Annotated in this window: 41 protein-coding genes; 17 read left to right on the plus strand and 24 right to left on the minus strand. The window is 71.2% G+C overall.

What is annotated here, in order from left to right; genetic code table 11:
* Window positions 1–709: acyl-CoA dehydrogenase family protein (locus VH112_07480; protein HEX4540073.1), on the minus strand; the 709-nt coding region annotated here is incomplete at its 3' end.
* A 29-nt stretch (window positions 710–738) separates the two neighbouring features.
* On the opposite strand from VH112_07480, the gene VH112_07485 reads away from it, so the two are divergent.
* Window positions 739–1023, plus strand: a complete 285-nt coding sequence (locus VH112_07485) for a hypothetical protein (GenBank protein ID HEX4540074.1) — start codon at window positions 739–741, stop codon at window positions 1021–1023.
* Between the two features lie 4 nt (window positions 1024–1027).
* On the opposite strand, the gene VH112_07490 is transcribed toward VH112_07485, so the two are convergent.
* Window positions 1028–2113, minus strand: coding sequence for a hypothetical protein (locus tag VH112_07490; protein HEX4540075.1), 1086 nt, complete (start codon window positions 2111–2113; stop codon window positions 1028–1030).
* A 48-nt stretch (window positions 2114–2161) separates the two neighbouring features.
* Window positions 2162–4513, minus strand: a complete 2352-nt coding sequence (gene lon, locus VH112_07495; GenBank protein HEX4540076.1) for an endopeptidase La — start codon at window positions 4511–4513, stop codon at window positions 2162–2164.
* 146 nt (window positions 4514–4659) lie between these two features.
* Here lon and VH112_07500 point away from each other — a divergent pair, with 146 nt between their 5' ends.
* Window positions 4660–6519, plus strand: coding sequence for a penicillin-binding transpeptidase domain-containing protein (locus VH112_07500; protein HEX4540077.1), 1860 nt, complete (start codon window positions 4660–4662; stop codon window positions 6517–6519).
* Between the two features lie 30 nt (window positions 6520–6549).
* On the plus strand, window positions 6550–7296 hold the full coding sequence (locus VH112_07505) for an SDR family NAD(P)-dependent oxidoreductase (protein ID HEX4540078.1): 747 nt from the start codon (window positions 6550–6552) through the stop codon (window positions 7294–7296).
* A gap of 33 nt (window positions 7297–7329) precedes the next feature.
* Here the strand turns inward: VH112_07505 and VH112_07510 are convergent, their stop codons facing one another.
* The 10 genes from VH112_07510 to VH112_07555 all read right to left on the minus strand — a co-directional run bounded on the left by VH112_07510 (window position 7330) and on the right by VH112_07555 (window position 15434).
* Window positions 7330–8301, minus strand: coding sequence for a thiolase family protein (locus VH112_07510; GenBank protein HEX4540079.1), 972 nt, complete (start codon window positions 8299–8301; stop codon window positions 7330–7332).
* Window positions 8302–8469: 168 nt separating this feature from the next.
* Window positions 8470–8862, minus strand: coding sequence for an OB-fold domain-containing protein (locus VH112_07515; GenBank protein HEX4540080.1), 393 nt, complete (start codon window positions 8860–8862; stop codon window positions 8470–8472).
* Window positions 8863–8893: 31 nt separating this feature from the next.
* Window positions 8894–9907 (minus strand): decarboxylating 6-phosphogluconate dehydrogenase, encoded by a 1014-nt coding sequence (gene gnd, locus VH112_07520; GenBank protein ID HEX4540081.1) that lies wholly within the window; start codon window positions 9905–9907, stop codon window positions 8894–8896.
* Between the two features lie 67 nt (window positions 9908–9974).
* Window positions 9975–10808: an ROK family protein gene (locus tag VH112_07525; GenBank protein ID HEX4540082.1), complete on the minus strand. Its 834-nt coding sequence runs from the start codon at window positions 10806–10808 to the stop codon at window positions 9975–9977.
* Window positions 10809–10921: 113 nt separating this feature from the next.
* A complete protein-coding gene (locus VH112_07530) occupies window positions 10922–11662 on the minus strand; it encodes a hypothetical protein (protein ID HEX4540083.1) in 741 nt (246 codons plus the stop codon).
* Window positions 11663–11725: 63 nt separating this feature from the next.
* Window positions 11726–12787, minus strand: a complete 1062-nt coding sequence (gene hpnA, locus VH112_07535; protein ID HEX4540084.1) for a hopanoid-associated sugar epimerase — start codon at window positions 12785–12787, stop codon at window positions 11726–11728.
* 11 nt (window positions 12788–12798) lie between these two features.
* Window positions 12799–14187, minus strand: coding sequence for an aspartate aminotransferase family protein (locus tag VH112_07540; protein HEX4540085.1), 1389 nt, complete (start codon window positions 14185–14187; stop codon window positions 12799–12801).
* Entirely contained in the window at window positions 14184–14630 is a 447-nt protein-coding gene (dtd, locus tag VH112_07545; GenBank protein ID HEX4540086.1) for a D-aminoacyl-tRNA deacylase, read from the minus strand. Before dtd ends, VH112_07540 begins: the two co-directional genes overlap by 4 nt.
* 20 nt (window positions 14631–14650) lie before the next feature.
* Window positions 14651–15025, minus strand: a complete 375-nt coding sequence (locus VH112_07550; GenBank protein HEX4540087.1) for an aldehyde dehydrogenase family protein — start codon at window positions 15023–15025, stop codon at window positions 14651–14653.
* Window positions 15026–15092: 67 nt separating this feature from the next.
* Complete coding sequence (locus tag VH112_07555) at window positions 15093–15434, minus strand: hypothetical protein (protein HEX4540088.1); 342 nt, start codon at window positions 15432–15434, stop codon at window positions 15093–15095.
* Window positions 15435–15732: 298 nt separating this feature from the next.
* On the opposite strand from VH112_07555, the gene VH112_07560 reads away from it, so the two are divergent.
* Window positions 15733–16224, plus strand: coding sequence for an STAS domain-containing protein (locus VH112_07560; protein ID HEX4540089.1), 492 nt, complete (start codon window positions 15733–15735; stop codon window positions 16222–16224).
* 28 nt (window positions 16225–16252) lie between these two features.
* On the opposite strand, the gene VH112_07565 is transcribed toward VH112_07560, so the two are convergent.
* Window positions 16253–17335: a cation diffusion facilitator family transporter gene (locus tag VH112_07565; GenBank protein HEX4540090.1), complete on the minus strand. Its 1083-nt coding sequence runs from the start codon at window positions 17333–17335 to the stop codon at window positions 16253–16255.
* Between the two features lie 268 nt (window positions 17336–17603).
* Here VH112_07565 and VH112_07570 point away from each other — a divergent pair, with 268 nt between their 5' ends.
* Window positions 17604–21854 carry a cation-translocating P-type ATPase gene (locus VH112_07570; protein ID HEX4540091.1) on the plus strand — a complete coding sequence of 1417 codons (4251 nt, stop codon included), beginning with the start codon at window positions 17604–17606 and terminating at the stop codon, window positions 21852–21854.
* A gap of 277 nt (window positions 21855–22131) precedes the next feature.
* Here VH112_07570 and VH112_07575 read toward each other — a convergent pair whose 3' ends face one another.
* Together VH112_07575 and VH112_07580 are read right to left on the minus strand one after the other, a co-directional pair.
* Complete coding sequence (locus VH112_07575; protein ID HEX4540092.1) at window positions 22132–22767, minus strand: hypothetical protein; 636 nt, start codon at window positions 22765–22767, stop codon at window positions 22132–22134.
* 100 nt (window positions 22768–22867) lie between these two features.
* Complete coding sequence (locus VH112_07580; protein ID HEX4540093.1) at window positions 22868–23941, minus strand: acyl-CoA dehydrogenase family protein; 1074 nt, start codon at window positions 23939–23941, stop codon at window positions 22868–22870.
* 82 nt (window positions 23942–24023) lie between these two features.
* Between VH112_07580 and VH112_07585 the strand changes: the two genes are divergently transcribed.
* The 3 genes from VH112_07585 to VH112_07595 are packed head-to-tail and all read left to right on the plus strand — an operon-like array spanning window position 24024 to window position 27282.
* Window positions 24024–25208: an acyl-CoA dehydrogenase family protein gene (locus tag VH112_07585; GenBank protein HEX4540094.1), complete on the plus strand. Its 1185-nt coding sequence runs from the start codon at window positions 24024–24026 to the stop codon at window positions 25206–25208.
* Window positions 25209–25240: 32 nt separating this feature from the next.
* The gene (locus VH112_07590) at window positions 25241–26089 is read left to right on the plus strand and encodes an enoyl-CoA hydratase (protein ID HEX4540095.1); all 849 of its coding nucleotides are present in this window, start codon (window positions 25241–25243) and stop codon (window positions 26087–26089) included.
* Window positions 26089–27282, plus strand: coding sequence for a CaiB/BaiF CoA-transferase family protein (locus tag VH112_07595; GenBank protein ID HEX4540096.1), 1194 nt, complete (start codon window positions 26089–26091; stop codon window positions 27280–27282). Before VH112_07590 ends, VH112_07595 begins: the two co-directional genes overlap by 1 nt.
* A gap of 15 nt (window positions 27283–27297) precedes the next feature.
* On the opposite strand, the gene VH112_07600 is transcribed toward VH112_07595, so the two are convergent.
* From VH112_07600 to VH112_07610, 3 genes are all read right to left on the minus strand, one after another.
* A complete protein-coding gene (locus VH112_07600) occupies window positions 27298–27681 on the minus strand; it encodes a cupin domain-containing protein (protein HEX4540097.1) in 384 nt (127 codons plus the stop codon).
* A 254-nt stretch (window positions 27682–27935) separates the two neighbouring features.
* A complete protein-coding gene (locus VH112_07605; GenBank protein ID HEX4540098.1) occupies window positions 27936–29633 on the minus strand; it encodes a CoA-transferase in 1698 nt (565 codons plus the stop codon).
* A gap of 5 nt (window positions 29634–29638) precedes the next feature.
* Window positions 29639–30733 (minus strand): acyl-CoA dehydrogenase family protein, encoded by a 1095-nt coding sequence (locus tag VH112_07610; GenBank protein HEX4540099.1) that lies wholly within the window; start codon window positions 30731–30733, stop codon window positions 29639–29641.
* Window positions 30734–30778: 45 nt separating this feature from the next.
* Between VH112_07610 and VH112_07615 the strand changes: the two genes are divergently transcribed.
* A complete protein-coding gene (locus VH112_07615; protein ID HEX4540100.1) occupies window positions 30779–31978 on the plus strand; it encodes an acyl-CoA dehydrogenase family protein in 1200 nt (399 codons plus the stop codon).
* A 19-nt stretch (window positions 31979–31997) separates the two neighbouring features.
* Here the strand turns inward: VH112_07615 and VH112_07620 are convergent, their stop codons facing one another.
* Both VH112_07620 and VH112_07625 read right to left on the minus strand, forming a co-directional pair.
* Window positions 31998–32561, minus strand: a complete 564-nt coding sequence (locus VH112_07620) for an SRPBCC family protein (protein ID HEX4540101.1) — start codon at window positions 32559–32561, stop codon at window positions 31998–32000.
* Window positions 32562–32581: 20 nt separating this feature from the next.
* On the minus strand, window positions 32582–33799 hold the full coding sequence (locus tag VH112_07625) for a thiolase family protein (protein HEX4540102.1): 1218 nt from the start codon (window positions 33797–33799) through the stop codon (window positions 32582–32584).
* 29 nt (window positions 33800–33828) lie between these two features.
* Here VH112_07625 and VH112_07630 point away from each other — a divergent pair, with 29 nt between their 5' ends.
* From VH112_07630 to VH112_07640, 3 genes are read left to right on the plus strand one after another with little or no spacing between them, the layout of a single operon-like run.
* Complete coding sequence (locus VH112_07630; GenBank protein ID HEX4540103.1) at window positions 33829–36015, plus strand: acetate--CoA ligase family protein; 2187 nt, start codon at window positions 33829–33831, stop codon at window positions 36013–36015.
* A gap of 34 nt (window positions 36016–36049) precedes the next feature.
* Window positions 36050–36898: an enoyl-CoA hydratase-related protein gene (locus VH112_07635; protein ID HEX4540104.1), complete on the plus strand. Its 849-nt coding sequence runs from the start codon at window positions 36050–36052 to the stop codon at window positions 36896–36898.
* A gap of 8 nt (window positions 36899–36906) precedes the next feature.
* Entirely contained in the window at window positions 36907–38058 is a 1152-nt protein-coding gene (locus tag VH112_07640; GenBank protein ID HEX4540105.1) for a hypothetical protein, read from the plus strand.
* On the opposite strand, the gene VH112_07645 is transcribed toward VH112_07640, so the two are convergent.
* Window positions 38059–39237, minus strand: a complete 1179-nt coding sequence (locus tag VH112_07645) for an amidohydrolase family protein (GenBank protein HEX4540106.1) — start codon at window positions 39235–39237, stop codon at window positions 38059–38061.
* A gap of 116 nt (window positions 39238–39353) precedes the next feature.
* On the opposite strand from VH112_07645, the gene VH112_07650 reads away from it, so the two are divergent.
* Window positions 39354–41678 (plus strand): CoA transferase, encoded by a 2325-nt coding sequence (locus VH112_07650; GenBank protein ID HEX4540107.1) that lies wholly within the window; start codon window positions 39354–39356, stop codon window positions 41676–41678.
* Window positions 41679–41686: 8 nt separating this feature from the next.
* On the opposite strand, the gene VH112_07655 is transcribed toward VH112_07650, so the two are convergent.
* On the minus strand, window positions 41687–42187 hold the full coding sequence (locus VH112_07655) for a MaoC family dehydratase N-terminal domain-containing protein (protein HEX4540108.1): 501 nt from the start codon (window positions 42185–42187) through the stop codon (window positions 41687–41689).
* Between the two features lie 131 nt (window positions 42188–42318).
* Here VH112_07655 and VH112_07660 point away from each other — a divergent pair, with 131 nt between their 5' ends.
* The 3 genes from VH112_07660 (at window position 42319) to VH112_07670 (ending at window position 45484) form a co-directional block, all read left to right on the plus strand.
* Entirely contained in the window at window positions 42319–43251 is a 933-nt protein-coding gene (locus VH112_07660) for an SDR family oxidoreductase (protein HEX4540109.1), read from the plus strand.
* Window positions 43252–43372: 121 nt separating this feature from the next.
* Complete coding sequence (locus VH112_07665) at window positions 43373–44290, plus strand: SDR family oxidoreductase (GenBank protein ID HEX4540110.1); 918 nt, start codon at window positions 43373–43375, stop codon at window positions 44288–44290.
* A gap of 3 nt (window positions 44291–44293) precedes the next feature.
* Window positions 44294–45484: an acyl-CoA dehydrogenase family protein gene (locus tag VH112_07670; protein ID HEX4540111.1), complete on the plus strand. Its 1191-nt coding sequence runs from the start codon at window positions 44294–44296 to the stop codon at window positions 45482–45484.
* 32 nt (window positions 45485–45516) lie between these two features.
* Here the strand turns inward: VH112_07670 and VH112_07675 are convergent, their stop codons facing one another.
* Entirely contained in the window at window positions 45517–46221 is a 705-nt protein-coding gene (locus VH112_07675) for a TetR/AcrR family transcriptional regulator (protein ID HEX4540112.1), read from the minus strand.
* A gap of 28 nt (window positions 46222–46249) precedes the next feature.
* Here VH112_07675 and VH112_07680 point away from each other — a divergent pair, with 28 nt between their 5' ends.
* Complete coding sequence (locus VH112_07680; protein ID HEX4540113.1) at window positions 46250–47758, plus strand: class I adenylate-forming enzyme family protein; 1509 nt, start codon at window positions 46250–46252, stop codon at window positions 47756–47758.
* Window positions 47759–47945: the final 187 nt, after the last annotated feature.

Here is a 47945-nt window from a genome sequence, read left to right on the forward strand (position 1 = left end):
CCATCTGCTGCTGGAAGCCCTGCCCGATCTCTCCGATGGTGTTGGCGACCGGGACGCGCACGTTCTCGAACGACAGCTCAGCCGTGTCGGACGACCAGTTCCCGAGCTTCTCGAGCTTGCGACTGACGGTGAACCCCGGGAGGTCGGTCGGTACCACGATCTGTGACATTCCGTGATACCCACCGTCGCCCGAGGTCCTCGCCAGCAGGCACAGCCAGTCGGCCTGGGCGCCGTTGGTGATGTACAGCTTGGTCCCGTTGACCACCCACTCGTCGCCGTCGCGCTCGGCCCGGGTACGCAGCGAGGCGACGTCGGAGCCGGCGTCCGCCTCGGTGACGGCGATCGACGTCACCATCTCTCCCCGGATGGCCGGGGCGAGGTAGCGACGCTTCAGGTCGTCGGTCCCGAAGCGGTGCAGAGACGGTGTCGCCATGTTGGTCTGCACGCTGATCGCCATCGGCACCCCGCCGCAGCCGATGCGCCCCAGCTCCTCGCCGGCGACGACCGTGTAGGAGTGGTCGGCCCCCTGCCCGCCGTAGCTCGGGTCGTACTCCAGCCCGAGCAACCCGAGCGCGCCCAGCTTGGGGAACAGCTCGTGGGCCGGGAAACCCCCCTCCTGCTCCCACCGGTCGACGTGAGGCTCGATCTCCCGTTCCACGAAGTCCCGCACGGTCTTGCGAAAGAGCTGGTGCTCAGCCGAGAAGTTCATGACGTCCGCTAGCGTGCCATGCTCGGTCCATGGCCGACATTTCGATCACCCCGACGGGGCCGGGACAGTTCTCCGTGCGGCTCGAGGACGGCCGGGGCTCGACCAGCCATCGGGTGACGGTGCCGCAGGCCATGCTGGACGACCCCGAGCTTCGTGCCGTGGACCAGGAGGTGATCGTGCGGCAGTCGATGGAGTTCCTGCTCGAGCGGGAGCCGCCGACGTCCATCCTCTCGGAGTTCTCCCTCGATGTGATCCCCCGCTACTTCGGCGACTACCACGCCGAGCTGCGTCGGCGCCTGACTCTGGGCGGATGAGCCCTCAGCGGGTGAACACGGCGAGGAAGTCCCGGGAGCTCGGTTCGAGCCAGTGGGTGGGGCCGTAGTTCATGCCCGCGAGGAGCGGCGTCCCCTGCACCTGATCGGGCGGGGCGAAGGGTACGGGGACATAGGTCGAGAGGCTGACCCACTGTGGGTTGATGTCGAGCTCCATGGCCCGAACGCAGCCCGCCGCCACCAGGACCTGTGCCAGTCCGGCCGGGTCGAGCGCCGGTCCCGCGGCGTAGATGAGATTGCCGTCCGCGTCGACGCCGACCGCAGAGCGCCAGACGTTGCTGCCGCCGCCCAGTGTGGCGCCCCAGCTCGAGCCCAGGTTGGCTGGCGCGCCGCCGTCGACCAGCAGATGCAGGTTCTGCCTGACCGAGACCACGTCGGGCGTGAGGGTCACGTCCCGCCCCCATTGGCCCACCGTCGCCGAGCCGTCGGCATGGATCACCAGGGAGGCGTAGCCGTCCTGGAGGGGCAGAGCCGCTCTCCCGTCCGCGTACCACCCACCCGATCCGGTCCCGAGGCGGAAGCCGGAGTTGAAGGCGGCCACCAGCTGCGGACGGAGGGACGGGTCGATGGCCCCCTGGGCGGGCCAGGAGCCTGAGGGTTCATCCGTCCCGGCGTACTGCACTGTCTTCGTCAGCTTGGTATTGATCAGCGCCAAGCCCGTCGGTGACGACCCGCCACCCGGGCGGAGCGTGGTGGTGTAGACGACAGGGACGGTCCCGTTCGGCCGACCGTCCGGAGCCCAGACGGCAACGCGGCCAGCCGGGACCCAGTGCCCCTCGCCTGGAAGAGGGGGACTGACCAGGGGGCGGGCGTCGACGGGCGGTGGAGGCGGCGGAGGCGGCGGCGCCGTCGTCGTCGTTACCCGGCTCGAAGACGAACGTGACGGAGCACCCGGCTGGGCGCTGGCTGTTCGCGACGACCGGTCCGGTCCGGACGTGCCCGAGGTGGCCAGGAGGGCCGTCACCGCCGCCACGGCGACGACCACGGCGGCCACCGGGACGAACCAGAGGCGCCGCAGCCGTCGACGGGGCGGAGGGGACGCGGGCTCCTTCTGGGAGCCGATCAGCACCATATAGGGGGAGTATTGTCACACTCCCCGCCCACCTGCAGGGGGCAGGGGTTACGCCGCTGACCTCACCTCGGCGGCAGCGGGCTCGAGGGCCACGGCGAGGACCTCGGCGACGTCGTCCACCAGGTGGAAGGACAGCTGATCCCGCACCGCCTCGGGGACGTCATCGAGGTCTCCCCCATTGCGAGCAGGGAGGACGACCTCGGTGAGACCGGCTCGGTGGGCGGCCAGCACCTTCTGCTTCACGCCTCCGATCGGCAGCACCTTGCCCTGCAGCGTGACCTCTCCGGTCATGCCCACGGTCGACCGGACCGAACGCCCGGTCAGCAAGCTGGTCAGCGCGGTCGTCATGGTCACACCTGCCGACGGACCGTCCTTGGGAACGGCACCTGCCGGCACGTGGACGTGGAAGCGCCGCTTGGTGGCCGCCTCGGGGGACAGCCCCAGGGCATCCGCGTGCGAGCGCACGTAGGACAGGGCGATCTCGACCGACTCCTTCATGACGTCGCCGAGCTGGCCGGTCAGCACCAGCCCCTCGCCCTCCATCGAGGACGCCTCGATGAAGAGGACGTCTCCACCCGCCCCGGTGACGGCGAGCCCCGTGGCCACCCCGGGCACCGAGGTGCGCTCGGCAGCCTCGGCGAAGAAGCGCGCCCGGCCGAGGTACCTGGCGACGTCGCCACCCTCGACGACCACGGGGGTCGACTGGGAATCGGAGGCGATGGCCGTGGCGACCTTTCGCAGGAGCTTGCCCAGCTCCCGCTCCAGGCTGCGGACCCCCGCCTCGCGGGTGTAGTCGGACACGATGGCGCGCAGGGCGTCCTCGGTCACGGTGACGTCGTCGGGCACCAGCCCATTTCGCTGAAGCTGGCGAGCCAGCAGATGGTCCCGGCCGATGGCGACCTTCTCGTCCTCGGTGTAGCCGTCCAGGCGGACGAGCTCCATGCGGTCGAGCAAGGGCCCAGGGATCGTCTCGGAGACGTTGGCGGTGGCCAGGAAGACCACGTCGGACAGGTCCAGGTCGACCTCGAGGTAGTGGTCCCGGAAGGTGTGGTTCTGGGCCGGATCCAGCACCTCGAGCAGCGCCGACGAGGGGTCACCCCGCCAGTCGGCGCCGATCTTGTCCACCTCGTCCAGCAAGAGCACCGGGTTCATGGTCCCGGCCTCGCGGATGGCACGCACGATCCGCCCGGCGGCCGCGCCGACGTAGGTACGGCGGTGGCCGCGGATCTCGGCCTCGTCGTGAACGCCGCCCAGGGCGACACGAACGAACTTCCGGCCCATGGCCCTGGCCACGGACTCGCCCAGGGACGTCTTTCCGACGCCCGGCGGCCCCACCAGGGCGACGATGGCGCCGGCACCGCGGCGGTCGTCCTCACTCAGGCCGCGGTCGGCCCGCAGCTTGCGAACGGCCAGGTACTCGATGATGCGGTCCTTCACGTCGGACAGACCGGTGTGGTCGGCGTCGAGAACCTCTCTTGCCTCCTCGACGTCGAGGCGGTCCTCGGAGCGGACCCCCCAGGGCACGTCCAGGACAGTATCCAGCCAGGTCCGGATCCAGCCCCCTTCGGGGTTCTGCTCGCTGGTGCGCTCGAGGCGCTCGATCTCCTTCTCGATGGCCGTCCGCACGTCGGCGGGCAGATCAGCGGCCTCGACCTTGGCCCGGTACTCGGCCACCGGCCCCTCGGCGTCGCCGAGCTCGCCCAGCTCCTTGCGGATGGCGGCCAGCTGCTGACGGAGCAGGAACTCACGCTGGGTCCGCTCCATGCCCTCGGCCACGTCGGTGCGGATCTGGTCCGCGACCTCGTGCTCGGCCAGGGCGTCACGCGCCCAGCCGAGGACCTTGCGCACGCGCTCCTCGACATCCAGGGTCTCCAGGACCTCGACGGCGCGGGCGACGGGAAAGTCGGTCCAGCCGCCGATGATGGCGTCGGCCAGGGCTCCGGGCTCGGTGGCGCTGGCGAGCGCCTCCGGCAGCCGCCGCGAACGACGGCGCTCGGCCAGGGCGCTCACCACACCCCGCAGCTCCCGCGCCAGCTCGGCCAGACCGCCGGTGGCGACGGTCGGGTCCTCGATCCGCTCGGCCTGGACCCAGAGCCCGGGGCCGGTACCGGCCACGCCGGTGCCGACGACGGCACGGGAGAGGCCTCTCAGCAACACGGCCTGCTGCCCGTTGGGCAGCTGGCCCACCTCGTCCACCCGGGACACGGTCCCGACCTTGGCGTAGCGCCCGTCGATACGGGGCACGAGCAGCAGAAGCCCGTCGGCGGTGGACGCCGCCTGGATCGCATTCTTCGCCTCGTCGGTGTCCGGAGCGAGCGTCACCACCATCTGAGGCAGCACGACGCCCACCTCGATGGGCAGCAGCGGCAAGCTCACGGTGTTGGGTTCGGTGGTCGGCATGGTGGACTCCTAAATGAACTCCTCGTTCGGAGTCTTACAACATTACAGGTCTGCACATTTCTTCCCGCCGGTATGTGGGCAAACCGGGCACAGACAGCAGGGCCGCGCTCCGGGCGGTCACGTCGTCGGGGGTAGGGTCTGCGGCCGTGCCGCGCCGGTCTGCAGCCGTCCTCGTGGGCGCCGTGGCCACGGCGGCGGCCCTGCTCGCCAGCTGCTCCTCCGGATCGTCGGGCGCGCCGACAGCCAGCGCCTTTCTGTCGGCCTGGTCGAAGGGCGACCTCCAGGGGGCCGCGGGCCACACGGGTGCTCCGGACCGGGCCGTCGCCGACCTCCAGCAGGTGACGAACGACCTCCAGGTCGGCCACGCCGACCTGCGGCTGGGCGACGTGGGCGGATCGAGCGCCACCTTCTCGGCCGCCCTCACCCTGGCCGGCCTCGGCGTCTGGAAGTACCAGGGCCGGCTCGGCCTGCGGCAGACGGCCGGCGGTCAGTGGGTGGTCGCCTGGGCGCCCTCGGACATCTACCCGGGCCTCGGGCCCGGGCAGCGACTCGGGCGGACGAGGACACTCCCGGCCAGGGCCCCAATTCTCGACCGCACCGGCGCCCCGCTGGTGCTGCCGACACCCGTCGTCACCGTCGGCGTGGTGCCGGGCAAGCTCACCAACCCGGCCGCCGCCATCGCCGCCCTCCAGGCCACGACCGGGACGGATCCAGCCCGCGTGCAGCAGCTCCTCGCCGGGGCCAAGCCCGACCAGTTCATCCCTGTCATCACCCTGCGCCAGGCCGACTACGCCAGGGCCAAGCCGGTCCTCTACCCGATCCCCGGCCTGTCCTTCCAGCAGAAGACCGAGAACCTGCCCCCGACATCCACCTTCGGCCGGGCCGTGCTGGGCCAGATCGGGCAGGCCACGGCCGACGCCCTCAAGCAGGCGGGGCCCGGCTTCGAGGCAGCCGACGACGTCGGCCTCTCCGGCCTCGAGCTCACCTACCAGCGCCAGCTGGCCGGCACCCCCTCGGGGTCGGTCGTCGTGCTCGACGCCCAGGGCCAGGCGGTCCGGACCGCGTTCTCGGTCACAGGACAGCCGGGCCACGCCGTCCAGACCACGTTGGACCAGCGCCTCCAGACGGCGGCCGAGACCGCCCTCGCTACCACGCCGCACCCGGCGGCCCTGGTCGCCGTCCAGCCTTCGACCGGCCAGCTGCTGGCGGTCGCCAACACCCCTCCCGACTCCTCGTTCGACCGGGCCCTCAGCGGGCAGTACCCGCCGGGCTCGTCGTTCAAGATCGTCACGACCACCGCCCTCATCCCCACGGGGGTCACCCCCGACACCCCCGCGGCCTGCCCGCCCAGCGTCACCGTCGGGGGCAGGTCCTTCACCAACTTCGAGGGAGAGACCTCGGGAACGGTCCCCTTCTCGGTCGACTTCGCCCGATCGTGCAACACGGCGTTCATCGGGTTGGCATCCCGCCTCAACGCCGATCAGCTCCAGACGGCGGGCCGCTCGCTCGGCATCGGCACGGGCTGGAAGCTCCCGCTCCCCGCCTTCACCGGGCAGATCCCGACGACCAGCGACCCGACCGAGCTGGCTGCGGACGCCATCGGCCAGGGCCGCGTCCTCGCCAGCCCGGTGGCGATGGCGCTGGCGGCCGGCGCCATCGACGCCGGCCAGTGGCGGACGCCGGTCCTCGTCACCGACCCCGCCAACGCCTCGACCCCCCCGGCCCAACCTCCACCGTCTCTGCCGCCCGGCGCGGCGAGGACCCTCGCTCAGCTGATGCGGGGGGTCGTCACCGGCGGAACCGGCACGGCGGCCAACGTGCCCGGCCCGCCCGTCTTCGGCAAGACGGGCACAGCCGAGTTCGGCTCGGGTCAACCTCCGCAGACTCACGCCTGGTTCATCGGCTACCGCGGCGACGTCTCCTTCGCCGTGATCGTGGAGGGCGGCGGCGTCGGGGGCGCGGTCGCCGCCCCCATCGCCGCCGGCTTCCTGCAGGCCACGGGCTGAGCGAACCCGACCCGGCTTGTACGCTGCACCGTGGACCTGAACGGGCGTGTCGCGCTCGTCACCGGCGGCTCGAGCGGGATCGGGGCGGCCGTCGTGCAGCGGCTGCAGCACGCCGGCAGCCGGGTGGCGGTGCTCGACCTCCAGGCCGATGCCGACGACGGCGATCTGGCGTTGGCGTGTGACGTGGCCGAGGAAGACCAGGTCGTCAAGGCCGTGAGCCACGCCCATCGGTCACTCGGCGGCCTGGACGTCGCCGTGCTGGCCGCGGGCGTGGGCGGCATGTCGGCCGTCGCCGACATGTCCAGCTCGGAGTGGGACCGGGTCCAACGCGTCAACCTCCGGGGCACGTTCCTCTGCCTGCGGGAAGCGGCCCGCGCCATGCGCCAGGCGGACGCGGGAGGGGCCATCGTGGCCCTCACGTCGGTGTCGGGCTTCCTGGCCGACCGGCTCATGGCGCACTACTGCGTGTCGAAGGCGGGCGTGGCCGCCCTCGTGCGGGTGGCGGCGAGAGAGCTCGGGCCCGCCCGCATCCGGGTCAACGCAGTGGCGCCAGGCACGACGGACACGCCGATGTTCGACGCCGCCCGCCGCCTACCGGGCTACGAGGAGCAGGTGACCGGACGAACCCCGTTGGGCGGGTTGGGATCGCCCGGACAGGTGGCCGAGGCGGCGGTCGCCCTGGCCGGGCTGGATTGGGTCACCGGCCAGATCGTGGCCGCCGATGGAGGCCTCTCGCTCTGGAGCCCGATCGATCCCGCCGAACGCCTGCCCGGGTAAGCCGGCCACTGAGCTCATCGCGACGCTGCCCGGCTACCGCTTCAGCACCACGACCGACGCGTTGGCACCTCTCCCGACAGTGTGCGCCAGCGCCGTCGTCGCCCCCGTCACCTGCCGGGCCCCGGCGTCGCCGCGCAGCTGGAGCGTGAGCTCGACCACCTGACCCAGCGCCGAGGCGCCCAGTGGCTCGCCCTTCGACAGCAGGCCCCCGCTCGGGTTCACCGGCAGCCGGCCGCTCATCTCCGTGGCCCCGTCCTCGACCGTCTTGCCTGCGTCACCCCTGGGGCAGAGCCCGAGCTCCTCGTAGGAGAGGAGCTCCCGAGCGGCGTCGGTGTCCTGGCATTCGACGACGTCGAGATCCGACGGGCCCAGCCCCGCGGCCTCGTAGGCCGCCCGGGCAGCCAAGGTCGTGGGCGGTGGAATGCTGTCGTCGACCCGCCCGGACATCGGAGTGGCCTCGCTCACCACGTTGCCCGGGAGATGCGATCGAAGGACCGCGGCGGCGACCTTCACGGACGCGCCGGAGGCGCCGGACGAGCGCCGCAGCACGACGGCGGCCGCACCCTCGTTGGGAGAGCACAGCATCCACAGTCGCAGCGGCTCGCACACGACCCGCGACGCCAGCACGTCCTCGGCGGTGACCGCCCGTCGGAACATGGCGGCCGGATTGTCCACCCCGTGGCGACGGTTCTTCACCACGACCTGGGCCAGGTGGTCCAGGGTCACACCGGACTCGTGCATCAGGCGCTGGGCCCGCAGGGCGAAGTAGGCGGGCGTCGCAGCCAGGCCGGCCTCCTCACGCCATGGCTCGAAGAACGACGACCTGATGATGCCCTTGGGCATCTTCTCGATGCCATACACCAGCGCCGTGTCGTGCTGGCCGGCGCGAATGGCATCGGCCGCGAGGATCAGCGCGGCAGCGCCGCTGGCGCAGCCGGCCTCCACGTCGAAGATCGGCACGCCCGTCAGGCCCAGGGCGTCGAGGACCTTGTGACCGGCAGCCACTCCTCCGTAGGCAGTGCCACAAAAGGCGGCCTGGAAGCCCCCCCCGGCCGACGCCCGCCTCAGCCAGGCTCGCCCGCACGGCCTCCACCCCCATCTCGGTCACCGACTTGCCGTCGAACCGCCCAAACGGATGGATCCCGATACCGGCGATCTCGACGTCGGTCCCGGTCATCGCTCGTCCGGGCCGAAGGCGTAGGTGACCACGGGCCGACCGTCCTCACCCATGTGAAGGGGGACGATCTCGAGTCGCATGACCTGGCCGCGACGCAAGCGGGCCGGGTCGGCCTCGGTGATCCGGGTGATGACCCGGATCCGCTCGGGCAGCTCCACCACGCCGAAGCCGAAGGGCACCTCGCCGCGGTAGCCGGGGGGCGGGGCCGTCACTGCTGTCCACGACCACAGCGTGCCCGTCGGCGACAGCGGAGCCTCGATGACGTCCTCGGCCGAGCAGTACGGGCAGCAGGCAGTCGACGGAAAGTGGTGCTCACCGCAGCTGCCGCACCGACCTCCGAGCAGGCGGACAGAGCCATCCTTCACCTCCGTGAACAGCCCGTCCCGCACCGGGACACCTGGGCGGGACTCGCCCCTGACCTCAACCGGATCGCTCGTCGTGGCCTCCGAACTCCTTGCGCATGGCGGACAGTATCCGGTCGGCGAAGTCGCCCTCGCCCCGGGAGCTGAAGCGCTCGTACAACGCCGTCGTCAGGACGTGGGCCGGGATGCCCTCGTCGATGGCGGCCATCGAGGTCCAGCGCCCCTCTCCGGAGTCGGACACCCGCCCGGTGAAGCTCGACAGATCGGGATCCTGGAGGAGGGCGGAGGCGGTGAGATCCAGCAGCCACGACGCCACCACGCTCCCCCGCCGCCACACCTCGGCCACCTCCGTGGTGTCGATGTCGTAGCGGTAGTACTCGGGATCCCGCAGCGGAGTGGTCTCGGCGTCCGAGACCTCCTTCTCCTTGCCGATGTTGGCCCGACGAAGGACGGCGAGTCCCTCGGCGTAGGCGGCCATGATCCCGTACTCGATCCCGTTGTGGACCATCTTGACGAAGTGGCCGGCGCCGTTCGGCCCGCAGTGGAGGTAGCCGTTCTCGGATGTGGAAGGCGGCCCCTGGCGACCAGGCGTCCGTTCGATCGAGCCTGCTCCTGGGGCAATGGTGGCAAAGACCGGATCGAGGTGGCGGACCACGTCGGCCTCGCCTCCGATCATGAGGCAGAAGCCGCGCTCGAGTCCGAACACGCCGCCGCTCGTGCCGACGTCCACGTAGTGGATGCCTTTGCCCCCGAGGGCCTTGGCCCTGTCGATGTCGTCGCGATAGTAGGAGTTGCCGCCGTCGATGATGATGTCACCGGGCTCCATCTTCTCGGCCAGATCCGACACCATCTTGCCCGTGCCGGCGGCGGGCACCATGAGCCACGCCGCCCGGGGCGGCGCCAGCTTGGCAACGAAATCGTCCAGGGCGGACGTTCCCGTTGCGCCCGCTTCGGCGAGATCCTTCACCTTCGGCGGGTTGCGGTCGTAGACCACGCACTCGTGGCCGTCCCGCATGAGCCTGCGCACGAGGTTCGCCCCCATGCGGCCGAGGCCGATCATTCCGAGCTGCATACGCCGATCCCTCCCTCTCCGTTGGTCCGCCGAGTGTTCGAGCCCGGCCCGCTCTCGATCTCAGAGGCTACTGCCGCTCCCAGAGCTTGATCCCCCCGAGGATGCCCGCCTCGTTGTCGACGATGGTGGCCTTGGGGCCCAGGTCGGCGGTGACTCGCTTGGAGTTGCCGCCTCCGAGGTAGACCTGGTCGTAGAAGAAGAGAGCATCGAGGGTCTCGACGGCAAGCTTGACCCGCTTGTTCCACTTCTTGTCGCCGATGCGCTTCCGGGCGGCGTTGCCGATGTAGTCGTTGTAGGACTCGTTGTTGTGAAGCGGATGGTGCGCGAGCTCCATGTGCGGCGTCAGGCGGCCGTGGAAGAACAGGCCCGTGCCGACGCCGGTGCCCAGGGTGACCACCAGCTCGAGGCCCTTTCCCTTCACCACGGCCGCGCCCTGCAGGTCCGCGTCGTTGACCACCTTCGTTGGCTTGTCGAGCGCGGCCTCCAGCGCGGCGGCGAGATCGAACCCGCTCCACGCCGTGACGAGCTCGGGCACGGTCTTGGAGCCCGGGCCCGACTCGGTGACGAAGTGTGGGGCCGACAGCACACGGCCGTCCCGGACCATGCCCGGAAAGCCCACGGAGACCCTGTTGTAGACGGGGAGCGGCTGGACGAGCTGCCGCAGGGTCTCGACGAGCCCGGTGGGCGGGCAGGGGTAGGACGTGGACACCCGGACGCGGTCCACCTCCATGGCCCCGGCCGGATCGAGGACCGAGGCCTTCAGGCCGGTGCCGCCCACGTCGATCGCCAGTGTCGCCGCCTTCTTGGCGCTGCCCGCCCGGGCCGGCGCCTTCTTCTTCGCAGTCGTAGCTCGGGCTGGCTGTTTCCGGGTGGTGCCGGGTGCGCTGCGGTCGGCCGCCATGCAGGAAGCCTCCTGACGGGACGAGGGTGCCCGGCCATTGTGTCTCGCGGCCACGGGTCCATGTCGGGCGATGTCTCGCTCCGCCCGCGGCGAAGCCGCGGAAGCAGCGTCGATCAGCCGGTCTTGGCCAGGAGCGTGGCCGTGATGGCGTCGGCGAAGCGTTGCGTGCCCGCCGGGACGGCGAGGTGCACACCATCGGGCATGCGCAGCGGAACCTGCTTGCCGTCAGGGCCCACGATTGACGCCAGGTACCGGCCCTGGGCGTCGACGAACGGCTTGACCTCGTCGACGAAGAGCGGTCGGCGCGCGGGCGAGGCGGGCGCCCGGAGGGACAAGTAGATCATGTCCAGTGTCGTGACCTTCTGCTCCATCGCCGGCATGGCCATCGGCGGTCCCAACACCCAGTACACCTGGGCGTGGTCCGAGCTGAGGATGTCGGTGGCCTGCTGCGCCGCCGCCGCCCAGGCGGCATAGAACTGTGGCGTCATGGCGGCGATGCCGGGCCGGGTGCCGAACAGGCCGTAGTTGCCGACGAACTCGACGACCACGATGTCGGGCTGGTACTGAGCGACGAGCTGGCGCATCTTCGTCAACCAGTCGAACCTCGTATCGAGCAGCCCCGTGCCGAAGAACGCCGCCACCTGGACCTGGAAGCCCTGGCGCTGCAGCTCGCCCGTGGCAGCGGGCCCAGCCGACTGCATGATCGAATCGCCGATGAGCAGCACCTTGCGGTGCGATGTCAGCACGATCACCACGGCGCCCAGGCCGAGCACGATCACCACGATGGCGGCAAGCGCAGCGAGGGTTACCCGCCTCCGTCTCGACCGGTGGGCTGCGCCCACATGGTGATCCACGGCCGCCCCTTATCCGCGTCGTTCGGCAACCAGTCGGTCGATGGCTGCGGTCCTCGCCGTTCGCTACGGCCGGCGGTCCGGGCCAGGTGTCTGCGACATCCGCTGCAGACGCTCGGGCCGGACGTAGCCCTCGCTCATGTACCAGTCTGCGGACCGGCGGATGGCACCGGGGGACGGCATGCTGGTGTAGCCCAGCTCCCGGCGGGCCCGCGAGTCGTCGAAGACCATCCTCGTGGTGGACATGCGCGCCGCTTCCATCGGGACCGCTGGCGACCGATGGAGCAGCCGACCCTGGATCAGCTCGCTGGCGCGCCCGGCGCCGAGGGCGGCGGCGGCGGGGATCCTCCCCAGGGGCCGCGCCAGACCCGTGTGGTCGGCCAGCACGCCCAGGATGTCGACCAGCTCCATGTTCTCGCCGCCGAGGATGTAGCTCCGCCCCGACCGGCCCCGCTCGGCGGCCAGGAGGTGGCCCTCGGCAACATCGTCCACGTCGACCACATTGAGCGCCGTGTTCACGTAAGCGGGAATTCGGCCGTTCAGGAAGTCCACGATCAGCTTGCCAGTCGGCGTCGGCACCCGATCCCCGTCGCCGAGGGGGAAGGTCGGATGGGTGATGACGACGGGCAGGCCCGCGGCCGCGTGGCGCAAGGCCTCGTGCTCGGCCACGTACTTCGAGCGCTTGTAGCCGCCGAAGAGGTGCTCGATGTCGGCTACGTCATCCTCGTCGGCTGGCGCTCCGTCCGCACGCAGGCCGATCGTGCCCACCGTGCTGGTGTAGACGACCTTGGACCCCGACGCGGCCGCGGCAGCCAGCACGTTGCGCGTGCCGCCGACGTTGACCTCGTAGAAGAGCTCGGGCCGACGCGCCCAGAAGCGGTACAGCGCCGCGGTGTGGAACACGACGCGGATGCCGGTCAGGGCTCGACGCACGGCGTCGCCGTCGCGCACATCCGCCTCGACCATCTCCGCGTCGAGCTTCTCGATGTTCGTCCGGTCGACGGCGGGCTCCACCATCGCCCGCACGGGACAGCCCCGGCCCGCGAGCGCCCTGACGATGGCCGAACCGATGAAACCAGTGGCGCCCGTGACGCAGACCGGGTCAGAGTCGCCGAGCGGGCTCGTCATGGGCTGGGCGCTCAGACCGTCTCACGCTTGAGCGCGCTCTTGGCGACCGTCCGTCCAAAGTCCCACGCCAGGCCCGGATAGCGATGCGCGTCCGCCACGACGTCCTGGAAGGCGTCGACGAACAGGTCGACCTCCTCCTGCCCCGCAACCAGGGGGGGGAGGATCTTGAGGATGTTCATGTTGTCGCCGGCGACCTGGGTCAGGATGCGGTGGCGGTGGAGCATGGGCACCACGATCATCTGCGTGAACAGGCCGGGTCGGAGCCGCTCCATCATCCGCCAGCCCGATCGCAGCTTGAGCGACCGGGGTTCGCCGAACTCGATGCCGATCATCAGGCCCTTGCCGCGCACGGCACGCACCAGCTCGAACTTCTCGACCAGCGGCTCGAGCGCCGACATGAACGCCTCACCGGTCGCGTCGGCCCGCTCGACGAGGTGCTCGTCGTCAAGGACGCGAAGCGTGGCCAGACCTGCGACCATCGCCAGATCGTTCTCCCCGAACGTCGAGCTGTGCACCACGGCCCGCTCCATGTGGTCGAAGACGCGGTCGAAGATGTCGGCCCGGGTAAGGAGCGCCCCCACGGGCACGTAGCCGCCTGAGAGCGCCTTGGCCACAGTGATCATGTCCGGCTGCGCCTCCCAGTGCTCGAGGGCCAGGAACCTGCCCGTGCGACCGAGTCCGGTCTGCACCTCGTCGATCACGAGGAGGGCGCCGTGGCGCGAGCAGGCTTCCCGGGCCCGGGCGAGGTAGCCCTCGGGTGCAAGGTGCACCCCCTTGCCCTGTATCGGCTCGACGATGAAGGCGGCCACGTCGCCGCTGGCGAGCTCGGCCTCCAAGGCGTCGGCGTCGCCGAAGGGGACCTCGACACAGCCGGGCAACAAGGGCCCGAAGCCGTCACGAAATTCTCTCCCCCCGTTGACGGACAGGGCGCCGTTGGTCAGCCCGTGGAAGGCGTGGTCGCAGTAGACGATCCGCGTCCGGCCCGTCGCCCGGCGGGCGAACTTGATGGCGCCCTCCACCGCCTCGGCGCCGCTGTTGGTGAAGAAGCAGCGGTCGATCCCGGCCGGGACCCGTTCGAGCAGGGCTTCGGCCAGGAGACCGGACAGGAGCGAGCAGTCCATCTGGACCAGGTTGGCGAAGTCGGCGTCGACGGCGTCGTGAAGCGCCTGCTTGACCACCGGATGGGACCGTCCCAGGCCGAAGACCCCGAAGCCGGCGAGGAAGTCGAGATAGCGGGAGCCATCCCGATCGAAGAGATAGCAGCCCTCGCCCCGCTCGTAGAAGCGATCGAACCCGATCGTGCGGAGCACCTTCACCATCTGCGGGTTGAGATGGGCCGAGTGCAGGCGGAAGTCCTCCCCCCGCCGCTCAGTCACCGTGGTCCGCAGGTCGAACGTCATCCGCAACCCTCCACCTCAAGCAAGATCGTCACCGGACCGTGGTTGACGAGCTCGACATCCATCATGGCGCCGAACGTGCCCGTCTCCACCTTCGCCCCCAGACCCTCGAGCGCCTCACCGAAGGCGGTCACCAGCGGTTCGGCCCGGTCTGCGGGTGCGGCGGCCGCCCAGGACGGTCTTCGTCCTCGGGACACGTCGGCGTACAGCGTGAACTGGCTGACCACCAGCACCGAGCCGCCGATGTCGGCCAGCGACCGGTCCATCCGGCCGTCGGTTCCGAGGATACGCAGATGCCAGACCTTCTCGGCCAGCCGGCGGGCGGTGGCTTCGTCGTCGCTGTGGGTCACGCCGACCAGGACGCACAATCCCGGACCGATCTCCCCCGTCACCCTGCTGCCCACGATCACCCGGGCCCGGTCGACCCGCTGCACCAGCCCTCGCATCCCGCAACCTGTCCCAGCGCTCACCCCAGAGGCAGCGCTGGCGGAAGGCTAGGGAGCGCGCGTCCGTTGGGCAACCTCATGTCGGTACGTCGACGGCGACGTAAGGCCAGGTCTTCCCGCCGGTCGATCAGCATCTGCCAGGCCCGCCGCAGGATCTCGCCCCGCTCCCGGGGCGGATGAGTCGCCCAGGCGGCCTGGGCCTCGGCGGCGGCGTCGAGCGCCGCGAGGGCATCGTCCTCGGTGGCGTCGGCGACCCGACAGATGACCTCACAGGTGGCGGGGTCCTCGACGGCGGACGACGCCCCGCCTGACGCGTCACGCCACTCACCCCCGATCTGGAGGCGGGGAACCACCGCCTCATCGATCACCCGTCGCTCGTGGGCACTGGTGGTCATACCTGGTGACCTACCCGTTCTGCCCCGACCCCAGCGCGTCCGGCTGCCGGTCGCGCCGCGGCGCCGGTCAGGAGGACCAGCTGCCCCGCTTGTTCACCACGTACGGGCCCACGGTCACCCGCACCCGAGCCGACGGGTCGTCATGCACCAGCTGGGCGGCCAGCTTCTGCACCGCGGGATGGGCTCGATCGACGTATGCCGAGGCTTCCTCCCTGGTCAGGGCCGACCCAGCGAGCCGATCCGTCTCGACCTCGACCTCGGCCTGCACCATGAGCGTCACCGTGGGGGGCTTGGGGACCACGGCCCCGGCGCCGGTCAGGACCCGCACGTCCTGGTTGTCCCCCGTGGCGGGCGGCTCAGGCGCCGGCCGTTCGCCGATGACCTTCACTGCCTGGTGTTGCTCCGCCATCAGCTCTCCTCCAGCCGAATTCCGCTGGTGCGCTCGGTGACGAGCCCTGCCCCCCGCCGAACCCACCTTAGACGCCAGACCCACGTGTCCTCCTCCCGCCCCCGCCCAGGCTAGGCCCGAAACCGTCGATATGCACAGCGGCGGGCGAGAAATCCACAGGCGACCCGGGCCAGCGGACCGTACGAGCGCGTACCACCTGGGAGGGAAGCCCGATCACCATCCCGCGTACCCTTTCCCGCCATCCGTCCGCGGCCTATCGTTTGGGGTCCTGCCCTCGCCTGGGAGGTCCCAGCGGACAGTGCAAGATCACGAGGTCACACAGCACGAGGTCACGTCGTCCACGGCGCGTGTCCTGCCCCGCTTTCAGGTCGGCACCTGGGTGGAAGAGTCCAAGGCGATCGTCTTCGTGTGGGGCGAGGTCGACTGCGCCACCGCGCCGCGGCTGGCGGCGACCCTGGCCGACATGACCGAGCAGGGCCGGCTGAACCTGGTCGTCGACCTCAGCGGCGTCTACTTCATGGACTCGACCGGGCTGGCGGTGCTGGCCGTTGCCCACAAGCGGCTCCTGCAGGCCGGCGGCGGCCTCGTGCTGGCCGGGCCGACCCCTGCCGTGCGGCGGTCGGTCGAGATCACCGGGCTCGACAAGATGATGCCGGTGACCGACGCCCTCCCGAAGGTCGCGTCGGCCCTCCTCGAGTCGACACGGGCCCGGGATCAGGTTCCCGACGTCGACGAGGACGACAACCAGCACGACGACACTCAGCAGGAAGAGCCCGACCCGACCCCGTAGCGAGGCTCGGCCCGCTGCCGGCGGGCGGTCAGGCCGTCGGCCGCTTCCAGGACACCCGGTGGTGCGCGACCTCTGCATGGTGGTCCACGCCGTGGCCGTCCGCGGGGTCGACGTGCACCAGGGCCGAGGTGAGCCGGGGGACGTCGTGCAGCAGCGCGTGCCGGGCCTGCTCGGCGATGTCGTGGCCCTCGCTCACGGTGAGCTCGCCGCTCACCGCCACTTCCGCCTCGGCCCAAAGGGCGTGGCCGATCCAGCGTAGGCGCAGGTCGCCGACACCTCGAACACCGGGCACCGCAGCGAGGACCGACGCGCAGCGGTCGACCAGCTCGGGCTCCACGGCGTCCATGAGCCGACGAAACACATCCCGCGCCGCCTCCCGCCCCACCAGGACGATGGCAACGGTGATCGCCAGCCCGGCGATCGGATCGGCCAGACGGAAGCCGGCCGCCACGCCCGCCGCGCCCAAGAGCACTGCCAGCGAGGTGAGGCCGTCGGTACGCGCGTGGAGCCCGTCCGCGACCAACGAGGCCGAGCCGATACGGCGTCCGACCGTGATGCGGAAACGAGCCACCCATTCGTTCCCCAGGAACCCCAGCACGGCGGCGGCAGCCACGGCGCCGAGCAGCTGCACGTGCTGGGGATGCAACAACCGGTTCACCGACTCGTAGCCGGCAGCGACGGAGGAGGCGGCGATCGCGGCCACCACGGCCAGCCCGGCGAGGTCCTCGGCGCGCCCGTAGCCGTAGACGTAGCGGCGACTCGGCGGCCTGCGGCCCACGAGGAATGCCAGCCCGAGGGGGACGGCCGTCAGAGAATCGGCCAGGTTGTGCAGGGCGTCTCCCAGCAGGGCCACCGATCCGCTCACGAGGAAGACGGCCAGCTGGGCCGCAGCTGTCAGCGCCAGGCCGAACAGAGAAAGCCGCACCGCCCGCATTCCTTCCCGGCTTCCCTGGAGGACCTGGTCGACCTCCCCGAGGGCTCCGTGCGAGCCGTGCGCAGGGTGGGCGTGGTGCGCGTGGTGCGCCATCAGCTCGCCCAGGCGACCGATCCATCCCCGCCGACCGTGGTCGTGGTGCGGGTGCCCGTCGCCGCTGTGGCCACGCGTCCCCATGGCGATCTCAGGCTACCTGCCCCCTCGCGCACTCCCCGTGACCGCGATCGACGGCGGTCACGCCCGGCGCCGGCGAGCTATTCAACCTATCCTGCCGGGATGGCTCCGCCCGGCTGGGCGTCTTGACCGGGCGCGACGTTTGTTCACTCCGGCCAACTTCCCGCAAAGTACCCGGCCTCGCCCGCTCCGGTAACGCCCTGGTGACGGGCTGATCGGGCTGCCCGCCCTGCGCCGCCCCCTACTGAGCCTGCCCCGCGCCGTGCGGCCCGTGACAGACCTCGTCGGCCAGGCCGTCGACCTCGGTGCCCATCAGGTGGCCGCGGTGCGCCGGCAGCTCCATGGATCCGGCCGGGCGCACCGTCGCAGCTGGGTCGGCAACGGCCGGGCTCACATCGAGGTGCGGGCCGTCGACCGTTCCACTGGGCAGGCGCTGGCCCGTCGGATCGAGCACGATCTCGAGGCCATAGGGGGTGTCGACTGGGCCACGGTCAACGCCGTGCTGGGTCGGGTCGTCGTCGCTTTCGACGAAGACGAGACCCCTTTCGACAGGCTGCTGGCCACGGTCGAGGCCGCCGAGATGGCCTGCGACGTGGCCCAGGAGCAGTTCCCGCGCGACCGCCCTCCGCTCCCTGGCGACTCGGAGCCCCTGCTCCGCAACCTCACCGCCCTCGGCGCCGACACGGTCGGGCTCGGCGTGAGCGTGTTCGGCCAGATCCTCCGGACAACTCCGATCCCAGGCGAGCTGGCCTCGGTCATCGCCCTGGCGGACAGCCAGCCGCGCGTCCGCCACCTCCTCGAGAGCCGCATCGGCTATCCCGCGACCGACCTGGGGTTCGCCCTGGCCAGCGCCCTCGCCCAGGCTCTCGGCCAGGGACCGCTGGGTCTCCTGGTGGACATGGGTCACCGGGCGAACCTCGTGGGAGAGATCCGGGCCCGCCAGCGAGCGTGGGACAGTCGAGAGCCGGAGCTCGTCGCCCAGAAGGGACGCCCACCCGTCCCGCCGATCGAGACACGAGGACGCCCCACCGCCCTGCCCAGAGGTCCGGTCGAGCGGCACGCCGATCGCGCGTCCCTGGCCGCCTTCGGCGTGTTCGGACTCTCGTTCGCGGCCACGAAGGACCCGCGGAGAGCGGCCAACACGTTGATGGCGGCGGCACCGAAGGCCGCCCGTCTCGGAAGGGAGGCGTTCGCCGCTCGGCTGGGGCGCGATCTGGCCAACCGTGACGTCATCGTCCTCAACCCTTCCGCCCTCCGCCATCTCGATCGCATCGACACGGTCATCGTCGACCGCTCGGCCGTCTGGGGCGAGCGGACCCTCGACCCACTCGCTGACGCCTTCGTCGCCCGCGTGCGCGACGCCGGCTACAGCCTCGTCGTCTCCGGCGTCGACCGACAGGGTCGGCTCCGCCTCGGTGCCGAACGCTCCATTCCCGGGGGCGCCGAGCTGGCCGGCTCCATCCGCTCACTGCAGCGTGAGGGTCGGGTCGTCGCCTGTGTCTCGGCCACCGCCGACGCCGCGCTGCGGGCCGCTGACTGCGGGATCGGCCTGACGAGGCCGTCCTCTCCCCCGCCGTGGGGCGCCGACCTGCTCTGCGGCCGGGGCCTAGAGGCGCCGTGTCGCATCGTCGAAGCCGCCGCTGCGGCGCGGCTCGCCAGCCGTCGTAGCACGCTCCTGGCCGCCGGCGGGTCGGCGATCGGTGCCGTCGGCGTCCTGCTCGGACCCGGTCGGGGCGCTGCACAGCGAGGCCTGCTCCCGGTCAACGCCGCTGCCCTCCTCGCCGAGGCGGCCGGGACCTGGTCGGCGGCCGAGGTGGCACGGCGGGCCCGCCCGGTGCCGAGCGGCCTGCCGGACTGGCACGCCATGGGGATCGAAGAGACCCTCACCGCCCTGGGGAGCTCCCGCACCGGTCTGACCAGGGCGGAGGCGGCGAAGCGGGCGGCAACCGCCGCCGACAACGCCGCCATGCAGGGGTCGTCGAACCTGGCATCGGCCCTCGTGGCGGAGCTGGCCAACCCTCTCACTCCCCTGCTCGCCCTTGGCGCCGGGCTGTCTGCGGCCGTCGGGTCCGTCATGGACGCCGCGCTGGTGGGAAGCGTCGTCGCCATCAACGCCGGCATCAGTGCCGCCCAACGGCTGCGGACCGAGCACTCGCTGGAGGAGCTCACCCGGACGACGGCGGTGAAGGCGACGGTGGCCCGAGGGGGAGATCTCGTCGAGGTGCCGGCCGACGTGCTCGTCGTCGGCGATGTGGTGCGGGTCACCGCGGGCGAGGTCGTCCCGGCCGACTGTCGGCTGCTCGAGGCGGCGTGGTGTGAGGTCGACGAGTCCAGCCTCACCGGCGAGTCGCAGCCCGTGGCCAAGGACCCGGAGCCGGTTCCCGACGGCGCCGTGGCCGAGCGCCGCTCCATGTTGTACGCCGGCACCACGGTCGTCGCCGGCAGCGCCCTGGCCGTTGTGGTGGCCACCGGGACGGCGACCGAGGCGGGTCGCAGCGTGGCGAGCGTCGGCGATCCTCCGCCCAGCGGCGTCGAGGCTCGCCTCCACGCGCTCACCATGGCCACCCTGCCCGTGACGCTCCTCAGCGGCGCTGCCGTCGGCACCATGGGCTTCCTCCGGCGCCGCCCCCTTCGTGAGTCGGTGGGATCGGGCGTGAGCCTCATGGTGGCGGCCGTACCCGAGGGATTACCGCTGCTCGCCAGCGTGGCCCAGCAGTCAGCCGCCCACCGTCTCTCCCAGCACGAGGCGCTCGTTCGCAATCCGCGCACCATCGAGGCTCTCGGCCGGGTCGACCTTCTCTGCTTTGACAAGACCGGCACCCTGACCGAGGGCAGGATCGGCTTGCAGCGAGTCTCCGACGGCATCGTCGACGAGGCCGTGGACGCCCTCGGACCCGGCCGCAGGGCGGTGCTGGCGGCGGCGCTGCGAGCCAGCCCACGCCCAGGAGACGGCGAGGTGCTCACTCACGCCACCGATCGGGCAGTGGTCGACGGTGCCGCCGCGGTCGGCGTCGCCGCTGGCGACGGCCTGGGCGGCTGGGAACCGGAAGGTGAGCTGGCGTTCGAGCCCGGCCGGGGCTTTCACGCCGTCCTGGGTCGAGCCCCGGACGGTTTCCGGATCGCGATCAAGGGTGCCCCGGAGTCGGTGCTGGCGCGCTGCAGCGCCTACCGAGGCCCGGGTGGCGGTCGTCAGCCGCTCGACCGGCGCACTCGGAAGCGGCTCGATGCCGAGGTCGAGCGGCTCGCCCAGCAAGGCCTGCGGGTGCTCGCGGTCGGGGAGCGACGCTCGACTGGTGCCGACGAGCTCGAGGAGGACCAGCTGCGCGACTTCGAGCTGCTGGGCTTCGTCGCCCTGGCGGACCTCGTCCGCTCGACGGCCGCCGCCGCCGTTCGCACCCTCCGTCGCGCCGGTGTCGATGTGGCCATGATCACGGGGGACCATCCGAGCACCGCCGAAGCCATCGCCTCCGAGCTGGGCATCCTCAACGGCGGACGCGTCCTCACCGGACCCGACCTCGAACGGCACGGCGAGGCCGAGCTGGATGGCGCAATCTCCGACGCGACCGTGTTCGCCCGTGTGACCCCGGCCGACAAGGTGCGCATCGTCGAGGCCTTCCAGCGGACGGGGCGCGTGGTGGCGATGACGGGCGACGGTGCCAACGACGCCCCGGCCATCCGGCTCGCCAACGCGGGGATCGCCCTCGGCCGACGGGGCACCCCCGCCGCCCGGGCCGCGGCCGACCTCGTCGTGACCGACGACCGCATCGAGACGATCATCGACGCCATCGTCGAGGGCCGGGCCATGTGGGCCAGGGTGCGGGACGCCCTGGCAATACTCGTCGGCGGCAACCTCGGCGAGGTGGCCTTCACCCTGGCCGGGACTGCGATCGCCGGGCGATCCCCCCTCAACGCCCGCCAGCTGCTGCTCGTCAACCTGCTCACCGACATGGTGCCGGCGATGGCCATCGCCCTCCAGCCTCCGGAGAAGACCTCGCCCGAGGCCCTCCTGCACGAGGGACCCGAGGCGTCCCTCGGCGCAGCCCTCACCCGCCAGATCGCGCTGCGGGCGGCCACGACGGCGGGCGGGGCCACCGCCGCCTGGCTGGTGGCCAGCGGCACCGGCCGCCCGACCAGGGCCCGGACCGTCGGCCTGGTCGCCGTCGTCGGCACCCAGATGGGTCAGACCATCGTGGCCGGCAGGCGCAGCCCGGCCGTCATCGCCTCGGCCCTGGCCTCGGCCGGGCTGCTCGTGCCCATCATCCAGGTCCCGCCCCTCAGTCGGTTCTTCGGGTGCACTCCTCTCGGGCCCGTCGGCTGGACCACCGCCGTCGTCTCGGCGTCGGCTGCAACGGGGGCGTCCATCGCCGTGCCGTGGGCGGCGTCGCGGGTGTTGGGAAGCCGGTCCCGCCCGGCGTCGAATCCTCGGGCCGATCAAGAGTCGGAGGGTGATCACGGCCCAGGCGACGAACAAGAGGTCACCAGTCGTCGCCGCAGCGCGTCGCCCTCGTCGGCGTCAGGGTGAGCTGCGCCTCACCCTGAAGAGGGAGCGCCAGACCCGTTCCGGTAGTTCCGCGATCGTTTCCCACTCGCTTGTTTGATCGCTGGTGGCCTTGGGTACTGGTCGTTGCCGGGAACCAGTGCCCGCCAAGCTGGTTCCGTAGAGCGCCAGGATCCGCCGCCTGGTTCGCTCCGCCAGCGGCGCCCTTTCGGGCGCCGTTGGTGTTTTTACGGGCCCGGTTCATCCGGAACCGGCATCGGCTGTGGTGAACCCAGGGGCTCTCGGCGCCGACGTGTCCTGGTTACGACCCGATCGTCACCAGGTCGGCCATGACGAACACCTCTCCGGCTGGCGTCCCGAACACGACGACGGGGCCTGTGAGGCCGAAGGTCATCCGGTCCAGCACGACGCTCCCCACCAGGATCTGGCGTCGCAGCGCCTGCACCCAGTACGACCCCGACGAGCCTCGGCAACACAGGACCACCGTGGTCCCGTCGGCGAACCGCACCCGCAGCGTCTCGGCCCTGTGCCCGGCGCCGGTCGAGCAGACCTCGTGGACCGGCACGGCCGAGCTCCGCAGCCTCGCCGCCGCCGCCGAGGCCAGCGCTCGCAGGTGGTCCAGCTCCTCGCTGTGGGCCTCGGCGAAGGCAGCTTCGAGCTCTCGGCGCTCCTCGGACGAGAACAGCCGGTCGAAGTCGCTCTGCGGTTCGCCCCCATCACCCAGCTGCGCAGCCCCGTCCGAGTCGGGGTCCCGGCGGGTGCGGCGGCCCTGACGCGTGCGGCCGCCTCCGCTGCCGCCGCGGACCTTGGGCTCGACGGTCCCGCCCTCCGGCAGGCCGCGACCCAACCTCCACTCGGTGAGCACTCCGGGCAGCGCGAGCCCGGCCAACAGGCCGACCACTACCACCAGCATCACCAGCCTGACCAAGGTGCTCACTGGCGATCGCACTCCCCAGATCAGTGTCACAACAGCCCGATCTCCGGTGCTTACCCTCAGAGCGCGAACGACAACCGGGTTGCGCCCGGCCCAAGCGCCGTTAGACGACGCTCCCCCCGGACTCGACCCGGGTCCGCAGCAACCGGGCGAGCCGTTCGCGGTGCAAGGCGGCGTCGCCGAAGCTGACCTGGTCGAGCTGGGCGCGTTTCAGGAAGAGGTGCAGGTCGTGCTCCCACGTGAAGCCGATCCCACCGTGCACCTGGAGGCAGGACGCCATCACCCTCGTCGCGGCGTCGGAACACCAGACCTTTGCCGCCGAGGCAGCGACGGCGGCGTCGGGATCATCGGCGGAGATGCACCACGCGGCGTGGTAGACGCTCGAGCGCATGCCCTCGACGTCGACCAGCATGTCGGCGCAGCGATGCTTGACGGCCTGGAAGCTGCCGATGGGTCGGCCGAACTGGACCCGGTCCTTGGCGTGCTCGACGGCCATCTCCAAGGCCCTACCTGCACCCCCAAGCATCTCCGCTGCGTGGGCGGTTGCCCCGCGGTCGATCATCGCCTCCACCGCATCGGGTCCTCCGAGCCGGACCGGCGACAAGCCCTCCAGCTCGACCCAACCCAGCTCCCTGGTGAGGTCCATGGCCGGCTGGCGTGGGGGGCGCCGGTCGGCGGGAACCTCGGCGCCAACAAGGGCAGGAACGCCGTCGTCGTCCTCCCCGCAGGCCACGATCACGTCCGCCGATGGCGCGAAGAGCGCCGGGGCGAGCGGGTCCCAGACGACGGCGGCGATCGCCTCGCCGCTCACCAGCGCCTCCACCCAGGGCTCGGCCCACGCGACACCAGAGGCCGCGGCCCGGGCGAGGGCACCGACGGCGAGCAGGCTCGAAAGGAACGGCGCCGGCGCCACGTGCCGGCCGACCTCCTCCAGGAGGACGGCGGCCTCGACGGGTCCTAGCCCGAGGCCCCCCTGGACCTCGGGCACCTCGACGCCCATCCAGCCCTGGACGGCCATCGCCTTCCACAGCCCGTCGTCGAACCCACCGCCCCGGTCGACCACCGACCTGACCCGAAGCGGCGACGACAGGTCGTCGAGCAGCCCCCGAGCGGCCTCACGCAGCGCGAGCTGATCCTCCGACAGCTCGAAGTCCATGGCCAGAGTGTCGAGGGTCACGGACCGGGCCGTCAACGTGACGGCCGGCGGCGGGCCGTCAACGGGCCCGCCGCCACACCCCCTCGCCTACCATCGGCCCTCAGTGGACCTGTCCCCCACCCCCTCCGAGGAGGAGTTCCGCGGCGAGATGCGGGAGTGGCTGCACGGCCATCTCCCGTGGGAGTACGGCACGGGCCTGCCGCCCCGTTTCCAGGACCTGGCCGAGGAGGTGGCCTTCCTGCGGCGGTGGCAGGCGAGCCTCGCCGCGGGCCGGTGGATCGGCGTCTCCTGGCCGGCGGAGTTCGGCGGGCGGGGAACGGGGCCGGCCGAGCACTACATCGTGCAGGAGGAGCTGGCGCGGGCCCGAGCGCCCGAGCTCGTGGGCCGCATCGGGATCAACCTGGTGGGCCCCACCCTTCTCGCCCACGGCAGCCCTGAGCAACGGCGACGCTGGCTGGCCCGGATCCTCACGGCCGAGGAGCTGTGGTGCCAGCTCTTCAGCGAGCCCGGGGCGGGCAGCGACCTGGCGTCGCTGTCGACCCGCGCCGAGCGCGCCGAGGGCGGCTGGTTGCTGACCGGCGAGAAGGTGTGGACCTCCTACGCCCAGTTCGCCGACTGGGGCGTGTGCCTGGCTCGCACTGACGCGTCGGCACCCAAGCACCGGGGCATCTCCTACCTGGTGGTCGACATGCGGGCGCCGGGGGTCGAGGTGACACCCCTCGTGCAGCTGACGGGGGAAGCCGAGTTCAACCAGGTGTTCCTGAACGACGTCTTCGTCCCCGAGGCCCAGCTGATCGGCGAGGAGAACCGGGGTTGGCAGGTGGCGAGCTCCACCTTGTCCCACGAGCGTGGGACCAGCCCCCGCCAGCTCGTGATCCACACCCAGCTGCTGGCCGAGCTCCTCCGCCTGGCAGCCGAGTCGGGGGCGTACGACGACCCGCGGATACGCCCGCGCCTGGCGCAGGCGTTCGTCGAGCTGCGCCTCTTCAGGCTCCACAACTGGCGCACGCTGTCGCGACTGGAGAAGGGACTCGACCCTGGGCCCGAGGGCAGCCTGCTCAAGCTGTACTGGAGCGAGATGAGCCAGCGCCTGCACGACCTCGCCATGGCCGTCCTCGGCCCGGCCTCCTCATTGGCCCGCGGTGCCCGGGACAATCCGGGAGATGGGAGCTGGCAGCGCTCGTGGCTCTATTACCACGCGGCATCCATCTTCGCCGGCACCAACGAGATCCAGCGCAACATCATCGCCGAGCGCGTCCTCGGCCTGCCGAGGGAGCCGGTGGCCTGAGTCGTGCGCAGCCCTTGAGAAGGAGGTACGACATGGACCTGGCTACGGTCCTCTACGAGGTCGACGGACCGGTGGCGACCATCACCATGAACCGGCCCGAGGTGGCCAACGCCCAGGACACCGCGCTCATCGACGACCTGGACGCCGCCTTCGACGCCGCCGACGCCGACGACGCGGTGCGCGTCGTGATCCTCGCCGGCGCCGGGCGCCACTTCTCGTCCGGCCACGACCTCAAGGCGCTGGTAGGGCAGAGCGAGCCCGACGAGTGGGTGCGGATGCGGGAGACCCCCGAAGGAAAGCGCCGCCACGAGCAGGTCATGTACTTCGACCGGTGCGTGAAGATCTACCACTTCCGCAAGCCGACGATCGCCGCGGTGCATGGCAGCTGCATCGCCGCCGGCATGATGCTGGCCTCGATGTGCGACATCATCGTCGCGGCCGAGGACTCCGTGTTCCAGAACCCCGTCCTGCGCATGACGGGCGCGGGCGTCGAGCTCCTCGTCGAGCCGTGGGAGCTCGGCATCCGCAAGGCGAAGGAGTTCCTCCTCACCGGAGACCCGATCGACGCATCCGAGGCCTGGCGACTGGGGATGGTCAACCGGGTCGTGGCGAACGACAGGCTCATGGAGGCAACCAGGGAGATGGCCGACAAGATCGCGCTCGTCCCCCCCGTGACCGCTCAGGTGGTGAAGGACTCGATCAACCACACCTTCGAGCTCATGGGCAAGGAGCAGGCCTGGAAGTACCACTTCATCGCCCATCACTGGATGCACAACACGGCGACGGCGCAGGGCGCCCTCGCCCAGCGCCAGACCAAGGCCTCGATGAAGGACGTGTTCGCCGACCGCGACCGGGGCGACGTGCCCACGTCGGGCCAGTAGTGCCGGGGCCCCTCGAGGGCCTGCGGGTGATCGACGTCGGTACACGCCTCGCAGCTCCCTTCTGCGCCGGGCTCCTCGGCGAGATGGGGGCGGACGTGGTCAAGGTCGAGCAGCCCTCGGGCGGTGACTTCATGCGCACCATCGGACCTTTCGAGGATGGCTACTCGCTGTTCTGGGCGGTCGAGGGCCGTGGCCGGCGGAGCGCGACACTCGACCTGCGCCAGCCGCGAGGCCAGGAGCTGTTCCGACGGCTGGCAGCGCACGCCGACGTGGTCTGCGAGAACTTCCGGCCCGGGACGATGGAGGGATGGCACATCGGGCCGGCGGACCTCGATCCCCGGCTGGTGATGGTGCGCATCAGCGTCTTCGGCCAGGACGGGCCCAAGGCGCAGCGGCCCGGTCTCGACCGCATGGGCATCGGCTACGGCGGCCTGATGCACCTGACCGGCTATCCGGACACGCCACCCGTGCGGCCAGGCGTGACGGTCTCGGACTATCTGACCGGGGCCTTCTGCGCCCATGCTGCGGTCGCCGCCCTCTACGGCCGGGACGCCCACCGGCGAGGCTCGGGGGCCGGCGCGGTGATCGACGCCTCCCTCTACGGCTCGATCCTGCGCATCCTCGAGTGGACCATCGCCGCCTACGACCGGCTGGGCATGGTGCGCCAGCGCGAGGGCAACCGCCTGGCCAACTCGGCGCCGCTCGACAACTACCCGACGGCCGACGGCGGCTACATCTGCATCGTCGCCGGTTCGGACGCCAACTTCGCCCGCCTGTGCCGAGCTATGGGCCGGCCCGAGCTCCTCGATGATCCGAGGTTCACCACGCTGGCCGAGCGAGCGGCGAACGCGGACCTTATCAACGGCATCGTCGCCGAGTGGACCTCGGCCCGGCCGGCAGCCGACGTGGAGGCGGCCTGCGTCAAGGCCGACGTTCCGGTCGCCAGCGCCTACAGCGTGGCCGACATCGTCGCCGACGAGCAGGTGGGGGCGCGCGGTGACCTCGTCACCATCGACGATCCCGTGCTGGGCGCAGTCCGCCAACAGGCGCCGTTCCCCCGGGTCGTCGGCACCCCGACGGTGGTGCCGTCGGGCGCGCCCCGCCTCGGCGAGCACAACCGGGAGATCTGGTGCGACCTCGTCGGCCTCTCCGGGGCCGAGCTCGCCGATCTCGAGGCGGGCGGGGTCGTCTGACGCCCGGCAGGCCGCTCAGTGGGTCGTGTAGTCGATAGCTCCCGCGCCCTTGACCCCGACGGCGAAGCAAAAGCAGTGGATCGAGGCGTTGTCGCTCACCGGCTTCAGGCTGTGCACGGCGTCAGGAGGTATGTGCACGAGGTCGCCCTGGGCGATCTCCGCCTCGTCGCCCTCGATGGTCATGATGCCCCGCCCCGAAGTGACGTAATAGAACTCGTGCGTCGGGTGGGTGTGGGGGTACACGGCCCCGCCGCCAGCCACCTCGAACTCGTTCACCAGCTCGAGGTACCCGCCGTCCGTGATCTCCTTCATCTCCTGGGGGCGGACCAACCACCAGACCGGAACGGTGCCGTTGTGCTCGACTTCCGGCGCCACCTCGACGATCGATCTGACATCCATGTATCGGCCTCCTCTGGGATCGGGACAGTCTCCATCACCGGTTTCCTGACCGCACGACCGGGCGCCACGTTCCTGGGTCCCGCGGCGGCGGCCGCTGGCGCCCGAGCCCGCCTTAGGGGCGGGCGCGGGGTTCATCCTTCTGTTCCACCTTTGGTCGAAAGCAGCTGCCGGCCGTGTGTCTTTTCGACCAAAGGTGAAACACGACAACAACGCCGAGGCTCCCACCGACGGAACGCCGCGCCCGGCCGTCCCCGTCAGGCGCGCGCGCGCAAGAACCAGCCGTGAGGGTCCCACGACCGCAGGGCGAGGAGCTCCTCGGCGGTCGGCGGCGGGAGCTCGGCCACCGAATCCGCGACCTCCAGGCCCCAGCCGCACGCCGCCCGGGCCACCTCGATCCGCTCTCGCAGGGGCGCCGGCCCCGACGTCACCGCAGTCAGCTCGAGCTCGTCGCCGCCCGCCTTCTCCAGGAGCCCGAGATCCGTGGCCACGGCGCTGACCCGATCGCCTGGTGAGGTGACGTAGCCCAGCTTCTCCGGCGTCCTCGCCGGGGTGAGCGTCGCCACGATCACGGCGTCGGAGCAGCCGCTGGCCACGTCGTTGCCCCCACCCGAGCCCACGAGGAACGGCCCGCCGGGGATGATCGTGGAGTTGATGCTTCCCCACCGGTCGAACTGGGCCGCGCCCAGGCAGGCCACGGTCGACGTCCCCGCTCCCCCCACCAGCATCCCCAGCACCGCCGAGGTGTCCGTCGCCATTGTGGCGGTCGGGAAGTTGCGGTGGTTGAAGACGTAGGGGTCGGCCGGCCGGGGCTCGTAGCCCCACAGTCCCAGCTCGGCCACGAGCTGGACACCCGAACCGGCCTCCCGGGCCTGGGCCACCCCCAGCCAGGCGGCCAGGTTCGCCACTCCGGCGCCGGCCAGCACGGCGTGGGCCGCGGTCGCCCGAACGGACTGGGCGATGCGGCGTGCGCCGTGGACGGCGGCCACCTCCCAGCTGTTTGGCGGCCCGGAGACGTCGGGACGCATGGCGTCGCGCTCAGCCTTCCACGACGAGGGGTCGGCCTTGCGGCGCAGCGCGGTGATCCGCTCGTCACCGAGCCGGGCCAGGTACTCCTCCTGGGTGGCGGGCTCGCGCACCCAGTGTCGGATCCACTCGTCGAACTGGTCGCCCCGCGACGCCGCCCGCGCCTGCACCCAGAACTCGTAGTCCTCGCCGTAGGCGTCGACGGGCAGGTCGGCGGCGTAGAGGCCCCCGGGGTGGGCGCCCATCGGGGTCTCGGCCACGGCCAGCACGCGGTGGGCGGGCAGCAGCACGAGATGGGCCCAGGGCCGGATGTCCTCGACTACCCGCTCGACCGTCACGACCGCGCCCCGCCTGGCGGCCAGCGCCCCCCAGACGCCCTCGAGGAGCGGGGGGTTGAGCGCGACGTTGCCATCGGCGTCGGCGACCACCCCGTGGAGCAGGGCCACGTCGGGTACCAGCGGGGCGAGCACGCCGAGCTCGCCGAAAGGGGAGCTCACTCTGGCGTAGGCCTCGTTGCCCGCCATCGACGATCCGCCGAGCGACCGGGTCACCACCGCCGGAAGCCCGCGCGCCGCGCACTCCAGGCGCTGGGCGAAGGTAAGGAACGACCAGTGCTCGACCTCCACCTCGCCGCTCGCGTAGGCGCGGGCGAAGACCGGGTTGGGGGTGAAGTTCGGGAAGGTGTCGCCCGAGTAGCCGGTGATCACCTTGCGTACGAGTCCCCCCCGGAACAACACCGCCCCCAGGCTCGACAGGCTCAGCATGCACAGCGTGAAGCCGGGGTCCCGGCCCCAGAAGTGGCGAGCCAGCGCGCGCGTGGCAGCGGTCCAGCGGGTGTGGCCCACCATGACGTGGACGACATCGCCGGGCACCACGTTGTCGGCGACGGCCCGCTCGAGGTCCACGAGCTTCGACGCGCCCGTTGCCACGACGATCAGCCGGAGGCGAGCACCAGGTCGGCCAGCCGCCGGCGATGCCACGCCTGATGACCGAGCAGGAGATCATTCTGCTTGACCCGGCGAAAGAAGAGATGGGCGTCGACGTCCCAGGTGAAGCCCATCCCGCCGTGGATCTGGATGTCCTGTTCGGTGATGGACACCGAGGCCTCCCCGACGTAGCCCTTGCTCATGGCCACGGCCATCTCCCGCTGAGGATCGTCGACGTCGGAAGCCCACGCTGTGTAGAGGATCCCTACCCGGGCCAGCTCCAGCTGGTGCAGCATGTCCACGGCCTTGTGCCTGATGACCTGGAACCTGGCGATCGGCCGGTCGAACTGGACGCGGTTCTGCGCGTACTCCACCGCCTCGCGGAAGGCCTGGTCACACGCACCCACCGTCTCCGCCGCCAGGGCGACCGTGGCGTCGTCGAGGACCCGGCGCAGCAGGCCGGTCTGGTCCCCGTCCGGGCCCAGGCGCCGGGCGGGCGTCTGCTGGAGCGAGAGCCGGGCGACCTTGCGGGTCACGTCGAGGGTCGGGACGAGCTCGGCCGGCGGCGCCTCCACGAGGAACCCGGCGAGGCCGCCGTCGGCGTGGGCGACGACGATCGCCCAGTCGGCCGTGTGGCCATCGACCACGACCGGCTTGAGCCCGTCGAGCACCCACCCGCTGGCCGACTGGGTGGCCGTCGTCGTCAGCCCGTCGAGGGGGTCGCCCTGGCCCAGCTCCTCGACCGCCAGCGTCCCCCGCGTCGCACCGGCAGCCAGCCCCGGCAGCAGGTCCGTCGCTCCGAGCGCCATCGCCGCCGACGTCGCCATGACCGCGGAGGAGAGATACGGGCCCGGGAACAAGGCCTTGCCCATCTCCTCCTGGACCACGACCAGGTCCACCAGGCCGAGCCCCAGGCCGCCGTGGGCCTCAGGGACGAGCAACCCGAGCCAGCCCAGGTCGGCCAGCTTCGCCCACAGCTCCTCGGTGAAGCCGTGCTCGTCGTCGATCATGCGCCGCACGTAGGGCATCGGCGCCTCGGCGCCAAGGGTCGTCGCCACGGCGTCGCGCAGCGCCTCCTGCTCGGCCGAGAGGGCGAAGTCCATGGCCCGCAAGACTAACGCTCGTGTCAGGTTCTAACATCGGCGTCCGTGGATTTCGCCTTTACGCCTGAGGACGACGCCTTCCGCAACGAGCTGCGGGCGTGGCTCGAGGAGAACCTGGCAGAGTTCCGCGAAGGGGAACAGGAGGGCAACCGGGGCGGAACGGCGCTCATGTCCACCATGGAGCGGCGGCGGGCGTGGCAGCGCCGGCTCAACGAGGGCCGGTGGGCGGCCATCAACTGGCCGACGGAGTGGGGCGGGCGCGAGGCCACGATCATGCAGAACGTCATCTACTCCGAGGAGATGGCGCGGGCCCGGACGCCTGGGATCTACAACGCCAACGGCATCTGGCAGATCGGCCCGATGATCATCCGCTGGGGCACGCCCGAGCAGCAACAGCGGTGGCTGCCGGGCATCCTCTCGGCCGAGGACCACTGGTGCCAGGGCTTCTCGGAGCCCGAGGCCGGCAGCGACCTGGCCAACCTGCGCTGCTCGGCGACCCAGGACGGAGACGAGTACGTCCTCGAGGGGCGCAAGATCTGGATCTCGACTGCCCACATCGCCCAGTGGGGCCTCTTCCTCGTGCGCACCGATCCCACGGCCATCCAGCGCAAGGCGAAGCACGAGGGCATCACGGCCCTCATCGTCGACATGGGCGCGCCGGGCATCGAGTGCCTACCCCTCCGCGACATCACCGGTGACGCAATGTTCAACGAGGTCACCTTCAGCGGTGCGCACGTGCCGGTGGCCTACCGCCTGGGCGAGGAGGGCCAGGGCTGGCAGGTGGCCATGGGCACCCTCGGGCACGAGCGGGTCGGCACCTCGGGACTGTCCATCACCCTTGCGACCGAGCTCGAGAGGTTGATCGCCACCGCCCGCAAGCACAACCCGGCGGCCCTCGAGGACCCGGCGATCAAGGACCGCTTGGCTCGGATCTGGACCCAGATCACCCTCACGCGCCTGCTCAACTACCGGGCCCTCTCCAAGGTGCTGAAGGGTGAGAAGAACTGGCCCGAGGTCCCCCTCGCCAAGCTCCAGTGGAGCAGCCTGTCCCAGACCCTGGCCGAGCTCGGGTGCGACATCCTCGGCCCCGCCGGCATCCTCGCCCGCGGCGGCGCCGACGCCGTGGACAACGGGCACTGGACCCACCAGTACTGCTGGCAGCGCTACACGTCAATCGGCGCCGGCACCACCGAGGTGCAGAAGAACATCCTCGCCGACCGCGCCATCAGGCTGGCCCGCCAATGAGCACCGGTGCGGTTCGGGCTCAACCTCCGCCTCCAGCACCGGGGCCTTGCGCACCGCCTGGAGCAGCTCCGGGCGATGGTCGAGGCCGCGCCTCCTGAGGATGGGCCGCCCGCTCCCTGAGAGCGCGCACGCCGCCTTCGATCGCCGACGCAATTTGCTGGTCGTTGCCCTTGGAGATGTGGCTGTGCACCCGGCGCTCCAGCAGTGGACGCAGGACCGGGTTGAAGGCGTGATAGGTCTCGCGAAAGTGGATGCGCGTGCGACCGTCGCCCAGATCCTCGAGCCGGGTCCACCCGCTGGCCCTTGACCACAGCGGCTTGCCCACGGCGTCGTAGCGCCACGAGACGCCGGGCTCCATCTCGCTGATCCACTCCCAGGAGACACCGGTCCCGCCGGACAGCAGGTACCGGGGCACCGGGAAGGTGCAGTGGCGGACCAGGCCCAGCCCGTGCTCGTCTCCGGGGAGGAGGATCTCGATGGTGACATCACCATGGCGGCGCCGTCCGGAGCGGTTGGACCAGAACACCCGCCACACCTCCGCGGGCGTGGCGTCGACCTCGATCGAGAAGCCGTGGTCCTGCACGGGGAGGCCCCGCGACCCTCTTACGGCAGCCGCTCGATGACCGTGGCGTTCGCCTGACCGCCGCCCTCGCACATGGTCTGGAAGCCGTAACGCCCGTCGATCGACTCGAGCTGGTTGAGCAGTGTGGTCATGATGCGCACCCCGCTGGCGCCCAGCGGATGGCCGATGGCGATCGCACCGCCCCTCGGGTTGAGGCGGTCGAGGTCCTCGGGCCGCGACCCCGGCCCGGCTGCATCGGGGAGGAACTCACGGGCCCACATCAGGGCGATGGCCGCGAAGGCCTCGTTGCACTCCATGGCGTCGAAGTCTCCGATCGTCATGTTCGTTCGGGACAACAGCTTGCGGGTGGCCGGGTTGGGGGCCGACAGGACCAGGATCGGGTCCTCGGCCGCCACCACGAAGTGCACCAGGCGGGCCCGCACAGGCAGGCCCAGCCGCTCGGCCGTCTGGCGGCTGGCGATCAACATGGCTGCGGCCCCGTCGGACATCTGCGACGAGTTGCCCGCCGTGATGTCGGGCGCCAGCGACGGATCCCAGCTGGCCGCGCTCGGCAGGGCGCCGAGCTTCTCCATCGACGTGTCCGGCCGAATGCCTTCGTCGGCTTCGAGCACGGCGCCGGTGGGCCGGCCCTCCTCGTCCTTGACGGGCACGGCCACGAGCTCTCGGGCGACCCGGCCGGCCTCGGTCGCCCGCGCCGCCCGTCGGTGGCTCTCCAGGGCGAAGGCGTCCATGTCCTCGCGGCTGATCTTCCACTGGTCGGCGAGGATCTGGGCCACCTCGAACTGGGTCTTGAGCTGGTTGTCGATCACGGCCATGAACTCGCCGCTGAAGGGGCCCTTGCCACCCTTGGCGTTGGAGGCCAGCGGCGTCCTCGTCATCGACTCGACACCGCAGGCCACGACGACGTCGTAGGCGCCGGCCATCACTCCCTGGGCGGCGAAGTGCACCGCCTGCTGGGACGAACCGCACTGACGGTCGACCGACGTGGCGGGCACGTGCCAGGGCAAGCCGGCACCCACCCAGGCGTTGCGGGTGACGTTGGTGCTCTGCTCGCCGACCTGGGTCACACAACCCCCGACGACGTCGTCGACGATCCCGGGGTCCACGCCCGACCGCTGGACGAGGGTGCTGAGCACGTGGCCGAGCAGGTCAGTGGGATGCCAGCCGGCGAGGGCGCCGTTGCGCTTGCCGATCGGCGTGCGCACGGCGTCGACGATCACCGCCTCCCGGGTCTCCATCAGCGTGCCTCCTCCCGCAGGAAACTGACATGATAGTCAGCAATCGCATGTCCCGGACCGCCCGACACCCGACAGCCATCCGCCTCGACGTGACCGGGCGCCCGGTCCAGTTGCGCTCGATCGACCTCGACACCTTCTTCCGCCCCCGGAGCGTCGCCGTGGTCGGGGCATCCGACACACCGGGCCGCCCGAACACCGTCATGACCCGGAAGATCCGGGGCTGGGCCGAGCGCGCCGGCGCCTCCATCTATGCCGTCAACCCCAACCGGAAGGAGGTCGACGGGCTGCCCAGCGTCCCCAGCATCCTCGACGTCCCCGTCGACGTCGACCTGGCGGCCATCCTGGTGGGCGAGGCGGTCGACGCCCTCGAGGAGGCGGTCGAGAAGAAGGCGCGGTTCGCGGTCATCTTCGCCGCCGGCTTCGCCGAGGTGGGCGGCGAGGGCACGCGACTGCAGGCGCGACTCGAGAAGCTGGTGCGGTCGGGCGAGCTCCATCTGCTGGGCCCCAACACCAATCTCAACGCCTTCGAGACCTTCCGCGACGACCTGCCGCCGCCCAAGATCGCCCTCATCACCCAGAGCGGCCACCAGGGTCGTCCCATCTTCCAGGGCCAGGAGCTCGGCATCGCCCTCTCGCACTGGGCCCCGACCGGCAACGAGGTCGACCTCGAGGTCGCCGACTTCATCCGCTACTTCGCCGATCAGGACGAGGTCGGTGTCATCGCCGCCTACGTCGAGGGCTTCAAGGACGGGCGCACCCTCATGCTGGCGGCGGACCACGCGGCCAGCAGGGGGGTCCCCATCGTCGTGGTGAAGGTGGGCCGGACCGACGAGGGCAGGGACATGGCGATGGCCCATACCGGACACCTGGCGGGATCCGACGCCGTGATCTCGGCGGCGCTGCGCCAGCTCGGTGTGGTGCGCGTCGACGGCCTTGACGAGCTGCTGGACACCTCGGCAATGCTGGCCCGGAGCAAGCCGCCGTCACGACCCGGGGCCTCGGGCGCGGCGTCGGTCGGCGTCTGTGTGTACTCCATCTCCGGTGGCACGGGGGCCCACATGGCCGACCTCGTGGCAGCAGCGGGGCTGCGACTTCCCTCCCTCGCCCCGGCCACCCAGCAGCTGCTGCGCCAATGGATCCCGCCGTACCTGCGGGTCTCCAACCCGGTGGACAACGGCGGCCATCCCGCTGGTGACTGGCGGGGGCGCAAGATCCTCGACGCCATCGTGTCCGACCCCCGCATCGACGTCGTCATCTGTCCTATCACGGGCGCCCTGCCGTCGATGGGCGAGCGCCTGGCCCAGGACCTGGTGGACGTGGCCGCCACCACGGACAAGCCCGTGTGCGTCGTGTGGGGCTCCCCCGTCGAGGACGATGTCGCCTACAAGGAGATCCTTCTCGGGTCGCGGGTACCGGTGTTCCGGACCTTCGCCAACTGTGTGCGGGCGGTGCGGTCCTACGTCGACTACCACGAATTTCGCCGACGCCACGTGTCGCCGTTCTCACGGCCCGCGATGAAGCCCTCGGCGGCGGCGGGCCGGGCCCGACCGCACCTTCAGCCGGGGGAGGCGCTGTCCGAGCACCGGTCCAAGGCCGTCCTGGCCGCCTACGGGATTCCCGTCACACGCGAGGTGCTGGCGACCAGCGCAGCCCAGGCCGCTCGGGCCGCCGCCGATCTCGGGCCCGGGGTGGTCATGAAGATCAGCTCACCCGACCTCGCCCACAAGGCCGACCTCGGCCTCGTCGAGGTCGATGTGGCCGGCGCCCGCGAGGTGCGCGCCGCCTACGGTCGCCTGCTCGAGCGGGCCGAGGCGGCGGCGCCCACCGCCGTTCTCGAAGGTGTGCTGGTGTCGGAGCTGGTGACCGGCGGGACCGAGACCGTGCTCGGCGTCGCCGACGACCCGCTCTTCGGCCCGACCGTGATGCTCGGCCTCGGCGGCGTCTTCGTGGAGGTCCTGGGCGACGTCACCTTCCGGGTGCCACCGTTCGACCGGGCCGACGCCCGCCGGATGATGAGCGAGCTCAGGGGGGCGTCCCTCCTGACCGGCGCCCGAGGCCGCCCGCCGGCCGATGTCGGTGCCCTGGTCGACGTCATCATGCGAGTCCAGCGCCTCGCTGTCGATCTCGCCGGCGAGGTCGCCGAGTTGGACATCAACCCCCTGATCGTGAGACCAAAGGGTGCGGTAGCCGTGGACGCGCTGGTCGTGTGCCGATGACCCACGACGGCGCCTGAACGACGCAAGGAGTGGTATGAGCGAGGACGAGCGGCCGCTCGAAGAGCTGGTTCGCTACCAGGTCGACAACGGCGTGGCCCGCATCACCATCGACCGACCGGAGATGGGCAACGCCCTCACGACAGCGATGCGAGACCGGATAGCCGAGCTCTTCGAAGCGGTGTCGGGGACCCTGGCGGTGCGGTCCGTGCTGCTGTCGGGCACGGGCCGGGCCTTCTGCACCGGCGCCGACCTGCGCGGGCCGCAGGCTCAGGCCCCCCCGATCCCCGGCAACGAGCGGCCGTCCGGAGCGCCCGAGCGCACCGCCGGCGACGGCGCCCGCATGATCCGGCGGGGATGGCAGCGGCTCATCGCCGCCGTCCTCGATGCCGAGAAGCCCGTCGTGTGCGCGTTGAACGGCACGGCGGCGGGCGGCGGCGCCCACCTGGCCCTGGCCTGCGACCTCATCGTCATGGCCGAGGAGGCCCGCCTCATCGAGGTGTTCGTGCGGCGGGGCATCCTTCCCGACGCCGGTGGCTGCTTCATCCTGCCTCGCATCGTGGGGGTCCAGCGGGCGAAGGAGATCATGTTCTTCGGTGACGACGTGAGCGCGGCTGCGGCGGAGCGGATCGGTCTGGTCAACGCCGTCGTGCCCACCTCGGAGCTGGACAAGACGGCGAGCCAGTGGGCGGAGCGGCTGGCGACCGGGCCCACCAAGGCCATCGCCCTCACCAAATGGCTGCTCAACCGGTCGCTGGACTCAGACCGTTTGACCGCCTTCCAGGAGGAGTCCTGGGCCCAGGAGGTGGTGACCGGCACGGCGGACTGCATGGAAGGGCGCACCAGCTTCGCGGAGCGGCGCCCCCCCGCATTCAAGGGCTGGTAGGAACGGCCATGCTGAAGGATCGGGCCGCCATCGTCGGCATCGGCCAGACGCCGTACGCCAAGTCGCTCCCCGGCACGGAGCTGTCGATGGCCTGCCAGGCCATCACGGCGGCGTTGCAGGATGCGGGCATCGCGCCCGGCGACGTGGACGCGCTCTCTTCCTACGCGATGGAGCAGAACGTGGAGGTGGAGGTCGCCCGCAACGTCGGCATGGGCGACATCACCTACTTCAGCCAGGTCGGCTACGGCGGGGGCGCCGGGTGCGCGGTCGTCGGCCACGCGGCGATGGCGGTGGCGACCGGCCAGGCCGAGGTGGCCGTGGCCTGGCGATCACGCAAGCGGGGCTCGGCCGCCAGTCGCCCCTGGTCCCAGGTCGCCCCGAGAGTGTCAGGTCCCGGCCAGTGGTCACGACCCTGGGGCCTGCTGCGCCCGGTCGACGAGATAGCGATGCTGGCCCGGCGCTACATGCACGAGTACGGGGGCACGCGGGACCACCTGGCCAACGTGGCGCTGGCCTTCCGCAAGCACGCCAACCGCAACCCGGCCGCAACCATGCACGACAAGACCATGAGCCGCGACGACTACATGGGCGCCCGATGGGTGTCGGAGCCGCTCTGCCTGTTCGACAACTGCCTGGAGACCGACGGTGCCGTGGCCTGCGTGGTCGTGGCCGCCGAGCGGGCGGTCGACCTTCCGCAGCCGCCTGTCTACATCCACGCCTTCGGCCAGGGTCTCAACACCCAGCACCAGACGATGACCAACTACCACCGTGACGACCCGCTGACCGGTCCGGCCTGGGCGTGCAGCCGGGTGCTCTGGCGCAACGCCGACATCGGTCCCGCGGATGTCGACGTGGCCCAGCTCTACGACGCCTTCAGTCCCCTGATACCGCTGTCGCTCGAGGGCTACGGGTTCTGCAAGCGGGGTGAGGGCGGGGACTTCACCAACGACGGCAACATCGAGTGGCCCGACGGCGACCTCCCGGTGAACACCTCCGGCGGCGGCATGTCCGAGGCCTACGTCCACGGCTTCAACCTGATCGCCGAGGGCGTGCGTCAGGTGCGCGGCACGTCGACCTCGCAGGTCGCGGGGGCGGAGACCTGCCTTGTCACCAGTGGAGAGGGCGTCCCGACCAGCGCCCTCCTGCTCCGCCGAGGCTAGCTACTCCCCCAAGCGGAAGATCCGGGCTGCGTTGGCGCCCACGATGCGGCGCCGCTCGTCCCGGTCGATGCTCGACATCATCGAGTCGATCGTCATCCGCGAGTACGGCCAGTCGTTGCCGTGGTGCGGGTAGTCGGACGACCACATCATGTTGTCGACCCCGACGCCGTACCGGTTGGCGACGCCGTTGCGATCAGTGATGAAGGTCGCCGACATGTTGCGGAACCAGTAGAAGCTCGGCGGCTCCTTGATGGGGATGTTGCCCCAGGACCGGTTGCGCCAGTAACGGTCGTCGATCTGCTCGAGGAAGTGCGGGATCCAGCCGACGCCGGTCTCGATCATGGCCACGTGCAGCTCGGGGAAGCGCTCGAAGGTGCCGGTGAAGATCAGCTGGCCGATCGTGCTGGGCACGGTCGCGAACACGCCCCCGAGCCCGGCCACGGCCTTGGCGTTGGCCTTGGCCGCCTTGCCCCCGTAGATGCCGCCGCCGCCCTTGGCGGCGGCCGCCTCCGCCGCCCGCCGCTGGCTCTGGCGGGCGCGCCGTGACACCAGGTTGATGTGGATGCAGACGGGGATGCCCTCGTCGGAAGCCGCGGCCCAGAACGGGTCGTCGGCATCGGAGATCGAGTCGCCCCCCGAGGGCCAGCAGGACGTGACGACGCCCTTGAAGCCGCGAGCCTTGGCCTTGCGCAGGGCATCGACGGCGTCGTCGATGCCGGTGGAGGGCATCTGTGCCATCCCGATGAGCCGGTCCCGGTCGGGCGCGCTGAACTCCTCCCACAAGAAGTTGTTGTAGGCCTCGATGCCGGCCAGCACGAAGGCGTCGTCCTCGTCGCCGAGGAAGTGGCCGACGGTGCGCTGAGGCGGGAACAAGACCTCGGCATCGACGCCGTCGATGTCCATGTCGGCCAGCCGCTCGGCTCCTATGTAGCAACCTCGCCTGGCGTCCTCGTAGGCGACACCTGTCCAGCGGAACTCGTCGAAGGGCTTCCCCGGCGTCGACACCAGACCGATCGGATCAGGGTCTGCACCGCCGGCGAACTGCCAGGCGTCGCCCCCGTCGACGTCCTTGACCAGCTTCGGCGCCCTGTCCTGGAGCTCCTTGGGCAGCCAGTTCTGCCAGATGTCCGGAGGCTCGAGGATATGGCAGTCGCCGTCGACGATGTCGTACTCGGCCATGAGCGGTGACGTCCTCCCGGATCGACTTCCTCGGCCCCACGGTCTCGGAGCGAGGACCCCACCAAGTCTCCGTCTGCCTGACGCGCGTGTCAACTTTCTCCGCCTATCGTTGCGCCATGGCTGAGCGTCTGCTGGAGGGGATCCGGGTGGTCGACGTGGCCGCCCCGCCGGCCCAGATGACGGGGAGGATCCTCGCCGATCTGGGCGCCGATGTGCTCAAGGTCGAGCCCCCCGGGGGGGACCCGGCGCGCGGCGAGCCCCTGCGCTTCGCGGCGTGGAACGCGGGGAAGACCTCGGTCGTGCTCGGGCCCGACGACGCCGAGCTGCCCGAGCTGCTCGGGGGCGCCGACGTGGTCATCGAGACGCCCGGCTGGCGGGGCGGACCGTCGCTCGACCGGGGACTGGCGCCGTCGGCGGTCTGGGTGAGCATCACACCCTTCGGCCTGCACGGACCGCGAGCCGCCTGGCGGGCGAGCGACCTGGGCATCATGGCCGCGAGCGGCAACATGTACGCCACCGGGGACGGAGACCGGCCCCCGGTGCGCTGCACTCAGCCGTCGGGCTACGCGCACCTTGGCTCGGAGGCGGCCATGGCGGTGCTCACCGCTCTCGCCTCGGGTCGGCCCCAGCTGGTCGACGTCGCCGGCCAGGAAGCGGTGATGGCGGCCGACATGTGCGCGCCGGCGACTTTTGTGCGAACTGGAGCGCGCGGGACACGCCGCGGCGCCAACATCGGACGCAGCCGGGAGATCTGGCCGTGCCGTGACGGGTTCGTGTCGTTCGGCTTGCGCGGCGGCAAGGCGCGGGTGCCGAGCCTGCAGACGATCACCCGGCTGGTCACCGAGGCGGGCATGGCCACCCCGGCGCTCACCGAGCGGGACTGGACGACCTACTCGCACGTCACCGCCACCGACGAGGAGCTGGCGGCCATCGAGCGGCCGGTAGCGGCCTACTTCGCCAGCCGCACGATGGCCGAGCTGTACGAGGTGGCCTGCGAGACGAACCTCATGCTCGCTCCGGCCAACACCCCGCCTCAGATCTACGACAGCGCCCAGCTGACCGCCCGGGAGATGTTCGGACCGGTGGGCAGCCACGAGCGGTTCCCGCTGCGGTTCGTGCTGGCGCACGGCCCCGATGGGGCGGTGATCCCGGTGACCGCTCGCGGTCCCGCCCCGGGCGCTCCCGTCGCAGGCGGTCGGCCCGGCTGGACACCACGACGACCGCCGGCGCCTGCACCGGCCCACGGGCCGGCGTGGGCCGGAACCAAGATCCTCGAGCTGGGCTCCGGCGCCGCCGGCCCCATCGCGACGCGCTATTTCGCCGAGCACGGCGCGACCGTCATCCGCATCGAGTCCCCGAGCAGACCCGACTTCCTGAGGGTGTACGCGCTCGGGCCCGACAATCCCCACGGGCTCGAAGGCTCGACGCTCTTCGACGGGCTCAACCCGGGCAAGCTCAGCGTCACCTTGAACCTCAAGCACCCGGATGGTGTCGCCCTGGCCCGTCGCCTGGTGGCCTGGTCGGACGCGGTCGCCGAGAACTTCGCTCCGAAGGCCATGCGCGCCTTCGGCCTGGACTACGAGCGTCTGGCTGCCGATCGCCCCGACCTGGTCATGGTCAGCGCCTGCCTCAACGGCCAGACCGGCCCCCACCGGGACTACCCGGGCTTCGGCGGACAGGGGGCAGCCCTGTCCGGCTACAACGCCCTGACCGGGTGGCCGGACCGGGAGCCCGTCGGGCCCTTCGGCACCATCACCGACTCGCTCTCGCCCCGCTTCGTGGCCACCGCCCTGGCCGCCGGGCTGTTGTACCGGCGGCGAACCGGCCGCGGCGTCTACCTCGACGTGTCCCAGGTGGAGGCGGCCGTCTACACCCTCTCGCCCTGGCTGCTCGACTTCGCGCACACCGGCGTGGTCGCCGAGCGCGACGGCAACCGGTCGCCAGGCGCGGTCCCCCACGGAGCCTTTCCCTGCCAGGGCGAGGACCGCTGGGTCGCGCTGGCCGCGTGGGATGACGACGAGTGGGCCCGGCTGGCCGAGCTCATCGGCGTGGATGATCCGTCCTTGGCGACCCTCGACGCCAGACTGGCGCGCATCGAGGAGGTGGAAGGGGCCGTGGCCCAGTGGACGGGAGCCCGGGCGGTCGACGATGTCGTCGCCACGATCCAGAGCCTGGGGATCGAGGCCGTGCCGGTGCAGGACTTCGGCGACGTGGTCGCCGACCCGCAGCTCGCAGCCCGGGGCCACTTCGTCACCCTCACCCACCCGGCCATGGGCGAGGGCATCTACGAGCGCAACGGCTTTCGCCTGAGCGACGCCCCCTCCGGCTACACCCGCACGGGGCCGACCCTCGGCCAGGACAACGACCACGTGCTGCGGGAGATCCTCGGGCTGAGCACGACCGAGATCGACAAGCTGGCCGCGGACGGCGCCCTCGACTGAGGGGTGCCTCAGCCGGAGCGGTGGATGAGGTTCATCCTCGCGGTGAGCACCGGCTCGCCCGTCCGCTCGTCGGTGTAGCGGGTCTCGGAGACGAGGAAGGTCATCGTCTTCCCCTTGCTCTCCTTCTCGTAGACGTCGGTGATGCGACCCTCGGACGCGAGGACGTCGCCGACCACGACCGGGCGGTGATACTCGAACTCCTGCTCGCCGTGGAGGACCAGGCCGCCCTTGGCCATGAGGCCCCCGATCACCCTCATGACGGCGCCGCTGTCCACTTCGGGATCCGGGGGCGGCTGGTTCTCGGGGAACGTGCCCCAGTGGGCCATGGCGAACCCGAAGGTCGGAGGGGCGGGGATCGAGTCGAACCCGGCGTCGACCGCCGTCCGCACGTTCTGATAGACGGGGCTGTCGTCCTTGATCGCCTTGGCGAAGTTCGACACCGGTCCCCGCTCGACGGCGAGGCGAGACGATCCGGTCTTCTTCCCGATGACGCTCGTGTCAACTGCCATGCCGTGACGGTAGGGGCCGCCCTGCGCCCGCCGCAAGCCCGGAGATCACCGTCCGACCCGGTTGCCGACCCTCCGGGACCCCGCCTACGTTTGTGACGTACGCGTCAGGTTTTCAACCGGAGGGTTTCGTGATGCCGCTGCTCGAGGACAAGGTCGCCATCGTGACTGGCGCTGGCCACGGCGTGGGGCGCGGTGAGGCGCTCGAGCTCGCTGCCGAGGGGGCCCGGGTGGTCGTCAACGACCTCGGTGGCTCGGTAAGTGGTGACGGCGCCGACAAGCGCCCGGCCGAGGAGGTGGCCGAGCTCATCCGCAGCCGTGGTGGGGAGGCGGCAGCCAACTACGACGATGTCGCCGACTGGAAGGGGGCCGCCAGCCTGATCCAGCAGGCGGTGGACACCTTCGGGCGCCTCGACGTGCTGGTCAACAACGCCGGCATCCTCAGGGACAAGATGATGTTCTCGATGACCGAGGACGACTTCGACTCGGTCATCAGGGTCCACCTCAAGGGCACGTTCGCGACGACCCACCACGCCTCGGTGTACTGGCGGGAGCAGTCGAAAGCGGGCACCCAGCCGCGGGCGGCCGTCGTCAACACCGTCTCCAGCGCGGGTCTGCAGGGCAACGTGGGCCAGGCCAACTACGGAGCGGCCAAGGCCGGCATCGCCTCACTCACCATCATCACCAGCCTGGAGCTCGCTCGCTACGGCGTACGGGCCAACGCCATCGCCCCGGGCGGGATGACCCGCATGTCGGGAGCGGTGGTGAAGGACATGGAGCTCAAGGAGCCGGAAGAGTACGAGAAGTTCGACCCCATGAACCCGGGCAACTCGGCGCCGATGGTCGCGTGGCTCGCCTCGGACGAGGCCCTGCACGTGACGGGCCAGGTGTTCCGGGCCGTAGGCTCGACGATCACCCACTACGCCCCGTGGACGCTGGGCGAGGGCATCGACGCCCCCGGGGAGCCGGCCAAATGGAGCCCGGGCGACATCGGCCCGGCGCTCAACGCTTCGGTGTTCCACTCCCGCCATCCCGGCCTCCAGATGGGCCGGGCGCGAGGCAGATAGCCTCGGCGCCAGCCCGGGCCGCGCCCGGCGACAGAGCTACGAGACTTGCGAGGCCGGCCCGGGAGGGCGGCCCAGATGACGAGGCCGGCCCGGGAGGGCGGCCCAGAGGCAGGGAGGACGAGTGGGCCTGCTCGACGGGAAAGTTGCGATCGTCACCGGCGCCGGTCGGGGTATCGGCCGGGCCGAGTCGCTCCTGCTGGCATCCGAAGGCGCCAGCGTGGTCGTCAACGACCTCGGTGGCGATTGGACCGGCGAGGGCAAGGACGATCGTCCCGCCCAGCAGGTGGTCGACGAGGTGGAGGCGGCCGGTGGCACCGCGGTCGCCAACTACGACGACGTGGCCAGCTGGAAGGGCGCCGAGAGCCTCGTCCAGCAGGCGGTCGACACCTACGGGGCCCTCGACGTGCTGGTGAACAACGCCGGCATCCTCCGGGACAAGATGTCGTTCAACATGACCGAGGACGATTGGGACGCGGTCATCAAGGTGCACCTCAAGGGCCACTTCTGCCCCTCACGCATCGCCGCCGCCCACTGGCGGCAGCGCTCCAAGGAGAGCGGCGCGCCGGTCTCGGCCGCCATCGTCAACACGTCGTCCGAGTCCGGGCTCTACGGCAACGCCGGCCAGCTCAACTACGCGGCAGCCAAGGCGGGCATCGCGGCGATGACGATCGTGCTGGCGCGAGAGCTCGAGCGAGTCGGCGTCCGGGTCAACGCCATCGCTCCGGTGGCCCGGACCCGGCTCACCGAGTCGCTGGGGGGCGGCTTCATGGCGCAGAAGGAGGGCGACTTCGACCGGTTCGCCCCGGACAACGTCGCTCCCGTCGTGGCCTGGCTGGCCTCCGACCTGGCGGCCGGTGTGTCCGGCCAGGTCGTCAAGGTCCAGGGCGGCGTGCTCCAGCTGGTCCAGGGCTGGCGCCCCGTCACCGAGGTCAAGGCGGACAAGCCCTGGACCGTCGACGCCGTGGACGAGGCCCGCTCCGCCCTCTTCACCCGCTCCGAGCCGGGCGTGCCGCCGTTCATGTTCGACGTGGAGGACTAGCCCGTGCGGCTGGCCTGGGGGCCCGCGGTCGACGAGTTCCGCGCCGAGCTGGTCGACTTTCTCGAGGAGCACGCCCCCCCGGAAGCCAAGGCCCTCAAGAGCTCTGGCACCCTGTCGGACAGCGGTGACGAGGAAGGCGCGTCGATCATCCCCGACTGGGCGCGGCGCTGGCAGGCGACCCTGTTCGACCACGGCTGGATGGTCCCGGGGTATCCGCCCCAGCTGGGCGGCCGCGACGCGACGCCCGTGCAGACCCTCGTCTACCTGCAGGAGCTGGCGGCGCGGGGCATCCCCCGCTCGCTGCACTTCCCCGGTTACGCCATCGTCGCGCCGAGCCTCCTCGAGTTCGGTAACGAGAGCCAGCGCCGCCTGGCGCCCGCCGCCATCCGGGGCGACGACGTGTGGTGCATCGGGATGAGCGAGCCCAACGCCGGCTCCGACCTCGCCGGCCTCCAGACCAGGGCCGTCCTCGACGGCGACGCGTTCATCGTCAACGGCCAGAAGGTCTGGACGTCCTATGCCACGGTGGCCGAGCGGTGCTTCTGCTACGTCCGCACCGATCCCACGGCGCCGAGGCACCAGGGCATCAGCGTGCTCATCATCGACATGGCCACACCCGGTATCGACGTCAGGCCGCTCCGGCAGTTCTCGGGCGCGGCCCACTTCGCCGAGGTCTTCTTCTCCGATGTCGTCGTGCCCGCGACAAATCTGGTCGGCGAGGTCAACGACGGGTGGCGCATCACGATGGGGTCGCTGGCGCATGAGCGCGGCGGCCTCTGGGTCCAGTCGGTGTCGCTGGTGGAATCCACACTGGACGACCTCGTCACCTTGTGCCGCCGCCGTGGGCTGACCGAAGACGCCGGCGTCAGGCGACGCCTGGCCGAGGCCTACGAGCAGGTATCGAGCCTGCGGGCCCTGGGCTACAAGGGGTTCACCAGCTTCGCCCGCACCAGCTCGGCGCCCGAGCACTCCTACCTCAAGCTCGCCACGTCGGAGCTCGGCAAGTCGCTCTACGAGCTGGGCATGGAGCTCCTCGGCCCCGACGGTGTGGTCATCGACGCCGAACGCGGGGAGGAGGGAGGCCGCTGGGTGCGGGGCTTCTTCTTGAGCTTCGCCAACACGATCGCCGGCGGCAGCTCCGAGATCCAGCGCAACATCATCGCCCAGCGGGTCCTCGGCCTCCCGAGAAGCTGAGGCGGGAGGATCCTCACCGACCAGCTCCCCGGTCAGCGGCGGCCGGCTCGCCCCGAAGGCGCCCGGCGCGCCGGGCGCCCCCCGAATATCCCCGTGTGCAACACCGCCGCCAGCGTGTCCACGGCGACGGCGTCGTCGACGGACAAGCCGCGGGAGAGCACGAAGTAGTTGACGCGCTCGAGCATGGCGATGAAGGCGAAGGCCGCCGGCTCGGGATTCACGCCGGGCGGGCGCGACGCCTCTCCGATCCGCTCGGTCAGCTTGGATGTGATCCTCCGCAACGAGCGCTGGCCCAGTCGGGCGAGCGCCGGGTCCGACACCTGGCTCTCGCTCCAGGCCCGGACGACCGACCCGTAGCGGCGGTACACCTCGACGAAATGCTGCACCCACGCGCGCAGCTGGGCCCGGCCCTCGGCGCCGGGGCCGACGGGGCCGAGGCTGTCCGCCAGCGCCTCCATCTCGGTGGCGCACTCCTTGGCCAATGCCGCCAGGAGGTCCTCCTTGCTGGCGAAGTACAGATAGAACGTCCCATGCGAGGTGTCGGCTATCCGAACGATGTCGTCGACTCTCGTCGCCGCGTACCCGATCGTCTCGAACGCTCTGAGCCCGGCGTCGAGCAGGCGGACCACGGTGCGCCGGCCCTGGGCGCGCAGGTCACGTTGCTGGGCGGGCGTACCCCCAGCGCGGACGGGGGCCTGTCGCCGTGCAGCTTGTCGATCCCGATAGTCTGACGTCACGTCACCCGTGCGCCCGCACGTCACCAGGATGCTCGACGAACTCCCTCACGAGGCTGCGAAGCGCTTCGGCGATGCTACCGCCTATGTCTCTGCGGGCGGTTGGGACGTGTCCTACCGCCAGCTCGACCGGCTCTCCGACGAGGCCGCCGTCGGGTTGGCTCGTCGGTCGATCGGACCCGGAGACGTGGTGGCGCTGGCCATGCCGTCGCTCCCGGAGTACGTCGTCGCCTATCTGGCGCTGGCGAAGCTGGGCGCCGTCACAGCGGGTGTGAACGATCGTCTGTCCGAAAGGGAGCGCTCCGCAGTCCTGTCGGTCGCCCACCCCCGTCTCGTGCTCGCCACCCCTGGAGCCGTGCCCGATGGCCCCTCCCAGGGGGCGGACCTGGTCGAGGTGCGCCCGGCTGACCACCTCGGCGGCGTCCTGGCGGACATCCGCGAGCGGGACGAGTCGCCCCCGCCGCTGCCACCGGACCCCGACCGGCCCGTGGCCATCGTCTTCACGTCGGGGACGACCGGCACGCCGAAAGGGGCCGTCTTCGGCAACCGCCAGCTCCAAGCCATCACCGCGGCCGATCTGGGCGACCGGTGGGGAGGCGGCGGGCGAACCATGGCCGGTACATCGTTCGCGCACCTGGGCTTCATGACCAAGCTCGCTGGCGCGCTCCGGTCCGGGGGAACGACCTTCCTGATCAACCGGTGGCGGGCGGCGGAGGCCATCGAGCTGACCGAGCGCCACCGCCTCACCAACATCGGTGGCATCCCGACCCAGATCGCGCTCATGCTCCAGTCACCGGGGTTCGACCACCGCGACCATTCGAGCGTAGGACTCATCGTCATGGGCGGCGGGCCGGCCACGGCAGCGCTGGTGCGTGCAGCTCGCGCCGGCTTCGACGCCCCTGTGTGCGTGCGCTATTCGTGCACCGAGACCGGCATCGGCCTCGGCACCGCACCCGACGACCCCGACGAGGACGCCGAGGTCAGCGTCGGCCGGGTGCGCCCCGGTATAGAGCTGACCGTGCGCGACGAAGAGGGGCGGGCCATGGCTCCGGGCCAGGTCGGCGAGGTGTGCCTGCGGTCGGCGGCCGTCATGGCCGGCTACCACGGAGACCCAGACGCCACCCGGGCGGCGTTCACGACCGACGGCGCGGTGCGCACCGGCGACCTCGGATGGGTGGACGACCGGGACCGCCTGCGACTTGTGGGCCGGACCAAGGAGATGTACGTGCGCGGCGGCTACAACGTGTACCCCATGGAGGTGGAGGGCGTGCTGGCCGAGCACCCCGGCGTCGCCGAGGTGGCGGTCGTGCCCCGGCCCGACCCGGTCATGGGAGAGATCGGGGTCGCCGTCGTCGTCCCCCGCCAGCCCGGGCGCGGGCCCGAGCTCGCGGAGCTGCGGGCCTTCGCCGCTTCCCGTCTGGCCGCCTACAAGCTCCCCGAAGCCGTGGACGTGGTCGACGCCCTCCCCCGCACGCCCATGGAGAAGGTCGACCGCCGCGCCCTACAGCAGACGCTGGCGGAGCCACAAGAGCTAGGCTGACGCCAGCGTCAGAGATTCGCATGAGGGGAGACGCCGATGCGCACCGAGGACCTCATCCTGGTCAGTGTCGACGACCACACCGTCGAGCCGCCGGACATGTTCGCCAACCACCTCCCGGCCAAGTTGAAGGACCTGGCGCCCAGGAGCGTGAAGAAGCCTGACGGTACCGACGTGTGGGTCTACGAGG

The organism is Acidimicrobiales bacterium, from assembly GCA_036270875.1.
In the GTDB taxonomy this organism is placed as follows: domain Bacteria; phylum Actinomycetota; class Acidimicrobiia; order Acidimicrobiales; family AC-9; genus AC-9.

What these genes read in the sequence shown, in the direction of transcription:
- VH112_07485 (HEX4540074.1), top strand. Translation starts at nt 739, where the DNA reads ATGGCCGACATTTCGATCACCCCGACGGGGCCGGGACAGTTCTCCGTG.
- VH112_07490 (HEX4540075.1), bottom strand. Translation starts at nt 2,113, where the DNA reads ATGGTGCTGATCGGCTCCCAGAAGGAGCCCGCGTCCCCTCCGCCCCGT.
- lon (HEX4540076.1), bottom strand. Translation starts at nt 4,513, where the DNA reads ATGCCGACCACCGAACCCAACACCGTGAGCTTGCCGCTGCTGCCCATC.
- gnd (HEX4540081.1), bottom strand. Translation starts at nt 9,907, where the DNA reads ATGCAGCTCGGAATGATCGGCCTCGGCCGCATGGGGGCGAACCTCGTG.
- VH112_07525 (HEX4540082.1), bottom strand. Translation starts at nt 10,808, where the DNA reads ATGGCGGCCGACCGCAGCGCACCCGGCACCACCCGGAAACAGCCAGCC.
- hpnA (HEX4540084.1), bottom strand. Translation starts at nt 12,787, where the DNA reads ATGACGAGCCCGCTCGGCGACTCTGACCCGGTCTGCGTCACGGGCGCC.
- VH112_07540 (HEX4540085.1), bottom strand. Translation starts at nt 14,187, where the DNA reads ATGACGTTCGACCTGCGGACCACGGTGACTGAGCGGCGGGGGGAGGAC.
- dtd (HEX4540086.1), bottom strand. Translation starts at nt 14,630, where the DNA reads ATGCGAGGGCTGGTGCAGCGGGTCGACCGGGCCCGGGTGATCGTGGGC.
- VH112_07550 (HEX4540087.1), bottom strand. Translation starts at nt 15,025, where the DNA reads ATGACCACCAGTGCCCACGAGCGACGGGTGATCGATGAGGCGGTGGTT.
- VH112_07555 (HEX4540088.1), bottom strand. Translation starts at nt 15,434, where the DNA reads ATGGCGGAGCAACACCAGGCAGTGAAGGTCATCGGCGAACGGCCGGCG.
- VH112_07565 (HEX4540090.1), bottom strand. Translation starts at nt 17,335, where the DNA reads ATGGGGACGCGTGGCCACAGCGGCGACGGGCACCCGCACCACGACCAC.
- VH112_07590 (HEX4540095.1), top strand. Translation starts at nt 25,241, where the DNA reads ATGGACCTGGCTACGGTCCTCTACGAGGTCGACGGACCGGTGGCGACC.
- VH112_07600 (HEX4540097.1), bottom strand. Translation starts at nt 27,681, where the DNA reads ATGGATGTCAGATCGATCGTCGAGGTGGCGCCGGAAGTCGAGCACAAC.
- VH112_07610 (HEX4540099.1), bottom strand. Translation starts at nt 30,733, where the DNA reads ATGGACTTCGCCCTCTCGGCCGAGCAGGAGGCGCTGCGCGACGCCGTG.
- VH112_07625 (HEX4540102.1), bottom strand. Translation starts at nt 33,799, where the DNA reads ATGGAGACCCGGGAGGCGGTGATCGTCGACGCCGTGCGCACGCCGATC.
- VH112_07630 (HEX4540103.1), top strand. Translation starts at nt 33,829, where the DNA reads ATGATAGTCAGCAATCGCATGTCCCGGACCGCCCGACACCCGACAGCC.
- VH112_07635 (HEX4540104.1), top strand. Translation starts at nt 36,050, where the DNA reads ATGAGCGAGGACGAGCGGCCGCTCGAAGAGCTGGTTCGCTACCAGGTC.
- VH112_07640 (HEX4540105.1), top strand. Translation starts at nt 36,907, where the DNA reads ATGCTGAAGGATCGGGCCGCCATCGTCGGCATCGGCCAGACGCCGTAC.
- VH112_07645 (HEX4540106.1), bottom strand. Translation starts at nt 39,237, where the DNA reads ATGGCCGAGTACGACATCGTCGACGGCGACTGCCATATCCTCGAGCCT.
- VH112_07650 (HEX4540107.1), top strand. Translation starts at nt 39,354, where the DNA reads ATGGCTGAGCGTCTGCTGGAGGGGATCCGGGTGGTCGACGTGGCCGCC.
- VH112_07655 (HEX4540108.1), bottom strand. Translation starts at nt 42,187, where the DNA reads ATGGCAGTTGACACGAGCGTCATCGGGAAGAAGACCGGATCGTCTCGC.
- VH112_07660 (HEX4540109.1), top strand. Translation starts at nt 42,319, where the DNA reads ATGCCGCTGCTCGAGGACAAGGTCGCCATCGTGACTGGCGCTGGCCAC.
- VH112_07680 (HEX4540113.1), top strand. Translation starts at nt 46,250, where the DNA reads ATGCTCGACGAACTCCCTCACGAGGCTGCGAAGCGCTTCGGCGATGCT.